This is a genomic window from Streptomyces sp. NPDC041814 (assembly GCF_055590565.1).
Map to the genome: position 1 here is coordinate 567,504 of NZ_JBVJAM010000002.1, position 57,150 is coordinate 624,653.

The window sequence follows — 57,150 nt, forward strand, 5'->3', positions numbered from 1 at the left end:
TCCGGCTGCTTCTGGCGCCGGTCCGGCACTCCGTGGAGGCGTACGCCGTGCGGGTCGAGGCCGGGGGAGCGGCGCTGACCTACACCGGTGACTCGGGGCCGTGCCGCGCACTCGTGGACCTCGCCCGCGGCAGCGGGCTGCTGTTGGCGGAGGCGGCTCTGGGACCCGGTGACGCGGGCGACGCGGCACCCGGCGGCTGGGACGGCGAGAACACCGGCCCGCCCCCGCATCACCTCACCGCCCGGCAGACCGGGGAGCTGGCAGCCGCCGCCGGCGTCGGTCTGCTCGCGGTGACCCATCTGCGCCCGTGGGACGACGCCGGACGCTCGCTCGCCGCGGCGGCGGCGCGGTTCGGCGGCCCGGTGCTGCCGGCCCGGCCGGGACTACGGCTGGTTCCCGGCCGCACCGCACCCGCGGCGGACCCGAAGGAGGAGAAGTGAGACGGGACGAGAGGCTGTCGGGCGCGATCCGCGTCGCCCGCGAGGCGACCCCGGTGATCAGGACGTCCACCCGCCCTCTGCGGGTCCGGCTGAAGGCGTCAGTGGCGGACATACAGAAGACCGAGGTCGTCGCCGACGTGGCGCACCGGCGCCGGTACGCGGCCTCGGCCGGGCGCGGGGCACGGTGCGGGCGGCGCAGGCCGCGTGCCGGCGGAGAACGGCTGCTGGAACGCGTACGTGGTGAGGCCGGTGCGCTGCGGGTGCGGGAGGCCGGGGGAGCGGCGACCACCTGGGACGGGCGCGGCCGGCAGCCCGGCGACGACACGAGGGTGGCGAGCGACTGCCTGGTGCACGACGCCGTACCGGCCCGCCCGGAGGCGGCGCGTTCGGCGGGCGGGGCGATGGCGCGGTGAACCACGACGGGACGTCGCTCGCCCATCTGGCGGTGGCCTTCGCCCTGTGCGCCGTCATCGGCATGGAGCGCGAGTACCGGCAGAAATCGGCCGGTCTGCGCACCCATGTGCTGGTCGGCCTCGGATCGGCGCTCTTCATGCTGGTGTCGAAGTACGGCTTCGCCGACATGCTCGGGCTGCCCGGCGTGGGACTGGACCCCTCGCGCGTGGCCGCGCAGATCGTGTCCGGAATCGGCTTCATCGGCGGCGGGCTGATCTTCGTGCGCAGGGACGCGGTCCGTGGTCTGACGACGGCCGCCAGCGTGTGGCTGGCGGCGTCCATCGGCGCGGCGGCGGGATCCGGGCTGCTGGTGCTGGCGGCCGCCGTCACCGCGGCCTACCTCCTGGTGGCGTTCGCGTTCCCCGCGCTCGCACGGCGGTTGCCCCGCTCGCCCACGGAGTCGGTACTGCTGCACGTCAGTTACCTGGATGGACGGGGGCTCCTGCGTGACATCGTCCGGGAGTGCACGGGGGCGGGGTTCCACGTGGCAGGCCTGCGGACGGCCGGCTGCCCGCCGGTGGATGCCGGCCCCTCCCAGGTGGGCGTCCTGCTTGAGTTGTCCGGCAACGGTGTCCACGACGAGTTGGTTCCCCGTCTTTCCGATCGTGAGGGAATCACCGAGGTGACTCTGTTGCAGGATGAGGTCGACTGAAGGACTTCGCGCGTACCGTCGTGGCGACAGCCGGGTACCCGCCCGGCATGAGCAATTCTTCAGTCAGTATGTCAGGACAATAGGTTGACAGGTCGCTGCTTGACGGAGCAAGCTCGATCACGAGAGCCGGGCAGGTGTCCGGTACACCCACCACGAACAGAGAAGAGGCACGGCATGCCGATCAGGCCGGTCCACGCCGTTCACGTCACCGAGGGAGGCAGGCCGTGACCGCACCTCTCACCCAGCGCATCGCCGGAGCCCCCATTTCCTGGGGCGTCTGTGAGGTTCCGGGCTGGGGGCACCAGCTCGGCACGGACCTGGTCCTGCGACAGATGCGCGAGGCCGGACTCGCGGCCACCGAATTCGGACCGGAAGGCTTCCTGCCCGACGACCCGGCGGAGAAGGCGGCCACGCTCGCCTCGCACGGCCTGCGCGCCGTCGGCCAGTTCGTGCCGGTCGTCCTCCACGAGCCGGACCACGACCCGCTCCCCGAGGTCGAGGCGGCGCTGACCGGTCTCCTGGCAGCCGACGCCCGCACAGTCGTCGTCGCGGCGGCGACCGGTGCCCACGGCTACGACGGGCGGCCCGCGCTCGACGCGAAGGGGTGGTCCGTCCTCCTCGCCAACCTCGACCGGATCTCCGCGGCGGCGGCCGCCGCCGGTGTGCTCGCGACCCTGCACCCCCACGTGGGGACGATGATCGAATCGGGGGAGGAGACGCAGCGGGTCCTCGACGGGTCGGGCATCGGCCTGTGCCTGGACACCGGGCACCTGCTCATCGGCGGCGGCGACCCCCTCGCTCTGGCGGCCCGTCAGCCCGGACGCGTCTCCCACGTACACCTCAAGGACGTGCGCCTGGACCTCGCCGACCGGGTGAGGGCCGGCCGCACGACGTACACCGAGGCCGTCGCCGACGGCATGTACGTTCCCCTGGGGGCCGGCGACATCGACATCGCGGGAATCGTCCGGCTGCTGGAGGAGGACGGATACGCCGGGTGGTACGTGCTCGAACAGGACACCATCCTGCACGCCGCACCCGGTGAGGACGGCGGCGCCGGTCCCCTCGACGACGTCCTCGCCTCGGTCGACCACCTGCGCTCCCTCGCCGCCGGCACCACGGCGGGCTGACCATGGCCCACGAGCTCCTCGCCATCGGACGGACCGGCGTCGACATCTATCCGCTCGACCACGGCGTCGGCCTCGAAGAGGTGCGCACGTTCGAGAAGTTCCTCGGTGGAAGCGCCACGAACGTCGCCGTCGCCGCCGCCCGCCTCGGTCGCGACGCCGCCCTGATCACCCGCGTCGGCCGTGACCCCTTCGGCCGCTACGTCCAGCAGGAGGCTGCCCGCCTCGGCGTCGACACCACCTACATCACCCCCCTCACGGCGCCGGACGGGCCGCCCACGCCGGTCACCTTCTGCGAGGTCTTCCCCCCCGACGACTTCCCGCTCCACTTCTACCGGTACGGCGCCGCCCCCGATCTCATGATCGACCCCGGCACGCTGCCCCTGGAGGACATCCGCGAGTCGGCGGTCTTCTGGGCGACCGTCACCGGCCTGTCCGCGGAGCCCAGCCGCGCAGCCCACTTCGCCGCCTGGCAGGCCCGCGGCCGAAGGACCCGCACGGTCCTGGACCTCGACTACCGCCCCATGTTCTGGACCGGGCCCGAGGAGGCGGGCCACCAGGCCGGCCTCGCCCTGGAACACGTCACCGTGGCCGTCGGCAACCGGGAGGAGTGCGAAGTCGCCGTCGGGGAGACCGATCCCCGGCGGGCGGCGGACGCCCTGCTCGAACGCGGTCTGGAACTCGCCGTCGTCAAGATGGGGCCGGCCGGCGTCCTGGCCGCGACCCCGGACGAAGAGGTGCGCGTCGCACCGTTCCCGGTCGAGGTCGTCAACGGCCTCGGCGCCGGTGACGCGTTCGGCGGCGCGCTCGTCCACGGCCTGCTCAGCGGCTGGGATCTGCCCCGCGTCGTCGAATTCGCCAATGCCGCGGGCGCCATCGTCGCCTCCCGCCTCGCCTGCTCCACCGCCATGCCGACCACCGCCGAGGTACAGGCCGTCCTCGCTTCCCGGCCGCCGGCCCACGCCGAAGGGAACGCCTGATGGATGCCGCACACCTGACCGAGATCCGGGCCCGCGAGCCGGGCCGCATCGCACGGTCCTGGCAGAAGCGCTCCCGCCGGCCGCTGACCGGCGAGGACGGCCGCCTGCTCATCGTCGCGGCCGACCATCCCGCGCGCGGTGCCCTGGGCGCGCGCGGCGACGACGCGGCCATGGCGAGTCGCAGCATGCTGCTCGACCGCCTGGCGACCGCTCTCTCCCGCCCCGGGGTGGACGGCGTGCTGGGCACCCCCGACCTCCTCGACGACCTGCTGCTGATGGGGGCGTTGGAGGACCGGGTGGCCATCGGGTCGATGAACCGCGGCGGGCTGCAGGGCGCGTCCTTCGAATTCGACGACCGGTTCACCGCCTACACCGCCGAGGCGATCGCCGCGCAAGGGCTCGAAGGCGGCAAGACGCTCACCCGGATCTGCCTCGACGACGCCGGTACCGCGGCCACCCTCCAAGCGACCGCCAACGCCGTCACCGGACTGGCCGCGCACGGACTCATGGCCATGATCGAGCCCTTCCTGACCGTTCGCGAGGAAGGCCGCGCACGCAACCTCCTCGACCCCGACAGCGTCATGAAGTCGATCCACATCGCGAGCGCACTCGGGGCGACCAGTGCCTACACCTGGCTGAAGCTGCCGGTCGTCGACGAACTCGAACGCGTCCTGGACGCGACCACCTTGCCCACCCTGCTGCTCGGTGGGGACCCGCAGGGCGACCCGCACGACACGTACGCGTCCTGGGCCAAAGCGCTGTCGCTCCCGGCGACCAGAGGACTCGTCGTCGGACGCGCGCTGCTCTACCCGCCCGACGACGACGTCGCGGCCGCCGTCGACATCGCCGCCGGGATCGTTCACGGGAGCGGCGCATGAGCGACAACAGCAGATGGGTGCGGCCCCTGGGCACATCCGCCGACGCGGCATGGCAGACCGCTGTCACCGCCGACGGCCGGGACTGGCGGCACACCAGCCTCCGGGTGGCGGCTCTCGCCCCGGGCGAGAGCCGGGTGGTGGACGCAGGGGACTGGGAGCACATCGTCGTGCCGCTGTCCGGCAGCGCGGAGGTCACCGCCGTCACCTCCGACGCGCGGGTGCACGAGGCGCAACTCACCGGACGCTCCGACGTGTTCGCCGGCCCCACCGACACCGCGTACATACCCGCGGGCTCGCGTATCACCCTCCGGGCTTCGGCCGGACCGGTCCGGCTCGCCCTCACGGGCGCGCGAGTGACCGGGGACCTCCGCCGGGGCGGGCCCGGCGGCCACTCCTTCCGGCACCTGAGCGCCGCCGAGGTACCGGTCGAACGGCGCGGTGCCGGCAACGCCTCCCGCCACGTACGCAACTTCGGCACGCCCGAGGTGCTGGGGGCGGACGCCCTCATCGCCTGCGAGGTCGTGACACCGCCCGGCAACTGGAGTTCGTGGCCGCCGCACAAGCACGACACCGCGCGCCCCGGGGAGGAGAGCGCCCTGGAAGAGATCTACTACTTCGAGACCGCGCCCGTGGACGCCCGCTGCACCGACCCCGTCGGCTACCAGCGCGTGTACACCGCCGACACCGGACGGCCCATCGACGTCCTGGCCGAAGTACGCACCGGCGACGTCGTCCTGGTGCCCCACGGCTGGCACGGACCGGCGATCGCCGCGCCCGACGCCCACCTGTACTACCTCAACGTCATGGCCGGTCCCGGCCCCGAGCGCGCCTGGCTCATCAGCGACGACCCCGCCCACGCCCGGGTCCGCGAGACATGGCCGGACCTGCCCTTCGACCCACGGACGGCACACCGCCGTGCCCCCGGACCCGCCCGGCCCGCACCCCGACCCCCAGGAGGCGCCGCGTGAACACCGCACAGCCCGCGACCGTGCGGCTCACCGTGTCGCAGGCGACCGTCAGGTTCCTCGCCGCCCAGTGGTCCCAGCGCGACGATCAGCGCAGGCCGCTCTTCGCAGGTGTCCTCGGCATCTTCGGCCACGGCAACGTCGCGGGCATCGGCCAGGCGCTTCTCGAACACGAGCGGGAAGCGGACGGCCGCCCCGGCCTCCCGTACATCCTGGCCCGCAACGAACAGGCCATGGTGCACACCGCCGTCGCCCACGCCCGGCAGAAGGACCGCCTGCAGACCTGGGCCTGCACCGCGTCGATCGGACCGGGATCCACCAACATGCTCACGGGGGCGGCCCTGGCCACCATCAACCGCCTTCCCGTGCTGCTGCTGCCCTCCGACACGTTCGCCACCCGCCCCAGTGCCCCGGTACTCCAGGAGCTGGAGCACCCCGGCGCGGCGGACATCTCCGTCAACGACGCCTTCCGGCCCCTGTCGCGGTTCTTCGACCGGGTCAGCCGCCCCGAGCAACTTCCCTCGGCTCTCATGGGCGCCATGCGGGTGCTCACCGACCCCGCGGAGACGGGTGCGGCGACGATCGCGCTGCCGCAGGACGTCCAGGCCGAGGCGTACGACTGGCCCGCCGAACTGTTCCACCCCCGCACCTGGCACGTGGCCCGGCCACCGGCCGAACCCGCCCGCCTCGCGGCCGCCGCGGACCTCGTACGCCGGGCCGGGCGTCCGCTGATCGTGGCCGGGGGCGGCGTGCACCACTCCGAAGCGGAGGCGGCGCTCACCACGCTGGCCGAGCGGACCGGCATCCCGGTCGGTGAGACCCAGGCGGGCAAGGGATCGCTGCCCCACGGCCACCCGCGGCTGATGGGCGGTATCGGCTCCACCGGCACGACCGCGGCGAACGCGCTCGCCCGGGAAGCGGACGTCGTCATAGGCGTCGGGACGCGCTGGACCGACTTCACCACCGCCTCGCGGACCGCCTTCCAGAACGAAGGAGTCCGCTTCATCAACATCAACGTCGCCGGCTTCGACGCCGGCAAGCACGCCGGCCTGGCGCTCGTGGCCGACGCCCGTGAAGCACTGACCGCCCTCACCGAGGCCCTGGCCGGCCACCGCGTCGACCCCGCGTTCGAGAGGTCGCAGAACGAGTCCTGGCGCAGCTGGAACGAGCGGGTCGAGGCCGCGTACAACCCGCCCCCCGAGGTGACCGGCCGGCTCCCCGAGGGCGTACTCACCCAGGCCACGGTGCTCGGCTGCGTCAATGAACTCAGCGACCCGCGCGACGTCGTCCTGTGCGCCGCCGGATCCATGCCCGGCGACCTCCACAAGCTGTGGCGCGTCCGCGACCGCAAGGCGTACCACGTCGAGTACGGCTACTCCTGCATGGGTTACGAGATACCCGCCGCGCTCGGAGTCCGGCTGGCCGACGACACCCGGGACGTCTTCGCCATGGTCGGCGACGGCGGCTACCTCATGATGCCGACCGAACTGGCCACCGCCGTCCAGGAGCGGATCAAGGTCGTCGTCGTGCTCGTCCAGAACAACGGCTTCCACTCGATCGGCTCACTCTCCGAAGCACTCGGCTCCCAACGCTTCGGCACCCGGTACCGCTACCGCTCCGCCGACGGGCGCCTGGACGGCCCGAACCTGCCCACCGACCTCGCCGCCAACGCCCGCAGCCTCGGCGCCCACGTCGTCGAGGTGCGTTCCCGCAGCGAACTGGAGGCAGCCATCGCCCGGGCCAGGGCGTGGCCGGCCGACGGGGGCCCCTTCGTCATCCACGTCGAGACCGACCCGCACGTCTTCGCACCCGACAGCGACAGCTGGTGGGACGTCCCCGTCAGCGAGGTGTCCCGGCTCGGATCGACGCAGGCGGCCCACACGTCCTACACCGGCCACAAGAAGGCCCAGCGGCCCCTGCTCGCCCCCGCGGCCGATCGCGTGGGGCGCAGCGCACCCGACCCGCGCCCGGGCAACCAGTCCTGACCCCATCGCAGAAGGAGCTCGTCGTGAGCCTGCCGCAGCGCATCACCCATTTCATCGACGGCCGGACCTGGGACGGACCGGCCGGACGCACCGCGCCGGTCCACAATCCCGCCACCGGGGAGCGGACCGCGACCGTCGACCTCGCCTCGGCCGAACTCGTGCGTGCCGCCGTCACCTCAGCCGAAGCGGCCTGGCGGGACTGGCGCGCACAGTCCCTCGCCAAGCGGGCCCGCGTGCTCTTCGCCTTCCGGGAACTGCTCAACGCGCACAAGCGGGACATCGCCTCCCTGATCACCGCCGAACACGGCAAGGTGCTGTCGGACGCCCTCGGGGAGGTCACCCGCGGTCTTGAGGTGGCCGAATTCGCCTGCGGCATCCCGCACCTGCTCAAGGGGGACTACTCCGAGAACGCCTCGACCCGGCTGGACGTCCACTCCGTCCGGCAGAGCCTCGGCGTCGTCGCGGTCATCTCCCCGTTCAACTTTCCCGCCATGGTGCCCATGTGGTTCGTCCCGATCGCGCTGGCCTGCGGTAACGCGGTGGTGCTGAAGCCCAGCGAGAAGGACCCCAGCGCCCCCCTCGCCCTGGCGGCCCTGTGGAAGGAAGCAGGCCTGCCCGACGGCCTGTTCCAGGTCGTCAACGGCGACAAGGAGGCCGTCGACGAGCTCCTCCACCACGACGCCGTCAAGGCCGTGTCCTTCGTCGGCTCGACACCCGTCGCGAGGTACGTGTACGAGCAGGCGACCGCCCGCGGCAAGCGGGTCCAGGCCCTGGGCGGCGCGAAGAACCACATGCTGGTCCTGCCGGACGCCGACCTCGACCTCGCCGCGGACGCTGCCGTCAACGCGGGCTTCGGCTCGGCGGGCGAGCGGTGCATGGCGATCTCCGTACTCGTCGCCGTCGAACCGGTCGCCGACGCGCTCGTGGCGCGGATCGTCGAACGGATGAGCCGTCTGCGTACCGGCGACGGAACCCGCGACTGCGACATGGGCCCGCTGGTCACCCGGGAACACCGGGACAAGGTCGCGTCCTATCTCGACGCCGGGGTCAAGGCCGGCGCCACGCTGCTCGTGGACGGCCGGGAGGGCGCGGTCGACGCCGACGGGGACGGCTTCTTCCTCGCCCCGACACTCTTCGACCACGTCAGCACCGACATGCCGGTCTACACGGACGAGATCTTCGGCCCCGTCCTCTGTGTGGTCCGCGTGCCCTCCTACGACGACGGCCTGGCCCTCATCAACGCCAACCCGTACGGCAACGGCACGGCGATCTACACCAACGACGGCGGAGCGGCCCGGCGGTTCCAGAACGAGGTCGAGGCCGGCATGGTCGGCGTCAACGTGCCGATCCCCGTGCCCGTCTCGTACTTCTCCTTCGGAGGGTGGAAGAACAGCCTGTTCGGGGACACCCACGCGCACGGCACCGAGGGGGTGCACTTCTTCACCCGCGGAAAGGTCGTCACCTCCCGATGGGCCGACCCGAGCCACGGCGGCCTCGACCTCGGGTTCCCCCGGACCGGCTGAGCGGGTCACGCGGCCAGCAGCGGGCGCAGTGGGCCGCACTTCAGCCGCGCGGCGATCGCCTCCTGCCTGCGCCGTACCGCCCAGGTGGTGACGCAGGCGACCAGGGCGCCGACCAGGAAGCCGGCCAGGACGTCGTGCGGGTAGTGCGCGCCCACCCACACCCGGGAGGCCGCCATCAGACCCGCCGCGGCCAGGGCGACGAGTCCGAGCCGGCGCGATACGAGGAGGAGAGCGACGGCCGCAGCGGAGGCGAGGGCCGCGTGGTTGCTGGGGAAGGACCAGTCACCGGGTGCCGGGCACGCTTCCAGGGTGGCCACGTGCAGTTGGTCGCAGGGCCGGTCCTCATGAACCGCGAGTTTCAGCAGTGAGTTGGCGCCGTAGGCGAGGACGGTGACCAGCGGGACGGCCAGCGCGGTGACCGCGGTCGGTGTCCCCGCCCGGCGGGCCCGCCACCAGGCGACGAGCATCAGCAGCGCGAACACTCCCAGCCCGTACGCCGACCAGGTGGTGACCAGGCTGTCGACCCATCCGGGGGTCCGGTCGGCGAGGCCGACGATCTTGAGGTAGGCCGGGCCGTCGATGGCCGAACCGTCGTAGGCGAGTTGCATCAAGGGGTCTCGTTCCGGTGCTCGGCGGCTTGTCGTGAGAGTGGCGAAGGGGCGACGGGGTGTACGGCCATGGACGTTGGCCCTTCATACATGCGGGCAGGGGGCGGCCGGGCAGAACGGCGGAGCGACTACAATGCTGTAGACGGTCTACGGAACTGTAGACGATCCGGAGATGAAGGAAACGTCATGACGGAGGGCGTAGCCGAACGCAGAGCGGCGGGAGAACTGGAGGCGAGCGTGCTCGCGGCACTGTGGGCCGCGGACGGACCCCGGACCGTCGGCCAGGTGCAGAAGAGCCTCGCGGCCGGCCTGGCCCGCACCACGGTGACCACGGCACTGACCCGTCTCCATGCGAAGGGGGCCGTCGGCCGGGAGCGTTCCGGCCGGGGATTCGCCTACTTCCCCGTCCGGGACGCCCACGGTCTGACCGCTCAGCGCATGCGCCACGAGCTCGACAAGGACCACGACCGCCCGACCGCGCTCGCCCGGTTCGTCTCGGACCTGGATCCCGAGGACGAACGCATACTGCGCGAACTTCTGGGAGATGGCGGCGGGCAGTGATCACCGCTCTGGCCGTGCCGCTCCTGATGCCGCTCGCGGCACCGGTGCTCATCCGGCTGGTGGGATCCCGTCAGCGTCCGGCGGCCGCGATGTGGGCGCTGACCGCGACCGCGTGCGTGCTGGCGGCCGGCTGGCTCGCGGCACTCGGGGTCCTGCTTCTCGCCGGCATGCTCACCGTGTCGGCCCTCGCCCGCTTCGGTCACCTGGTCCACCCGCTGAACGTGGCGCCCGCCACCGTCGCCTACCCGGCCTCCGCGCTCGCCGTCGGGACGCTCCTCGTCTGCCTTCACGCCGTGGCCGGGGCGGCGCTGCGTCAGCTCCGCCAGTACCGCACCGCGCACGCACAGCTGCGCGACGCGCCCTCCGCCGGAGACCTGAGTGTCCTGGACCACCCCGAACCCGACGCCTACGCCCTTCCCGGGAGCCCGGGGCGCGTCGTGGTGACCTCCGGAATGCTGCGCACCCTGAACGGACCCGAGCGGGAAGCCCTCCTCGCGCACGAACGGGCCCACCTCGCAGGACGCCATCACTACTTCCTCGCCGTGGGCGACCTCGCCACCCGCTGCCATCCCGCGATGCGCGGACTGCGGGACGCCATCGCCCTGGCCGTCGAGCGCGTCGCCGACGAAGCCGCCGCGACCGTGGTCGGTGACCGTCATCTGACCGCGCGCGCCATCGGTCGCGCGGCCCTGGCCAAGAGCACCGGCGGCCCCACGCGGCCGTCCTTCGCCGCGGGTGCCTCGGGCGGGCTCGTGCCTCAGCGGGTGAAGGCGCTGCTCCAACCCGCGGTCACACCGCGCGGGGTGGCGGTCGCGGCAGCCGGCCTGCTCCTCGCCTGCTCAGCCGCATCCGGCGGCGGAGCCGCCGCGGGGCTCGCGAGCCTGCACCACCGCGTCGAGATCGCCCAGGGCGAAGTGCGGGACCACTGACGCGTGGTCATGCGCGGGGGTCAGGCCGATGACAGCTGCTCCGCGATTTCCTTGACCCACGCGGCGCTCCTGGCAGGGTCGTCGAGGGACTGCGCCCACTCGTCCGGTGTCAGGCCGTGGTGGGCGGGGCCGGCTTTGAGAGCGACGAGAAGGGCTCTGGCCGAGTCCCGCATGGCGGACGACGTGTCGCCGCTTCCGTCGATTCCCGTTCCCGCCGCCAGACCGTAGATCTTGCGTGCCATGGCCTGGCGCTCACCGTTCTCGACCTTCTTCCAGAACTTCAGGGCCTCCTTCAGCGCATCGGGGCGGGAAGCGGGTTCGGCGTGGTCCTCGTCCGACGCCCAGCGCTCCGGGTGGCGGGCCCCCTCGTAACGCTTCATGCCCGCCCGGCCCGCCTTGTACGCGGTGACACCGAGGATGAGGCCGGCGGCCCCGGCGGCGAGGCCCCAGCCGACGGGATTGCTCGCCAGTCCGGCACCTCCCGCGGTGGCGGCCACCGCCGTCACGATGCCCCCCGCGGCCTTGGCGGACTCGCCCACAGCGGTGAACGCCTGCTTGCCCATCTTGTTGCGCTGCTTGCCCAGCGCGTACGTGTGCACGGTGTTCATGGTGTTCGCGTCCTCGGCGCGCCGGATGTCGGCAGCCGCGTCACGGGCGGCGCCCGTCGCCGCCCAGGCGGCATCGATGGCCTCGGAGACGCGCGCGATCCGGTCCACGCCCTCGTGGTCCCAGTGGCCGTCCAGGGCGACGTACGCGTCATCGGCGGCCTGTTCGGCCTCCTGCCGCGCGCGGTCGAGGCGGGCCATGGCGTCCTCGTCGGTGCGGTCGTGCCTCTCCAGCCCTTTCAGGGCCCGGTACTTGCGAGCGGTCAGCCCGACACGCGTTGCCGCGCGTGCGCCCTTCACCGCTCCGACCACGCCGGAGCCGATACCGCCTGCCTCGGATACCGTCGCGGCGTGCGCCGCCATCTGCGCCTTCGTCAGTTCCTTGGCGATGCCGAGCACGTAGTTCCCCGCTCCGGCGGCACCGATGACCGCGTCGGCCGTCTTGGAGTTGGCCTTCTTGTCCGCCGTGTGGAAGGCGGCCCCCTCCTTGTGCTTGGTGGCGTCCCTCCTGGCTTTGACCGCCTCCATGCCACTGAGCGCGGCGCCGGCGGTCTCGGTGACGAGGTTCTCGGACGCGGCGGCGGCGCCGGATGCGCCGGTGGAGTGCTTGAGGCTCTCGCTCGCCGTCACCGATGCCTGCTGGGCGAAGCCCGCGTTGGCGGGAACATGGACGCCCTTGACGAACGTGTCGATGAGTTCGAGGTTCTTCTTGACCTTGTCTAGGACGGCGGCGATCCGGTCGCGGTAGCTCTTGGGGGCCGGGGGCGGGCCGGCGTTCTCCGGTCCCCCCTCCCGAGCGGTCTCGTTGGCGCGCTGCACCACCGCGACCGCCGCCCGGTTGCCGAGGCTGGCCTGGATCGCGAGGAGCGGGCGGTTCGGCGAGCCGAGGGACGGAACCCCGGTCCGGCCCCGCTCCGGGTGCTGCGGGGCTCGGGGCAGGACCGACTGCCGAGTCGGGGTGCGGTGGACCGGGGTGCTCATGACGTACCTCTCCTGGGCCGGACCGGGAGCCCGGAGAGTAATCAGGCCGGGCCAACAGCAGGAGTACGGCGGGAAGATCTTTCACTGACGCCGGTCGGCGCGCTCCGCGTGACACGTCCGATGACGGCGTCTTCCCGCGTCAAGGTGTCGGCGAGGCACCGGTGAGCGCCATCCAGCCGCGGAGCGTTTCCTGGTGGGATCCCTCTGCCGTGCTGGACGCCACCGCCTCGGCGTCCTCGGGGGAGCGCGGCGTCCCCGCTCGGGTGAGCAGGTCGAGCGGCCATGCGGGGCCCGTTCCGGCCGGTTCCCCGTCGAAGGCTGTCCAGTCCCAGGGTCCGTTGAACTGCCATGCCCGGCCGACGGCATCGGCGACCTCGTCGCCGATGTGGAGGGACGCGTACGGGCGCATCAGGAGCTCGAAGGCGAAGGGGATCCCGTCGCCGGGGTGGATGGTGTACCCCGAGCCGTCAAGATGGCTCCCGTCCGGGAACTCGCGATAGGACTGCCCCCGGGGCAGCACGGTCACGGACCGGGTGGGACGGGGCAGCCAGGCCGTCTCCACCGGGGGATCGTGGCGGGCGACGTCCGTCACGTGCACCACGGTGGGGGGAACGCCGACCCGGCAGACGTCGCCCGCCTTCAGCCGGTCGGGCGGGGGCTCCGTCCGGAAGAGCTCGACCTCGGGCGAGACGCTCCCGTCGGTGCTCACAGCGAGGGCGACGATCCCGTTCCAGCGCGCGAACTCGTTGTCCGTGTCGATTTCCCACCATGGCCAGTGCACCGACACCTCACCCCACCTGAGACCCCGCTCGACGCGGGTGGGTGTGAAGGGGCACGCCACCGACAGCACGTCCCCGACCCGGAAGTCGTCTTCATCGATCATGTGGTCGGCCGAGTCCTAAAGGTCGCGGCATATTCCGCGAGCATGTTCCAGGTCCTTCTTCACCGTCGCGTCGAAGTCGAAGACCCGGGCGTGGCGATCCTGGGAGCGGCGTATGGTCCGCGCGAGCTCCTTGTACGTCGCGTCGCCCGCTGCCGCCGACGCGGAGAGGGCCCCGGCGGCCGCGTAACGGTTGATGGCGACCTCGCCGGCCGAGCCCTCCTCCGTGTACTTCGCAGGGTCGAACCCCTTGAGCGCCGCGCAGGCGGCACGTGCGTCTGCCGCCGGGGTCCCGACCGCACCGGTGGAGTCGGGGCGCAGCGCCCAAACGGCGCCCGTCCCCGCGACGCCGAGAACGAGCCCCGCGACGAGGCAGAGCACCATGTTCCTGGCGCGGGACTTGTGCGGGGAGGGCGAGCCGGATGCGAGCGAGGGCGGTGGCTGGGAATGCATGCGGCCAAGTTAGCAACTCATCGACGCCCGCCGAACTCCCAGTCGTGAACCTCGATACTCGCGTACCGGTCCGCGGCCAGGACGGCTCGCGCCGCGTCCGGATCCGGGGCCCTCAGAAGCACGGCCGTACCCAGCCAGGTGTCGCCGTCGTCGGAAAGCAGCGGCCCGTACGCGACCAGGTCGTCGCGTTCGACCGGAAGGTCGAGGTCGGCGGCCGGGCCCTCGCCGAGGCCGAGCACCAGATACCGGTTGCCACCGGCACGGCCACCGGGGAAGTCCCACATGGTGCGCCCCAGCACGTTGCGCCACCGGCGCAGCATCACGTCACGGTACGCGCCGGCTTGGTAGTTGGGCTCGTCGAAGGCGAACGCGCGGGCCGCGGCGGGATCGGGCAGGTCGACGATGTGGACGCTGCCGGTCGGTGTCTCACCGTCGTCGGCGAAGGTCGGGCCGCGAGCGATCAGCTCCTGCCCGTACCGGTCCATGTAGGACCAGTGCTCCTCCAGCAGCTTCTCGCGCAACGCGAGGGAACCGGGCCGATCACGGTGGTAGCAGAAGAACTCCATGCACAGACCCTCGCCGATCAAGGGCGCCGACTCAACCGGCTTCCGGCCGAATTGGCTTCGTGACACGCCCTAGGCGAGAAGAACCTCCACGCCGAGTGTCCTGAGTCGCTCGATGGCCGTGTCCTGAGGATCCGCGTCGGTGATCAGGCCGGTGATCTTCTCCCACGGCAGGACGCGGTACGGCGAGGCGGTGCCGATCTTCTCGTAGGACGCGAGGATGTAGGTCTCCGCGGCCCGTGCGGCCAGGGCGCGCTTCATCGCTGCCTCCTCGGCGTCCCCCGTGGTCAGTCCGGCCTCGGGGTGGACGCCGGTGACGCCGAGCAGGCACAGGTCGGCGGAGACGTTCTGCGCGGCCTCGACCGCGGCGGCACCGCAGGCGACCGCGGAGTGCTTGAAGACGCGCCCTCCGAGGAGGAACAGCTCTGCCCGCGGGTGGTCGATCAGTTGCGTGGCGATCGTCGGGCTGTGGGTGATCACCGTGCAGGTGAGGTCCTTCGGAAGCGCCTGCGCCACGGCGAGGGCGGTGGTGCCGCCGTCGAGGATCAGCGAGCCGCCGGGCCGGACCAGCGCGGCCGCCGCCGCGGCGACCCTCCGTTTGCCGTCCGGTGCCACCGCACGCCGCGCGTCGTAGTCCACCACCGCGGGAGAAGCGGGGAGCGCACCCCCGTACACCCGTTGGCACAGTCCCTCGGCGGCGAGATCGCGAAGGTCACGCCGCACGCTGTCCTCGGAAATGCCGAGTCCGGCGGCGACGTCCTTGGCGACGATCTTGCCCTCGCGGGCGAGCAGGCCGAGCAGGTGATCACGTCGTTCAGCAGCCAGCATCCGCATTCTCTCCTGTTCTTGCACGTTTCTGCATGTATCGTAGCGGCCATGAACGACAAGCCCAAGCTCATCCTGATCGCCGGTCCCTACCGTTCCGGCACCGACGGCGCCCCGCAGGCCATGGCCGCCAATCTCGCCCGCCTCGAAGCCGCCGCCTGGCCGATCTTCGCGGCCGGCCACCTCCCCGTGATCGGGGAATGGATCGCCCTGCCCGTGCTGCACTCGGCCGGCGCCGGCCCGACGGACCCGCTCGCCGATCAGGTGCTCTACCCGACCGCCGACCGCCTGCTCGCCCATTGCGACGCCGTGCTGCGCCTGCCGGGCGAATCCGCCGGCGCCGACCAGGACGTCGCCACCGCCCGCCGCCGCGGCCTGCCCGTCTACTACGACGTGGCCGAGATCCCGCGCCGCACCTCGGAGGAGGCCGCGTGAAGAGCCGCCCCGGCATCGACATCCCCGACCATCGCGGCCGCACCGGCCTCGACCGGGCCGGGCGCGGACTGGACCGCAATCCCGGCGTCCGGGTACGCGACGTCGAGCTCACCTCCCGGGGCTGGCACGTCCTGCGCCGCACCACCTTCGACTACCGGCGCCGCGACGGCCGGTGGGAGACCCAGCAGCGCGAGACCTACGACCGCGGCGACGGCGCCGTCGTCCTGCCCTACGACACAGGCCGCGGCCGTGTCCTGCTCACCCGTCAGTTCCGCTACCCCGCCTATGTGAACGGCCATCCCGACGGCATGCTCATCGAGGCGGCGGCCGGACTGCTCGACGCGGAGGACCCCAGCACCGCGATCCGCCGAGAGAGCGCCGAAGAACTCGGCGTCACCCTGGGGCCTCTCACCCGCGTCTTCGACGCCTACATGAGCCCGGGCTCCGTCACCGAGCGCCTCCACTTCTTCGCCGCTCCCTACGCCCCGGCCGACCGGACCGGCAAGGGCGGAGGAGTCGCGGAGGAAGGCGAGGACATCGAAGTCCTCGAACTTCCCTTTGCCGAAGCCCTCGCCATGGCCCACGACGGACGCATCACCGACGGCAAGACCATCATGCTCCTGCAGTGGGCAGCCCTGTACGGGCCCTTCGCCCCACAGCGGAACGTGTGAGAACCCGCCCACCGGACCGCGTCAGTACACCGTGTCCTGCTGGTCCGGTACGACACTGCCGTCGCCACGCCGTACGGGGCTCTGGGTGCCGTCGGGTTCGGTGTAGGCGGCGGTCGCGCAGGGGTAGGCCGTGGCCTTGCGGGGCAGCGGTTCGATGAACATGGGATTCACGACCCAGCGGCCGTCGGCGTTGTCGTAGGCGCGGCACATCACCTCGTTCTTGTTGCGGTTGAGCACCAGGTGCGCGCCTGTCGCATCGCCGACGAACGTCACGTCGGTGTCGGCGTCGCCGCCGCCCAGCGCGATGCGCCGGTGGGGAGCCTGCTGGTTCCAGGCGGCCCGGCCCTTGATCCCGTAGATCTCCTGGTTGATCCAGCAGCGCTTGCCGTCGATGTAGGGGATGACCTCGCCCTCGGTGACGCCGACGCCGCCGCAGCCTTCGTTGCGGGTCGTGATGCGCCCCTTGCCGTCGAGGACGGACCGGATCGCCACGGTGTGCGCGCGGTCGATTCCGATGCCGCGGGACCACACCTCGGTGACCGGCTCGGAACCGGCCGAGACGATCCAGACGTCGAACCCGGCCCTCTGGAGCGTGCGGACGAGGTCGCGTTGCTGTTCGTAGTAGCGGACATAGGCGGGAAGGACGTGGGTGCCCACGGTGCGGGTCGCACCGATGGGCGCGGCAAGGGCCTCGGTGCGTGCGGCGTCGGCGTACGCACGGAGTTGGGGGACGGTGTGTCCGGCGAACAACTGCGGCACCCACGCGTACTGCGGCACGGTACGCCTGTGGTTCCACGTTCCCGCGAAGGCGGCATCGCCGCTCATCGTCGTGCCGTGCTCACGGATTTCGAGGATCTCGTCGGCGCAGCGGGCGTTGGTGGAGGTGGGCAGGGGCTCCCCCACCTCCACCTCGGTTCCGCATGCCTCGGTGAGGGCCTTGTTCGCCGTGCTGGTCAGCCATGTGCTGGTGTCCTTCCAGCTGGCGGGGCGAAGGATCTTGTCGTGGCGCAGGGACCAGCTGATCGTGGCATCGGTGACGTCGTTCTTGGTGATGGTGTTGTCCCAGTCGAAGGCCGCGACCGGACGCGGTCCACTTCTGCCGTGGCAGGTGCCGCGTTCGTCGATCACGCGCTGCAACTGGGCTCGGTTGTCGCCGTACCAGGGAAGATCGTGGGAGAGCTGAGGGCAACGGGCCGTCGGGGGCGCGGCCACGCGGCCGGCCGGTGCGGCCGCCGCGGGGCCCATCGCTGCCACGACTGCGAATGCGGCCGTCACGGCCGAGGTCCACGCGAGAACTCGTCGGGTGCGCATGCGAGTGGACCGTACATCAATGTTCCGACGATGTAGAGGGGGCACGCGCCCACGCCCGGGCGTCGACTGATGGGCACTCACCTCCGGTGCTCACGACTGGGCGACGAGGAGGTGGGTGGCAAGTCCAACGATCACGGCGCCGGATACGAGGGAGGTGAACAAACGTCCGCGTGCACCCGTCAGTACGCGGCCGAGCAGGGCTCCGCCGGCGGCGAGCAGCAGCTGCCAACTCGCGGAGGCCAGGAAGGCTGCCAGGACGAACACGGCCTCGCCCCAGCGGCCCGGAGCAGTGGTGCCCTGACTGGCGAGTACCAGCGCCGCGAAGTAGAGCACGGTGATCGGGTTCATCATCGTGATGCCGAGCAGCTCCGCATACGCCCGCACCGGACTCATCGCCCCCCGGCCGGTTTTCCCCGTCACCTCCCGCCTGCGGTACTGGGCGATGGCCGTCATGGCACTCCGGCATGCGAGCACAACGAGCACCACGGCAGAGGCCCGACGCAGAGGGAGCGCGACCGGCTGGATCGCGGGCGCGAGCGCTGAGCCTCCGACCACCGAAATGAGCGCGTACAGTCCGTCGGCAGTCGCGACACCCAGAGCGGCACACGCACCGACTCGTAGCGATGTCCGCGCGGTGAGGGCAACGAGATACGTCGCGACCGCTCCCACGGGCATGGCGATGCCATAGCCGGCCAGGAGCCCAGCGACCAGAGCCGCGGTCACGCGCGGTGCGGAATCGGCCTCCGCGGACAGCCGGACTGCTGCTGGCCCCGCCCCGCATCAGCGGAGGAGGACAGCGGCAGCACGGAAACAACGGTTGTGGTCATGGGCGAATCCTCGGGGGTGTCCTGCCGGCCGCACAACCGGATTACGAGGCTGCCGCGGGCAGACAGCGATCAAGCAGACCGGACAGTCGCTGACTTTCCGGTGTGTAGCGGTGACCGGAAAACAGGGTCGCGCCGACGGATATCCTCCGGGCATGAGACAAGAGTTCGATTTTGCTGCCTCTCTCGCCGGAGGCGTCGCCGACCGCAGCGGTGCGTGGAGCTTCGTCCAGGGCTTCGCCGCCCACTGGGGCGAAGCCCTTCAGACCGGCGACGGGTGGACGGAGGCGGATCTCGACGCGGCGGAGGAAAGGCTGGGCGTCCGGCTGCCGGCGGCGCTGCGAGAGGCGTATCTGCTGTTCGGGCGCCGCCGGGACCTCACCAGCAACCATGACGAGTTGCTGGGCCCGGCGGACCTGTATGTCGATGGCGCCGGAGAGGCCCTGGTCTTCCGGCACGAGAACCAGGGGGCCGCATCCTGGGGGCTCCTCGTCGAAGAACTCCGGGAAGACGATCCTGCGGTGTTCATCCGGCTCGACCTGGCCGACAAGACCGCCGAGCGGTGGGAGGGCTGGCTGGAGCGGCTTTCCCTCTGCTTCGTCGAGATCGTCCTGTCCGAGGCCGTGCAGGCCGACGTCGAGTCGTGCGACTTCCTCGACCCCGATGCCGACAGCGGCCGGCTGCTCGAAGAAGCCTGCGTCCAGCTGCCGTTCCCTGCCTGCCCCATCGGCGAGAAAGAGGACGCGACTCGGTGGTTCCTGGGCCAGGACGTCCTTCTGCGCGACGACGGCATGACCATCCTGGCCCGTGGCCGCACACCCGAAGACCTCGACCGCGTGCGTGTGCGGATTCCGGGCGACTGGCTCAACGACAGGCTTTAGGGTCTGCCCGGCGGCTGGTTCCTGGCCCTCGGAACACAGGCGGCCGGGCACCGGGACGTACGGGTCACGGGTGTCCACCCTCAGGGGATGCCACCCCTGAACGGGGCGCGACGTTCGTGCCGGGAGCCGGGCCGGTGCCGGCGGCGCGAGGTTCGCACGGTGGGGCGTACATGGTCAGGCCCTTGGGGGTGGGTGTGAGTTCCAGGCTCACGCCGATCTTCCGGCCAGGCCGCGCCGGGCGCAGCGTGCGCGAGCCCGCCAGGGTGGCCACGACCACGGGCAGCATGGCATCGGCTGCGGCCGCGCCCGGGCAGTACCGGGGCCCCAAGCCGTAGGCGAGCAGCGCGGCGGGGGCCGGTGGCGGCTCGGCGTGGGGGAGCCAGCGCTGCGGATCGAACACCTCCGGTTCGGGGTAGCGCTTCCTGTCGCGGCGCAGGGCTCCAAGAGGCAGGGTGACCACGGCTCCGGCCGGGATCTGGACACCACCCTGGCAGGTCCGGTGGCGGGTGCGGCGGACCAGGAACGGGATGCCGTGGAGGCGGGTGACTTCGTGGAGGAAGGCGGTCGCCAGCGGGAGCTGGTGTGCTTGGAGGCGGCTCGGATCGGGCGCGGCGTCGGCCTCGTCCCGGAGCGCTTGCTGATAGTGCGGGTGGCGGCCCAGTTCGTAGCAGGCCCAGGCCAGGGTGGAGGCGCTGGTCTCCATACCGGCCATCAGCAGGGCGCGAACGTCGCGCTGCACCACGTGCGGATCCTCGGGAGCCGCGGCTTCGAGCAAGGACACCAGGTCCTGGCCGTCCGGGTCGGGCCGGTGGCCGGCACGCACCTGGCGGACGGCCTCGTCCAGTTCGGCCAGCGCACGGCGGCTGGAGCGGCGCCGGGGCACGGGCACCCAGGGCCAGGGTGAGAGGGCGTAGCGCCAGAAGATTCCGCCGGACAGGGTGGGGCGGGCGGCCGCGACCCTGGAAAGGGTTTCGGGAGCCAGTTCGCTGTTGAGGACACAGCTGACGAGGAGCCCGCAGGCGAGTCGGCTCATCTCGACCCGCATGTCGAGCGGTCGGTCCGCGGGCAGGTCAGCGAGGAGCCGCTGGGTACTGGTTTGGGCGCGGGGCCCGAGAGCGGTGACCCGGGAGGCGGCGAACGCGGGCCTCATCACGGCGCGCCGCTCCCGGTGGGCGGCACCCTCCAGGCCGACCACCCCGTGCCCGTTGAAGTCCCGCAGGCTCGGGTGCGGCCCCCAGAACCGGAAGGTCTCCTCATCACTGCCGACCTTGCGCAGGAGTGATGGGTCGTTGACCTGGAAGGCGGTCGCCGGGCCTGTCCTGGTCCGGACGACCGGGCCCGCCCCGTCGAGGGGGGCCGCGAGATTGGCCGGGTCCAGCCAGAACTGCAGGGCCCGGGAGCGGGTGAGTGCCCCCTCGCCGGGCGGCACGGGCGGTTGTCCGGGGCAGGCTGTCCTGTCCACGCGCATCAGCTTCGCTGTCCTGTCTACGTTCGTCGGCCTTCGCTGCTCCGGCGGCCGGTACGGATGGGCAACGAGCGGACCGCGAGGGCGGTCACGGGTGGGGACTTGCGGGATCTCGATCTCCTTCGGGCCGAGACCGGGCCAAGGCCTCCAGCCCTCGATGCCTGCTTGCGCCAGGTCGGCGGCGCGTGGTTCGCCGGGGACTGCCCGGCACTGAACGAGTGCTATTACGGAGACAGCCAGTACAGCGCCGCCCCGGACTCCCCTGCCCGTTGGTCCTTCCCGCAGCGCAGCACCTGCGGGAGTCCTGGGACGAGTACCAGGACGCTGTTGAGGACGACCCCGAGGCCGGCGAGGACGGGTTCTTCTTCGACTTCGCGCCGGACGAGTCGCACACGGCCAACATCAGCGGTGCCACCCACGAGATCGACATGACCCAGTACGTGGCCGACCCGGTGCTCCACGGCGTGTCCGGACGATCCGGCATCACCCTGGTCGAGTACCTGCGGGTGTCGGTCGCATGGGGTGGCATGCCCGGCTGGTCGTTGAAGCCGGACCAAGCGCCGGCCGCCCTTGCCCCGCAGAGTCAGGACGTGCCTGCGGTCGCACGCGGCGGAGCTCGTAGGGTGCTCAAGTGACGAGAAGCGAGCGACTTGCGGACCAGTTGGACTGGTACTGGAGCCAGAACCTGCGGCCCCGGCTGAACGGACTCACCGACGACGAGTACTTCTGGGAGCCGGTGCGCGGCTGCTGGAACGTCCGCCCACGTGGCACGTCGGCCGCACCGGTACCGGAAGGCGCGGGGGAGTGGACGATGGACTCCGAGTCCCCTGCCCCGGTTCCGGCCCCGGTGACCACGATTGCCTGGCGGCTGGCGCACGTCATCGTCTCGTGCCTGGGATACCGGGTGGGATGGTACTTCGACGGCCAGGACTTCGACGCCGAGGCGTTCGCCTACGCGGGGACCGCTGACGAGGCGGTGAAACAGCTCGATGAGATGTACGGGAGATGGAACGCGGGGGTCCGCGAACTCTCGGACGCCGACCTGGACAATCCGCCCGCGATGGGTCCCGAGCCGTATCCCATGGAAAACAGGGTCCTGCACGTCAACAGGGAGCTGATCCATCACGGCGCCGAGATTTCCCTGCTGCGCGACCTCTACCTCCGGCAGGGCGGAACCGTACCGCGCCGAGTCTGACTGACTGCCTGTCAGCACCGTGCCGCCGCCCCGACGAAGACGGCAGGGGCATGCCGCTCCGGCCGGCGGCGGCCTTGCCCCCGCACAGGAAAGCGGCCGATGATGGAGGCCGAGGTGTGCCGGACGGGGGTGGCGGGCATGCGCGAGGCGTCGACGGCGCCGAGGTGGGAGACTCCCTTCGACGCGGAGGAACTCCCGCGGCAGTGGGTCGCACGACTGCCGGTGCCGCAAGCGTCATTGCAGGACCGCATGCGCGCGCTGGATCCCTTCTTCGAGGCCGCGACGCGCGGCCCCATGTACGAGCATCTCCTCGGGGTCGCGCTGCTGCGCGCCGGCCAGGTGTTCGGGGCGGCCACCTTCCTGCTTGAGGCTCTCGGCGCGGATCCCGGACGGCGAGGGGCCTGGGTGGACGCGGCCACAGCCTACGCGGCGACGGAGCGGCTCGACCTGGCGATGTGGCTGTTGGCTCACGTGGTGCAAGGATTCGAAAACATCGGTCCGCACACCTGCCCCTACCCGAACGACTCGTCGAGGGCCGCGGAAGCCCACAACCGTTTGGTCGCGATACAGCGGCAGCACCTCCAACACGTCGACGAGCTGCGCTTCCTCGACCTGCGCATCGCCCTGGACGCGGAGATCCGCGAGCGGCTCGGCGACGAACCGCTGGGAACGGAGCGGCTGTTGCTGCACACCGCGGCGCTGATCTCCCTCGGTGAGGCGCGGGACGCGCTCGAACCGTTCGACCGGGCGGCGGCGCTGCTGGAAGAGGACTCGCTTCCGCCGGCAGGCGCGACGCTGGAGCAAATGGCGCGGATCCGCATAGCGGCAGGTCCCGCGCAGGAACGTGACGAGGTCCTGGCGCTCCTGCGACGGACCGCACCGCACTCGGATGTGCTGACGCGTCTGCACCGGCCGACCCTCCTGGAACGGCGCATGAACGAGCGGGAGGCATCCCTTGAGGCGCTGCTGCTGGCGACAGAGGCCGAGCGCGGGCAGCGGAGCCTCCGCGAGCCGTGGGAGCAGCTCCGGCTGCGCGCCCGCGCCTCCGAACACCCGGAACCGTACCGCGAGGTCCTGGCACGTCTCGGAGGGAAGGGTGGAGCCGGATGACGAATGAGGACCGGCAGCTACGGCCGCTGCAACTCGCGCTTCGCAGCCTCTCCGTCCCCACGTACGGGGAAGTGCTCGACCTGTTCGGACAGATCCCGCAGGGCCGGCACGGGGCCGCGGTGGACTACCTCCGGCAGCATGCAGAGATGGTCCGTGGCTATGGCCATGTCTCGGAGGCGGACATGGCGGAGTTCCTCGCCGATCGCTGGGAGGCGCTGGCGTCCGCCACGGACACCACCGAACAGGGGGAGGACACCGGCGGAGACGGCTTCCCCGAACTGCTGCGCCGCGCCTGCGCGGCCGAGGGGGTACTGGGCGCCTACCGGGTGCTGGAGGGCAACCGCTCGCTGCTCCCGGAGGAGCCGGTGAGGTGCGCGGTGCGGCTGTTGGCGGACTGGGGCGCCGACCGCACCGGCAACGCCCATGCCATCGCCGCACTGGGGCTGCTCGCCGAGCACGGTCCGAGCAGGGTGACAGCCCGCGCCGACTGGGCATGCCACCTGCTGAAGCGGGGCCGGAACCACAGGGCGCTCTACCACGCGGCACGTGCCCTCTCGTTGCAGCACGTGGTGGGCGACGCGGGTTCGCTGGTGAACACCTACCTGCAACTGGCTTCGGTGTACCGCGCGATGGACAACCTGCCGGGCCGGGCCGAGGTGCTGGAGCAGGCGCTCGCGGCCATGGCCTCGGAGCCCGGCGTCATCTCCATGGAAGTCGCGGCGGTGAGCGCCCAGCTCGCGGGCACTCTCGCCGCCCTCCACCGCTACTGGGAGGCCGTACCCGCGCTGGAGCGCGCGGAGGCCTTCGCCGCGCGCCCGGAGAACGACTCGGAGGGCGCGTTCATGCCCTCGCGGCGGGACCTTCTCAGTCTCCGGGCCCAGTTGGCCGAGGCCGTCGGTGCGTTGGGAGCGGCGGCCGATGCCTACCGTGAACTGCTGAAGCTGCCCGAGGTGTCCCTGAAGACCTCGCCCCGTACGTCGGTGACCTACGGCCTGGTCTCCTGTCTGACGCGTACCGGCCGGCAGTGGGAGGCGTTCGAACTGCTCAGCAATGAACTGGAACGCGCCGAGCGGCAGGGGATGAGGCAGATACAAGCGCTGCCGCTGCGCTGCATGCTGTCCGGGCTGCTGTTCTCCGGCACCGATCCACGCCTGCCCCGCAGCCTGCTGTCGCTGGAGACGCAGCTGCTGCGCGGCATCTTCGAAACGGCGGCCTCGACATACCCTTGCGCCGGCGAACTCCTCGTCACCATGGGCGATCTGGACCTGTCCGAGGGGCACGAGGAAGGCGCGGCGGAGTGCTACCGCTATGCCCTGTACGTATCCGCGGACCCCGAGTACGCGCAGCAACCGGCGCGGCTTCCCGAGCGGATGCGCGAGCGCATGCTGTTCTCGCAGTTGTTGCCGTTTGACGAGCCCGAGGAGCCTGTCTCTTTCGTCCTGGCCAAGCTGCGCGACAGTATGCTCCGTTCCCTCCCTTCAGGTACGGCGATCCTGCCGGACACGCGCCTGCTGGCGCTGCAACGGCTGTGCCGCGTCGAGAGGGACCCGGAGCGGCGCAGGCACTTGGCGGACCGGCTGGTGGAGGGGGTGCGCCGCGCGCTGGAGAAGGAGCCGCAGGGCACCTTGCAGACCCTGACGGTTCCGGTGTGCGAGGCGATCGCCGAGGTGCACGGACCACTGGTGGCGACGCGGCTGATGGAGGAGGTCTTGGCCTCCTACGACGCTTACGGCCGGGTCCCGGACCCGGATCTGCCCCTGGGACTGGCCCGGATGCTGTTGTGGCTGCCGGGCGGCCACCGACGGGCCTTCGAGGTGCTGTGGCACCACCGTGACCTGCGGGTGCGCGCGCGGGAACTGCATCCGGTGCTGCAGGACGCGGACCAGGCGGCCGGATCCCTCCTCCCCCTGTACGAGGCGTTGCTGTCCTTGTTGTACGAGTACTGCGAGGACCTCCCGTTGCCCGACGACCGCCTGCCGGGACTGCTGGCCTTCGACCTGCACGAGGAGGCGAAGGCGCGCGGGATGGCCGAGGACCTGTCACGTATGCCGCTGGCCGAACCCGTGGGCGTACCGCGACACGTGTGGGAGGCCGAGCAACGGCTCCTTTCCAGCCAACGGCTGGTGGCGGGTGGTCAGCGACCGGACAAGGCATGGACCTGGCGAAGTTGCGCATGGGAACTCGCGCCCGTGTACGACGAGCTCTGGAACACCGCGCCGGAGTACGTGCGGCTGCGCAGCGCACAACCGGTCGACTCCACGCGGGCGCTGCGGCTGCTGGCCGACGCGGCTCCGGAGGGAGGCATGGTGCTGGCCTCCTATTTCACCGGGGAGCGGGAGACCTTCTGCTTCGCGTTGGCTTCCGGCGAGGACAGGCTCTGGTGGTATCGCATCCCGACAGGACGCGCGGAACTACATGAAGCGGCTGAGCAGATCCGCCTCGTTGTCGACGGCGACCGCACCGCGTTCCCTCCGGTCCCCCCGATCAAGCCGCGGCGGCCGGTCCCGCTGCCGCTGGACGGCCCGGCCGAACAGCTGCTGCCGTTCCACGAGCTGCTGGCCGGCCGCGAGCTCCTGTGCGTGGCGCCGCACGGGCCCCTGTCCGTACTGCCGCTCGGCGCGCTGCGCCTGCCGGACGGCCGGTACTGCATCGAGCAGACGGCCCTCGTGTACACCCCGAGTATCTCGGCTCTGGCCGTTCTGCGCGCCGCTGAACCCCCCGGCTCCAAGGCTCTGTTGTGCGTACGGGTCGCGGCGGAGGAGGACCTGCGGGGCCGCGGCGGCGGATTCGAGGCCCACACGGTCCGCCCCGCCCCCGGCTGGAGGCTGTCCTCTCTCGCCGGGACGGAAGCCACCCCGGAGGAAGTGCTCAAAGGCATCGGACAGGCCGATCTGGCCTACATCGCCTGCCACGGGTACCAGGACCACACCGATCCGGAGAACTCCGCCCTGCGGCTCTCCGACGGAACCGACCGCCCCAGCCGCCACACCGACCCTTCTTCGCAACGGGCGCGTCGGAGCTTCCTGCGGGCACACGACCTGACCGGCTCGCGCACCCCGTCGCGCGTCGTGCTGCGTGCATGCTCGGTCGGCTGGCACGAACCGGACCACCCGGGCGAGGACTTCACCGGCCTTCCCCGCGCTCTGCTGCGCGGAGGGACCCGCACGGTCCTCGCCCCGATCTGGCAGGTCGACCGCACAAGTTCCGCAGGCCTGCTCGACGAGGTGATCGGCGGAGTGATGGACGGCCGACCGCTGTGGCGCGCACTGTGGGACGCGCAACGGCGCATGCTCGCCGACACGGACCACCTCTACCTGTCTCACCCGTACCACTGGGCGGCGTTCGTCCCGCTCGGAGACTGGAGCTGACATGACCAGCGAGATCCACGCGGGACCGGCGGACACTCTGCCGGACCGGACCGCCCTGCTCGCACTGGAGGAGGCGGCACACGAGCTGGGCCGCACGTACCCGACCGGCCTGACGCACGCGTTCCAGGCGCACGATGTCCTGAAGGAACTGTTCGCGCAGGCAGGCGCCGGCGAGCCCCCGCTCCGGGCGGACGATCCCCCGGCCGCCGCGCGCCGCGTACTGGCCGCGCTCGCCCGGGAGGAGGGCGCGCGGAAGCTGGTCGAGGAAGTGCTCGCCGACCCGCCGGAGGACGACCAGATGGGCGGCGACGACCTCGTCGCCGACCTGACCGTGCTCGCCGGAGTCCTTGCCTTCCTCCGCCTGCACGTCGCCTTCCGGTTCAAGCGCGACGACGGCCGCAGCACCGTCGAGTTCCGGTTCGAGAAGAAGCCCGTCAGCGACGGCATGCTTGCCACCCTCGTCCGTTCCGTCCTCAGCCTGATGAACCGCGAGCCGTAACACCCCGAGCCAGGCGCTCCGGCTCAGCCGGGGGCGACCCGACTCCCCGGATGCCCGGCCCGCAGCAGGCCGGTGGCGCGCGTTCGGCGGCACCGCCGCGCGGCCGCGCCGTTGCCTCGCTGACCGCGGCGATCAGGCGGTGGCCCTCCGGGGCTCCGCCGCCAGCGCCGGGCGGGAAGCGGCGGCGGGTGCAGCTGTACGCGACGCCGGTCGCGGGGTCGGGGAAGCACTGCGCGCCGCCCGCGCCGCTTCGCCGCCGAGTCCGACCGCTTCCCCCGACCGGGCCGCCCCTGGCGCCCCCAGGGGCCGGACCGCGTCACCGGACCGCGTCGCCGGACCGCTCGCCGCCCGCGCTCCGGTCCGGCGAAGAGCTGGACATCCCCGACATGGAGGTGGCGATCCTCGCCGCGTCGTTTGCGGCGGCTCAAGCGGAACGGTTCGTGCGCGCGGACGTTCCCTGAGAGGCAGGTGCAGTCGCCTGCACCTCTCGAAAGTTTCGGTCGCCGGGCTTGCGGGTTCGAGGATTTACGTTCCCGCCTCATCCCCCTCCCTCTGGTGGCATGCGCGAGTAGCTGCCTGAACTGCGAAGCTCTCCACATGGAGCTCTTCTGCCGCGCGGGAAGTGTTTCCGAAAGATTGCCGAAAGCGTTGACAGGGGCATGACGTTCTATCAAAACTGTGGCCCATCGGACGACGGGAGGCCGTCGGCCGGCGGGGCACCGTACGGCCGGAAAGAGGGTCGGTCGTTGCGGTTGTGACGACCGGGCGGCCCAGCCGTGGTTCGTGCAAGGCACGGGCAGCAGAAGCTGCCCGCCCCCCCCACCAGCCTTCATCGGGAGATCTCATGCAGCAGGACGGCTCGCAGCAGGTCCGGACCGAGCAGAACCCCACACCCTTCGCCGGTATGAGCCGACGCGGCTTCCTCGGCGGCGCCGGCGCGGTCGCGGTCGCTACCGCCTCCGGGCTGCTGCTGCCCGGCACCGCCCATGCCGCCACCACCATCACCACCAGCCGGACCGGTACCGACGGCATGTACTACTCGTTCTGGACCGACGGTGGCGGCTCCGTCTCCATGACCCTCAACGGCGGCGGCAGCTACAGCACCCAGTGGAGCAACTGCGGCAACTTCGTCGCCGGCAAGGGCTGGAACACGGGCGGACGCAGGACGGTCCGCTACAACGGCTACTTCAACCCCTCGGGCAACGGCTACGGCTGTCTCTACGGCTGGACGTCGAACCCGCTGGTGGAGTACTACATCGTCGACAACTGGGGCAGCTACCGGCCCACCGGTGAGTACAGGGGCACCGTCTCCAGCGACGGTGGCACGTACGACATCTACAAGACCACGCGGTACAACGCGCCCTCCGTCGAGGGCACCCGCACCTTCGACCAGTACTGGAGTGTCCGGCAGTCGAAGGTGACCAGCGGCTCCGGCACCATCACCACCGGCAACCACTTCGACGCCTGGGCGCGCGCGGGCATGAACATGGGGCAGTTCAAGTACTACATGATCATGGCCACCGAGGGCTACCAGAGCAGCGGGAGCTCGAACATCACGGTCAGCGGCTGACCCCTGGCAGGCGAACGACCGGTTCGGGCCCCGCCCCCGCGGCGGAGCCCGAACCGTGGCCGGCTCGCTGTCGCGGGCGGGTGCCTGGCGGGCCGGCCTCCCGCCCCTCCTGTAATCAACTTTGTTTGTTTCATTGACATTTCCTCCGCGAGTCGTACCGTTGGGAGCGCTCCCATGGCCCTCCGTGACTACAAGGAGTTCCCCCCATGCGTAAACCAAGCCCATTAACCGGGCGTTCCCGGTCCGTTCTCCGTCGGCCTCTCGCGGTGCTCGCCTCGCTGTTCACCGTGGTGGTCGCCGCACTGGCCTGGTCGGCACCCGCCCAGGCACACGGCTCCGTCGTCGGCCCCCCTTCCCGCGCGTACCAGTGCTGGCAGAAGTGGGGCGCCGACCATATGAACCCGGCCATGCAAACCGAGGACCCCATGTGCTGGCAGGCCTTCCAGGCCAACAGCGACACCATGTGGAACTGGATGAGCGCGCTCCGCGACGGCCTGGGCGGCCAGTTCGAGGCGCGGACCCCCGACGGCACGCTCTGCAGCAACAACCTCTCCAGGAACGCCAGCCTGGACAAGCCGGGGCAGTGGAAGGCGACCAGCGTCGGCAGCAACTTCTCGGTCCACGTGGCCGACCAGGCGTCGCACGGTGCCGACTACTTCAAGGTCTACGTGAGCAAGCAGGGCTTCAACCCCGAGACCCAGAGCCTGGGCTGGGGCAACCTCGACTTCATCACGCAGACCGGCCGCTTCGGCCCGTCGACGAACTACACGTTCGACGTCAGCACCAGCGGCTACACCGGACGCCACATCGTGTTCACGATCTGGCAGGCCTCGCACACCGACCAAGCCTACATGTGGTGCAGCGACGTGGACTTCGGCTGAGCCCATGAGCACGGCGGGCACCGGCTTCCGCCGGGTGCCGGTGCCCGCCGTGTGTCCGACGGGCCCTGTCGGGGGGGGGGGGGCCCCCCGGGCCCCCCCCCCCCCCCGGGGGGGGGGGGGGCCCCGCGGGCCCCCCCCCCCCCGACAGGGCTCTCTTCGTCAGTGCCGGTGCCGGGCCGGGTGCGCGTGCGGACAGCCACGACGTGCTGGGCTCTTCAGGCGTTCCCCGCGGTGTTCTGCCGGCGCAGGTCCGCGTCGAACGACTGCGAGGTGCCGTGCTTCCCGTACAGCGCGAAGTATCCGAGGGACTTCCCTTCGTTGATACGGCTGGTGCTGTCCGCCGCCGCTTCGAAGGTGAGGGTGTCGTCGCCGTCCCGCATGATCACCGCCCCGAAATGGTTGTTCCACCGGCCGGGCGCGTCGCTCAGGTTCACGTAGTGGTTCTGGCCGACCGCCGGTTCGGCCGGTGCCTGCTGGAGCTCGCCCGTCCTGGTACCGAGCAGCCTCTGCGCGGCGGCCTGGCAGTCGTTGGGCATCGTGATGAGGAGGTCCTGCATCACACGCTCCGGCTCCCGGGAGTCGGCGTACCCCATGACGATCACGCCGATGAGCCGCCCCGCCGTCTTCAGGTAGTCGACCGGGTCGAGCAGGGGGTTCAGCGGGACGTGCTCGGCGGCCCACGTTGCTCCCTTGTTCTCCATCGCCAGTGCGAGCAGCCGTTGGTGCACGCCGTTGACGCTCCCGTCGCTGGGGCGGCCCCCGCCCGCCAGCCTGGCGACGTCCTGGAGGAGCAGTCCGAGTGCGGCGGGCGGCTGAACCACGTTCCGCCGGTAGGAGTCGAGCTTCGCCGCCCTGTCCGCCGCGCTCTCACCCGCGAGGGGCTCGTGCTCGCTGCTGCCCTGTGCGGCCTCGGCCGCCTCCCTCGACGCGAAGACAGGCAGCACCCGGTGCAGTACCCGGCCGCCGACCACCACCTCGCGGCCCGCTTCGAGGCGGATGCGGACCCGCGCCGACGCTGCCAGCGCCGCGTTCGCCGATTCGATCAAGCCGGCCTCCGCGAAGGCCTCCTGGCGGCCGGAGACCGCGATCCTCCCGCTGTCCGAAATCCGGTCGTACGCCACGGTGTCCGCGATGTCCCGCTCCACGTCCGGCTCGGCATAGCGCTGTACGGGGGCACCGGTCAACGCACGAGTGACCGCCGCGTTGCCGATGCCGCGCTGCAGGGCGGCCAGCCGGGGAACAGGGCCGGAGGGGCGTCTGCCCACCCCCGCTACCCGTTCGGGGAGCTGACTCTGCTGCGGCAGCCTCGCGTGCATCACGTCACCCATATTTCCGGCCGCCACCGGACGGCCCTCGCCGTCAAGGCTCGGGCCCGGCAACGTGAGAAGAAAGGCCGCGCCGGGAAGACCGGGGGCAGTGCCCCGTGCCCGCGCGGGCCCTCACTTCGCGAAACTCGGGCCGGGCGCACGGGCCTGCTTGCGGACCTCAGGGAGCGGCAGGGACATTGCTTTCGGCCCTTTATCTGGGCGGATCGGATCGGAAGGCGATCAGGGCGATGTCGTCGCGGTTGTCCGAGAGGTTGTGCTGCAGGGCATGGAGGAGTTCCGGCAGAGGCTCGTCGCGGAGGCGGGCAGCCGCGGTCAGGAGCCTGTGCTGGCCGTCGCTGAGGGATGCGGCAGGCGTCTCGATGAGGCCGTCGGTGTAGAGCAGGAGGGTTTCTCCGGGGGCGATGGTGTGGGTGTGGGTGGTACGGGGGAGGCCCGGGGCGGCGCACAGAGGGGGGTCCACGTCGGTGCCGGTGAGGAAGTGGGGCCCTGCCTCGGCGGGAATGAGCAGGGGCGGGGGATGTCCGGCGTTGGACCAGGTCATGTGCCAGGAGCCGTCGGGGCGACGCCGTAGACAGGTGTGGATGGCAGTGGTGAAGGAGGCGACGTCCAGCCCTTCGGCGGCGCTCTCGAGCATGGCCAGGATGGCGGAGGGTGCGCATTCCGGACCGTTGTTCCAGGCGAGGCCTCGGAGCATGCTGCGCAGCTGACTCATGGCGGTGGCTGCGGTGAGGTCGTGTCCGGCGACATCGCCGATGTCGAGAACGAGGGTGCCGTCGGCGTGGACGACGGCGTCGTACCAGTCGCCGCCGATCTCGTTCGCGGAACTGGCCGGCTCGTAGCAGGCGGCCAGTCCGGCTCCGGGCACGGCCGGTGGACTGGTGAGATGAGCGTTCTGCAGGCGCAGAGCGGTGCGGCGTGCTTGCTGCAGATCAATGGCCTTGCGGATGGGCCGTTCCGCGAAGTGAAAGATTTTCTGCAGTAGTTCGGTGTCGGTGGGGCCGGGGGCGGGCGCGCTCCCGTTGGCGCTGGTGACCGCGTAGCCGAGGACGATGTCCTCGGCCACCAACGGGTACACGGTCACACTGGTGGCGTCCGCGCTCCTGAGCCATTGCTCGGTTGCCGCCGGGAGGACGCCCGAGGGCACTCCTTCGCCCGCCGACAGCCGGAAGGTACAGGGCGTGCGTCTCGACAGCATGTCCCGGACCGTTTCGCTGATGACGACCGCCTGGTTCCGCATCGGAGGTCGTGGCGGCAGGCCGTGACTGGTCGAGGAGGCAGCGCGTCTGGCCGTGACCGGTGCGTGTTCGGGCAGGGGCCACTCCTCGTGGTCCAGCAGCATGATCACGCAGGCGTCGGCGAGCTCCGGGACGACTGCCTCCGCCACTGCGGCGAAGGCCTCGTCCAGGCTTCCACCGGACACCTGCGCGATCCGCGCGAGAACGTGTTCGCGCAGCGTGGCACTCCACGCGTCCTCGATGTCGTCGGCCGCCGCGATCCATTCCTCGGCGTGGCCGTTGCGCAGGATGGGCACGCATCGGGTCGACATATGACGGTATGCGCCGTCGGCCGCCCGTACTCGAAATGTGGTCTCGAACACCTGTGGGGGCTCCTGAGCGAGGGCGGTTCGCCAGTCCTGCCGAAGCCGGTCCCTGTCACGGGGATGGACGTACGCGTCCCACTGCTCGTCGAAGCCACCGTGCCATGGGCTTCCGGTCAGCTTCTGCCAGCCGGGGACGAGCTCGTGCGCGGATCCGTCGGCACGCAGCACCCAAACCATCTGCGAGATGGCCGTGACTACGGCCTCGTACCGCTCAAGTGCCATGGCCTCGGCCGTGGTGTCCAGCGCGACGACCATCGCTCCGGGGCCTTGGGCCGTGGTGACGGGCGTGCAGGAGTACACGAAGTACCGGGCCTGTTCCGGGGAGCCGGGATCGGGCTCACGCGTTTCGGGGCGCTGACGCGGCTGCCCGGTGGAGGCCACCTCGTCCAACACGGTCAGGAACTCCCGCGCATCCGCTTCGGGGAAGGCCTCCCTCGCCGGCAGTCCGATGCGCCGGGCGCCGAGCAGCCTGGCACACGCGTTGTTCTGGTAGACCAACCGGTGCTCAGGGCCCGCGAACAACGCGATCGCCGCCACCGTCTCGTCGAAAAGCCCTACGTCGAGAATGCGCACCGACTTCATCGCCCGCCCCTCGCGCCTTGCGTATGCCGGAGCGGTGCCGTCACTTCGTACGTCCCTTCATCACCTTGCCGAGCCGGCGTGGGCAACCCTCAGCGCCACTCTCTCACCCGGGCCCGAAGCCCGTATGCAGGTGGCACGGTGAGCGTGTCCGCGGGCCGCCGCCCGGCGGGCATTCAGCCGGTGGCCGGGATGGCGGATCGTGACTGCGCCGTGCCGGTGCTCCTCGCCGGCACATCGGATGACCGGGCCTGGCGCGTCAATTTACGTGCAGCGCGATCGCGGGATGGAAGCCCGTGAGTTCTCGTTGGCAGACCCCGAACTCCCGTGGGACGACCGCGACGACTGCCAGTACGACGGCGAGACCTGGCCGTGCGATGACCTGCTCGACCTCGCGTCGCCTTACGCCGATCACCCCGAGTACCCCCGACGCCCTTGACGCGGAGGCCGTCGAGGACCACACCACTTCCTCGACGGCCTCCTTACTTCCCTCCGCCCCGTACGGACTTTTCGAAGAGCGTGAACGACTTGGGCGCACTGCCCGGTTGCGGCTTGCCCGCCTTACGGCCGACAACCTGATAGCCGGCGCTGAGGTAGTACGCGTTCAGGGCTGCGTTGTCGGCCAGGCAGTCCAGACGTACCAACGGCCGGCCGGCCTCGGCCACTCGGCGCTCCGCGACGCGCAGAAGCTGCCGTCCCGTCCCGGGCGGGACATCGCCGTGGTTCACCATCAGCCGGTGGACATAGCCGGCCGTTGACGGCTGCGGCCCCCAGGCATCCTCGTCCTCCCACCACAGCTCCCAGGCCCCGACCACATGATCGGGCGTCTCCGCGAGCCAGACCTCCCCGTTCTCCATGATGCGGCGGAAGTGGTCCACGCCGAGCTCACCGGGCCGCCACTGGCCGGTGACCCCTCGGGCAAGCATCCAGCGGGCAGCGTCATCGCGTAGACGCACGACAGAGTCGAGGTCGGTGTGGTCCGCGAGACGGAAACGTAGAGCGTTCACGTCGCGATCCTCGCACGGGTGTCCCGCAACCGGGCGGCCGAGCGAGAATTCCGGACACGACCCGGAGCTAGCCTCTGGACTGCCCGATGAGCGATGCGACTCCGTCGAGCATCCGTGCGAGTCCGAATGCGAAGAGCGCATCGAGTTCGAGGTCGAACTCCTCCTGGCCGAAGAGAGTGGAGAGGGTCGGATACGACCCCGAGGTCTGGATCATCTCCATGCGTGCTTCGTTGGAGGCCATCCACTCCTCGGGTGTCATGCCTGTCTCCTGCCACGCCTGCGACTCCAGCTCGACGGCCGCAGCGACGCCCTGGGCGTATCCGAGAAGAGCGAGGTGGACGTGGATGACCTGGGTCGGCGTCAGGCCGGCGCCCTTCAGGGCGGTGAGGACCCGCTCCGTGTAGCGCATCGCGTGGGGCGAGGCCATCGGCCGGGTGAGAGCCGACATGGAACGCGCCAACCAGGGGTGACGCCGGTACAGGCCCCACACCCACCGCATCTCCCTTTCCAGTTGCGCTCGCCAGCCGGGCGGTCGCGGCCCGGGTGGTTCTCCGTTGAACACGGACTCCGACATCAGCCGTACAAGTTCACCCTTGCTCGGGACGTGGCGGTAGAGGGCCATGGTGGACACGCCGAAATCGGTCGCGACCCGCCGCATGGAGAGTGCGGCGAGCCCTTCGACGTCGACGAGGGCGATCGCGGCGCGGACGATGCGGTCCCGGTCGAGTCCGCGGTGGGGAGTCGAGGGCCGTTCTCGTCCCGACTCGGCCACCACGGTGCCGACGCCCGGTACGGCCCGTACCAGACCCTCCTGTTTCAGCGTGGCGAGCGCCTTCGTCGCGGTCGCCATGGCGACGCCCCACTCCTGGGTGATGCCCCGTGTGGAGGGGACGCGCGCGCCGGGGGCGAGCTCGCCCGAGGCGATACGCCGACGGATGTCGCCGGCGATACGCAGATAGGGCGCTTCCTCGACCATGACCGTAGTGTACTAGTGCACTCACCGGGCATTCACGCCGATCGAGGCCGTGAAGTACGGGGTGCACTAGGTACGTGCTTGCGGTGTACGCCGGGTTCTCGGTTCCCTGCCGGACATGGAGAACACACCCGGCCCCCGCGCGGGACGCAAGGAATGGACCGCGCTCGGCGTCCTCATGCTGCCCCTGGCGCTCGTATCGATGGACGTCTCGGTCCTCTACTTCGCGATTCCCTACATCAGCCAGGACCTGAGACCGAGCGCCACGCAGCAGTTGTGGATCCTCGACATGTACGGCTTCGTGCTCGCCGGGCTGCTCATCACGATGGGCGCGCTCGGCGACCGCATCGGCCGACGCGCGCTGGTGCTCGCAGGAGCGGCCGTCTTCGGAGCGGCCTCGGTCGCCGCCGCGTACGCGCACACGGCTGAACTCCTCATCGCCGTACGCGCGCTGCTGGGCCTCGGCGGCGCAGCCTTGATCCCGTCGACTCTCGCCCTGATTCGCAATCTCTTCCACGACGACAAGCAGCGCGGCAAGGCCGTCACCCTGTGGACCGCCGTCATGACAACGGGCATCTCGCTGGGGCCCGTGGTCAGCGGCCTGCTGCTGGAACACTTCTGGTGGGGCTCGGTCTTCCTCATCAACCTCCCCGCGATGCTGCTGTTGTTCGTGCTGGTGCCGTTCCTGGTGCCTGAGTTCAAGTCGGCGCAGCGCGAGCGTTTCGACGTGCTGAGCGCGTTGCTGTCACTCGGTGCGGTGCTCCTGGTCACCTACGGAATCAAGGAATGGGCCAGGCACGGGTACCAGCCGCTGCCCGCCCTCGCCATCGGTGCGGGGCTTGTGCTCTGCTTCGTCTTCGTCCGCAGGCAGAAGCACCTTCCGCATCCCATGATCGACCTCGGCCTGCTCGGCAGGCGTACCTTCGGCGGCCCCGTGGTGGCCAATCTCCTCGCGATGTTCGCCACGGTCGGAATGGCCGTCTTCCTCACGCAGTACCTGCAGTCCGTCCTCGGCCTGAGCCCGTTCAGCGCCGCGCTGTGGAGCCTGGTTCCGGCCGCCGGAGTAGCCGTCATGGCCCCGGCCGGAGCCGCGCTCGCGCAGCGCATGGACCGCGCGTACGTCATGGGCGGCGGCTTCCTCCTCTCCGCCTGCGGATTTCTCTGGATGGCCCAGGTGCAGACCGACTCGGCACTCTCGTTCACCCTCGCCGGTGCGTCGGTGTACGCGGGTGGCCTGGTCGCTGCCATGACCCTCGCCAACGAACTCGCCCTCGGCGCGGCCCCGCCGGAACGCGCGGGATCAGCCGCGGCCGTGCTGGAGTCGGGCCAGGAGCTGGGCGGAGCGTTGGGCATGGCGATCCTCGGATCCATCGGGGCGGCGGTCTACAGCCGCGACATGGCCGGCGCGCTGCCCTCCGGAGTACCGCAGGCCCAGGCTGTGCGCGAGACGCTGGGTGGCGCCACGGCCGCCGCGGCCCGGCTGCCGGACAGCACCGCGGATGCCGTACTCGGCGCCGCGCGAAGCGCCTTCACGCACGGGATGAGCATCGCGGCCGTCGGCGCGGCCGTCGTGATGGCCGGTGCCGGCCTCTTCTCGCTCACATGGCTCAAGGGTGCGGGCAGGACGAGGCGCCCGACGGAATCAGCTGCCGATACGCGGCCCGTGACACCTGCGTAGGCCCTGATCCGCTGTCTCGGCCAACGGCCCGCGACGTCCGGTGCTGCGGTGACCGAAGACGACCACCGGGCCAGGCCGGCAGCCCCGGCGACGGGCCGCAGCAGGGGCGAGGGCACAATGTCGTCGTGGATCCGACCAGCCAGATCATCGTCGCCCTGGACTGCGACAACCGTGCGGCCGCAGAAGCCCTCGTTGAGCAACTGGGCGACGAGTGCCGCGCCTACAAGGTCGGGTTGGAGCTGCTCACCGCAGCGGGCCCGGATGTCGTCAAGGGCCTTGTTGCCCAGGGCAAGGAGGTCTTCCTGGACCTCAAACTCTTCGAGATCCCGCATTCGGTTGCCGGGGCGGTTCGCGCCGCGGGGGCGCTGGGCGTGTCCATGATCACCGTGCACGGCATGGGCGGCACCGGCATCGTCTCCGCGGCGGTCGAGGCCGCCCGCGACTTCCCCGGGATGCGCGTACTCGCTCTGACCGTGGTCACCAGCATGACCGACGCGGATCTGGCCGACATCGGCGTCGGCGCCGCGGTGGACGAACAGGTGCTCCGGCTGGCCCGGTTGGCGCGGAAGGCCGGCTGCCATGGCGTGATCGCCTCGCCACAGGACGTCGCGGCCTTGCGTAGCACCCTTGGGCCCGATGCCTTGATCATCACTCCGGGCGTCACGCTTGCCGGGGAGTCGCCGGCCGAGCATGCCCGTCCCGGGACGCCGCGTGCGGCCATCGCTGCCGGAGCCTCGCATGTCGTCGTCGGCCGGACAGTGACGCGGGCGGCGGACCCGGTGACCGCGTTCCGTGCGGTCCGGGGCAGTCTCGTTCGCTGAAGGGCCTGTCTTCGAACCGCCGTCTGCCTCGCGACGCCGTGCAGGACCGTTACTTCCTCAGGCGTCGGCCACCCAGCTGCCGTGGAAGCCGAGGGGGACGAGTCCGGGGAGGTGGATCCGGGCCAAGGGGTGGCCGGTGAAGTCCTGGGCGGCGAGGATGACGAGGTCGGTGGCGCCCCGGGTGGGGTCGTTGACGTAGGCGAGGACGTAGCCGTCGTCCTCGGCGCGTGCGCCGCGGCGGGGCACGAAGACGGGCTCGCTGGCGGCTGCTCCTGCGGGGAAGCGCCGGACCTGGCGGTTGGAGCGCAGCATGTCGTGTTTGACCAGGCAGTCGGTGAACTTGGTGTCGGGGATGTGGCCGTCGATGGTCTCGTAGGCGCGCCACATCTCGGCGGCGCCGGCGGTGTAGCCGTAGCGGTGGCGGCGGGCGGTGCGGTGTTCGTTGATGCGGGGGAATTCCTGGGGCAGGTCGTCGATGCGGGTGGCGGCGACCTGGTTGCGGGTCAGGTCGATGGTCCAGCGGTCCAGGCTGGGGGCGCCGGTGGCGGTGGGGCCGCCACTGCCGAGGCCGGCGGCGTAGAAGGGGGCGGGCATGGAGGTGTATTCGATGACGATGCGGTTGCCGTCGTCGTAGGCGTTGAGGGTGTGGGAGAAGTAGACGGGGTCGATGTCGAACCAGCGCGTGGTGCCGCCGGTGCGGGGCATCACTCCCAGGCGCATGGGGTGCTGGTGGTTCCACTCGTAGGGGACGATCGCGCCGGCCTGGGCAGCTCGGGGGTCGAAGGTGATGGGGAGGTCGACGACGATGACGTACTTCTGGGTGAGAGCGAAGTCGTGCATCATCGGGGCGTCCGTGACCGGGATGCGGTGGGAGCGGGTGAGGCGGCCGGTGTGGTCGATGACCAGGTGCCGTACGTGGTCCCAGGAGGGGTAGTAGGTGATCGCGTGCAGCTCGTCGGCGGTGGGGTCGTACTTGGTGTGTGCGGTGAAGGAGCCTTTGAGGGTGGAGCGGAAGTCGTAGGGGCGCAGGGTAGTGAGGTCGTCGGCGAGTTCGTAGGGCAGGGGGCCGCCTTCCTGCAGAGCGAGGATGCGACCCTTGTAGCCGATGACGTGGGTGTTGCAGGCGAAGTCGTCCGTAGGGACGGGGCCGGGGCGGGTCTCGCCGAGCTTTCCGGCGACCTGCGAGGAACGGACCCAGCGGTTGCGGTACCACTCGGCGCGGCCGCCGCGCAGACGGACACCGTGGACCATGCCGTCGCCGAGCATCCAGTGGTGGGCGCGGGGGTCTTCGAGACCGAGGGCGTTGGGGCCGTTGCGCAGGTAGCGGCCGTCGAGGTCGCGGGGGATTCCTCCGGTAACGGGGAGGTCGAAGGCGGTCACTTCCTCGGTGGCGGGTGTGAAGGCGCCTTCCAGGAAGGGCAGAGCGCCTCCGGGTTCGCCGCTGGGCGGTGCGGGCGTGGGGCGGCCGGCGGCGGCGCGACCGGGTGCCATGGCGGTCGTCAGCCCCGTGGCCGCGACGAGTGCGCCCGCTTGCAAGACCGTACGTCGTGACTGGTCCTTCATCGTTGCTCCCCCTCTGCCGGTCTGTGCGCCCGGCTGCTTCAAGGTCCCGTGGAAGTGCTCACCCGGTTCGGCCGGCGTGCGGTTTCCGGTGAGATCCATCCTGGACCGGGCGGAGGGCAGGGACAGGAGGGGTAGAGCCCGGAACTCGGGGTGGTGAAAGGTACACCCCGTCCCTCCCGATCGATGACGCAGGAGGAGGCCGAGCCCGCCTCGCTGATCCACCCGGTGACCGCTGCGTCGTTCCGCTCGACAGCGGCTCGGCCGCACCACGGCGGTGCTGACCAGTCATGGGAACCGCCGGTCCCGTCCCTACAGGCTTGCGAGGAGGCCGTCGAGCGGGGGCGGTGTCCGGTCCGGCGGGAGCGCTTCGACGAGGCGACGGCCGTAGTGGATCTTGCGGCCCTTCTTGGTACCGAGGAAGCGGCGCATCTGCTGGTGCCGGTCCCGTCCCTGCTGCGCGGGCTGACGCTGGAACGACTGCCAGGCACGCAAGTCGCCCTCGGCCCGGAAGATCTCCTCGACCTCCGCCGTGCCGAGCGCACGGATCAGTTCATCCTCCAGGTCCGCGCCGCACACGTAGATGTTCCGAAGGGACGCCTGCGCCCGTGCGAAACCACGTTCGTAGAAGCCCCGTTCGCCTTCGTCGCACAGTCCGGTGAGACGAAGGCCCAGACCCGGAGGGCCGAGGAGCCCGGCGTAGCGGCCCACGCTCATCGCCCCGCCCATCGGCACACTGCACACCCCTTCGGCGGCCAGGTCCCGGCCCCGCCGGGCGGCCAGTGCTTCCACGGCCGCCACATCGCTCCGCCCTTCGAGGAGCGCCACGGTCCGCACGCCCAGGCGCACCGCGTGAGCCCGCGCCGGCCCCTCGGAGCCGCCCGTCGCCCAGTTGCCGACCGCGGCCAGGAACGCTCGCATATCCGCCACGGGGCGAGTCTGCCCCTCCAGCGGTGGCACCGCACGGGATTAAGTCTCCGGACCGGGCCGGCATCCGCCCCGACGTCGTACTGGGGACAGTTGCCCGTGTGGTTGCTAGTGTCGCCTGATGGGCTGTTGGTCTGCGTACCTCGTTCGGCTGGAGGACGGCTCCGTGTGGGAGTCGGAGGAGAAATACGGCCGGTGGCACCTGGCCGGGGCCGAGGACCGTGCTTCTCTGGTGCAGAGGGTCCTGGGCGAGGGCAGGCCCGTCATCGGGGATCCGAGGACGGCGCGGTCGTGCCGGGGCATCGCCCTCGACCTGGCCACGCGTCGTTACCGCTTCTACAGCTGCGCCCTGAGCATGCCGCGCGCGGGCGCCGCGCACCGAGAGAGCATGGCCCTGCACCTGGCGGGACTGCCGGGCTGGGCGGGATGGGACGTCGCTCATGCCTGGGGCGGCGACGAGGAGCTTCGCAGCCTCGTCATCCCCGGACTGCCGCCAAGGCCCCTGGAGGACAAACCGGTCGAGGTGTACGTGGCCTCGCGCGACTACTGGTTCATCGGCTGGGACCCGGAAGGCCGCACGATCACAGTTCGCCACGACGAGTCGATCGCCGACACCCTTGCCGGCGCGACGTGCCTCGTCAGCGTCATCGACGACGACGCGACCCTGACCCACTGGCAACTGAACAACGCCATCGCCCCGCTGCTCGCGCACCAGGGGGAGCCCATCGCTCGCGCCTTGGCCGCGGAGCCGCCCTACCCTCTGGCCTCCGAGGACGCCGTGACGGATGGCGCGGTCATCGACGTGCGCAAGCGTCGCCTCCGCTACTGGACCACCGACATCGTCCCGCCGGCATGCCTGGCACAGATGCGGGAGACCTGGCCGGGCTGGCAGGTCGAACGGCTCTCCTGGGGGCACCTGGGACACCTCGCCGCCATCGGGGAACGCCCCGGCGAACTGAGCATGACGGACGCCGAGCTGCTCGACGCCCGCTGGGGCGACGAGCTGATCACCATCAGAAACCATGCCCGTGACGCGTTGTCCGCCGAACCGTACGACGACGACGTGGTCACACCCCAGGTCCTCGTGATCGACCCATGGTGAGGGTCCGTGGGCCCGGACCCGCCGTCGGACCCTCGCGTGCACGGATCCGGTCGCGGCCGACCAACCGGGCATCCCGCGTCTCGGGCTTGGGCCTTTAAGGCTTCTGATACACCTCAGGCATCGGATGCCCCGTGCCCATTCGCCATTGGTGCCGCTGGGCGTTGTACGCCGTGTCCGCCTTGATGTCGCCGCCCCGAGACCGGGCGCCGCACTCACAACGCCAGTGCCAGTTCCTCTCGTTCTGGGACCAGTTGTACCCGGAGTCCGAGGCGGTCTCCGGCTGCGCCGCTGCCTCCTGGAGCGCACGCCGAATGATCAACGCCCCGACCACCACCACTGCGGCCGTCGCACGACCTGCCCACCTCGGAATCTCCATGCGCCGAACCGTAACGCCCGGCTGCGCTCCGCGCACGGGAGGCCCCGGAACCGGTCCGGGGCCTCCGCCCGACCACGCGTGGCCTCGCTGCCGTCCCCCGTAATCCGTACGGCGCGGGCATTCTTGGCGGGCGTGGTCTGTTCAGTTCACGTCGACGTAGTCGACGGGGGAAATGGCGGCACCAGTGGTGTGCCAGCCGCCGAAGTTCCACCGCCAGTAGCCGTCGGCCGACGCGGTCACGGTCGTCTTCAACGATCCTGTGGAGCTGGACTTCACCGTCTTCACGGTCGAGTAGGCCGCGGCACCCTTCTTGCGGAACTGGAGTCGGACGGATGCCTCGGCGACGCCGGTGTACTTGTGCTTGACCCAGTCGGCGCGTGTGAGGGTGCCGGTGACGGTGAGGGTCTTGCCCTTCTTCACCGGCTCCGGAGCCGCGTTCACGGTGGCTTTCGCCCACCGCCGGATCTGTACGCCTCCGGAGAGTGCTTGGAACTCCTCCGCCTTCATGGGGCGGTTGGGGACGTAGAGCCGGGTCACGGCACCGATCTTCCACGTGGTCGCGTCGCTGTTCGAGCGCATCTGGTCGGGCCAGAACCGCATGACAGCAGTACAGTCCCCGATGCGGTCGGTCACCGCGTGACAGAGGCCGTCGGTGGGATACGGTCCGTTGTACTCGGCTCCCTTGGCGGCCGAGGTGCCGTTGTAGAGGTACGGCGTTACTTCGTAGAGGCCGGGGTGGGCTGTAGACCATCCGGCGGGCAGGCTGTACCGGAAGCTCATGGGCACCACCTGCTCGTTCGTCGTGCCGATGACGACGGGCCCGCCCTTGTTGATGACCACCTTGGACACCGATATGCCCGTGTGGGTGTCGGCGGCATGGGCTGCCGGCACCGTGACCGCCACGAGTGCCAAGGCTCCCGCGAGTGCGATCACGGCGCCGCTTCTGCCTGATTTCATACGTACCTCACTGCTGCGTAGTGGAACTCGGGTTCCGCCGTTACGGAATGGGGAACGCGCCGTTGGGCGGGGCGGCAGGCTACCAGCGGCGGAACGGATGCCTGGTCTCGGCCCGTGTCACTTGTGTCGCGCGCACAGGGCGCCCCGGCGCCAGTCTGTTCCGTGGTGGTCAGGGGCCCGGATTCTCCGCTTTCCCGCCCCCATGTGCATCCGGTTTGAGAGGCTGCTCGTGCAGCGGGGGCAAAGGGCGTCGGAGCGGGGGAGCAGCGGTATGGCAGCGGGGGGCCGGCGACCGTCGGTGGAGCGCGTGCGGCAGCGCCGGTCGGCCGCCGCGCGCAGGCGCGTGCAGGAGAAGGCGCTGGTCGAGGTGCGCGGCTGCCTGCGGGACTGGGACGACGACCGTGACGCGGCCCGCGAGGCCAAGGCCGTGATCGACACGATCATCGCCCCCGAGTACGAGGGCCGGGCGCTCATCGAGTTGTTGCAGAACGCACACGACGCGCACCCGGCCGGCACCGCCGACGGACGCATCGTGATCCGGCTGGACGAGGACGAGGGTGAGTACGGCACCCTCTACGTGGCCAATCAGGGCAAGCCGTTCAGCGGCAAGAACTTCAAGGACCTGTGCAGTATCGCCCTGTCCCGCAAGCGGGCCGACGCGGGGATCGGCCACAAGGGCGTCGGATTCAAGAGCGTGCTGAACCTGTGCGGCGCCCCCGAGGTCTACAGCGTCGACAGGGAGGGATCCCGGACGCCCGACGGGCTCACCTTCCGCTTCGCCCGGCTCGACGACTACGACGCGCTCGCCCGCGAGGTGGCACCCGAGCGTACGGATTTCCCCGCCTACCTGAAGGCGAACCTGCACACGCTGAAGGTGCCGGTCTTCCTGGACGAAGCACCGAAGACCATCCACAACTTCACACGCCGGGGCTTCGTCACCGTCGTCCGGCTGCCGCTGAAGTCCGCCGAAGCCTGCTCGGCCGCAGCCGCGCAGGTGCGTGAACTCATGGACGACAGAGCCCCGTTCGAGCTGTTCCTCGACCGCCTGGGACGTGTCCAGCTGGAGTGGCGGGCCGCGGGGAAGACGCGGCGCGCCTCGTACGACCGTCAGGTCCAGGTGCTGCACCGTGCCCGTGGCCTGACCATCCAGCAGGTCACCTTGCGCCGGCGCATGAGACTGATCGTCCTCCGCGGCAAGGTCGACCCGGACCGCGCCCGGGAGGCGCTCACCGCGTCGATCGAGAAGAACGGGATGCGACACGACTGGATGGCCTGGGAGAAGAAGGCCGAGGTCCGCGTCGCCGTACCGGTCACCGACCCCCTGCCCAAGGGGCGGCTGTACACCTTCCTGCCGATGGGCGAACAGATCGCGGCCCCCTTGCGCGGGTTCGTCCACGCCCCGTTCTTCGCCGAGATGAACCGGCGCTCGTTCAACGATTCAGTGCAGTGGAACGACCTGCTGCTCGACACCGTGGCCGAGACATGTGCCCGCGCCGTTCTCGCCGCGGCGCACGGGCGCACACCCATTCCCGCAGGGGCCCTGGTCGACCTGATGTGCTGGCGATCGCCCACGGCACTGCCCCGGCTCACCTCCGCCTTCCAGCGGCTCGGTCACGACATCACCCAGGTGCCGTTCATCCCGGTGCTCGCCCCCGCGTCCGGCAAGCGCACCTCCCTGCGACAGGCAGTGCTGTGGGAAGGCGGGGAGCACGCCACGGCCTTCACCCCTCACGCAGTCGCCGCCACCGGAGCCGCGGATCTCCTCGACCCGCAGCTGCACCCCGCACGGCTGCGGAACCTGGTGTCCTTGGCAAGGAGCGTGAGCACGCGCCTCGAACCGTCCCGGGAACGCCTCGCCTCCTGGGCCGAGCGGCTCGCCGAGGCCGCCGCCCGCGCCCCCTTGGCCCCCGGATGGTGGGAGGACTTCTACTACGACCTCTCACAGGAGTTTCCCGACGGCTCGGACGTGGCCGGCAAGCGCATCATTCTCACCTCCGGGGCGGCGCTGGCACCGGCAGCCGCGGAAGGCGTCTTCTTCCATCGGCAGTCCCCGCGGGGAGGCTCCCTTCCGGCACTGCCCGAGGGACTGTCCGACCGCCTGCACTTCGTCCACGAGGCCATCACCTGGACGGGCAAAGGCCGCAAACGCAGAGCGCAGGGCCGCACCTGGCTCAAGACCTTCGGCCTGGTCCACGAGTACGGCGCCGACCAGGTGCTTGAGGTCGTGGCCGCTGCCCTCCGCGCGGACGGAGACGGCGAAGAGGACGACGGCGTGCGCCTGGCCTGTCTCCGCTACGCCTGCGCGGTGTCCCACACACTGGAGAAAGAGGGGCACAGACCCCCGCGGCTGCACGGTCTCCGGGTACCGACCCGGAACGGCTGGCAGAAGGCGAGGCTCGCCATGTTCGGGCCGGGGTGGCCAGGAGAGCACTCCGCGGTCGATGACACCCTGACCCGATTCCTGGAACACGTCCGGGAACTCTCGCCCACCCTCACCCGGACCGAACTGCGGCTCCTTCAGCGCCCCGAGGAACTGTGCGGGGACACGCTCCCCGTCGAGGTCATGCGACGCTTCCTCGAACGACACGACGTCGCCCACGGCCTCCGCCCCGAGAACGAGCCGTTCTGGAACGAGGTGCCGGGCGGGGCCCTCAACAGGCCCGCCCGCTTCTGGGCCCCGAACTCACAGGATCTCCTGCCCCAGTGGCGGACGACCGCCGAGCGCTGGCCGAACCGGCGGCGGGTCGACTACCTCAAAGTCACCTACCACGCCCGCTCCCGTACCGCGGCCGTGCTGCCCGGACAGGACGCCTACGCCGCCTTCAGCGAGGAGGACCGCAGACGGTACGCGGAACTCATCGTGCACGGCCTCGCCATCTCCTGGGACGGCTCCGCGCTGGAGATGAACTTCGTACGCCACAGCGACACTGCCGGGACCCCGTGGCCCACCCCGCTGGCCGCCTTCCTCACGCACGCGCCGTGGATCCCGCGCACGACCGCCCCGGGAGCCCCCGCGGAAGGAACCGACTTCACGACCGCGGGCCGGGCCTGGTGGTGGCAGGGCACGCAGCCCCCGCCCCCCTTCCTCAGCGTGGTGCCCGCAGCCTTGCGCAGCAGGCGGACCACCAGGCTCATGGCACGCCTGGGCCTGCTCGGCATCCGCTCCTGGGACGATGCCGGCACCGCGCTCGACCGGCTCGGCCACCTGCCCGACCTGGTGCAGGCCGGCCCGCACCTGCGCGACGGCAGGCACGCGCACGAGATCAGGCGGGAGTACGAGAAGGCGTGGGCCCAGCTGTTGCCCACCGAGGACGGCACGGGCGCCGCCGACAGCCGGCCCGCCACGCCACCGCGGCGGCTGCTGGTCCACCGGGCCGGTGTCCTCGAACCGCTGGACCCGGCAGAGACGGACGAGACGGTCTTCGTCCCCGACCCCGACGGCGCCCAGAACCGGGCCCTCCTGGACCGCGTCCCGGTGCCCGTGATCCCGATCGGGGACAAACAGCTGGGTACCCGGGTCCATGCCTTCCTCGACCGGGGGACGGCGTTCGACGTCCAGCGGTGCGGAGACGCCGCCCACGACATCCAGGCCGACGGGCTGCCCGTCCGTGAGGCGCCGCGCCTGCCGCTGGTCCAGTACGCGGGCCCCTGGCTGCTCACCCTGATCGCCGCTCTGCTGGAGTTCGACGAGGAACGCGTGTCCCGGACGGCGCCCGTGGCCGTGGCTGAGGCGACCAGCCTGCTGCGCCGCTGCGAGGTGGCCGTGGCCGAGAAGGCCGTCGTCTGGATCGCCGGACACCGTCTCACCGAGTACGGATCGGACCGTGCCCTGCTCCACCCGCACCCCGACCGGCCCTGTGTCGTCGTCGTGGACAACGGGTCGCGCACCGGCTGGCGGGTACTGCGTACCGCCGCGCACGCCCTGGCCGCTCTCATCCGCGCTCCCTATCTCAAGGACATCCTGTGGAAGGCGCTGACCCGGCTGGAGGAGCGGGGCCTGCAGACGGATGACGTCTCCGAGGCGGATCTCGCGGAAGTCCTGGACCTGCGTCAGCACCAACTGCGGGCCGTGCTCGCCGAGCGGGCCTCGCAGCGCTCCGGCAGCACGCGGCTCGTGCCGCTCCTCGCCTGTCTCGACCTCGACCTCGCGGAGGAACTCCAGCGCCGTGTGGAGGACTTCCCCGACCGCGTCGCCCTTCTGGCCTGGCTCACCGCCCGGATCGGCACACCGGACGCGGAACGCCTCATGCGGCTCGTGGACGACGACGACCCGGAACGGCAGCTGAGGGTCCTGTCCGTACCGCTGGCCGAGGCCAACCGGGCTTGGCTCGCACTGGGCCTGCCGCAGATCGACAACACCGACCGGCACGAGCGTCAGTTCGCGACCTGGCTCCAGCGCAACCGTCCCGCCCTCGCCGAGCGCATCAGGGACGCCCACACCGACGTGTACCGTGCCGGCCGGTCCCTGGCCGCCTACGTGCGCCTGCGCGCGCTGCCCGCACTCGCGCCGGACCCGGCCTGGCGCACGGCACTCTGGGACCTCACCGACGAACTCCTCCAGAACCATGCGGACGCCTGGTTGACCCGCTCGCTCCCCGCGCAACCGCCGGTGTCCCGCGCGGCCGCGCCGCTCACCGAGGTCCGCGAGGCGTCCACCGCCGTGGTCCACCAGCATCTGCCGCGCCTACGGCAGCTGATCGAAGACTGGCAGCGCCTGCACCCGACGAGCCACGCCGTGGTGCCGCCGTCCCTCCAGGAGATGCTGCGAGCGCTCGACGACGAAGGGATGCTGGACTTCGACGTCCTGTCCAGGAAGGCACTGATCACCTGGCTCAACGACCGCGGCCAGTGGCCGGCGGGCATGCCGCTGTCCGACCGTCAGGCTCGAATCGGACTGTCCCCGACGCACTCGCCGGCGCCTGCCGGGAACAGCGGCGCAGCGGCGGGCACCAGCCGACCCGGAGCATCCCTGCCGGGCCCCACCGTGATGCTGAACGGCAAGCTCGTCCCGGCGGGTCCCGACCACCTGGCGGCACTGGCCCGTGAGGTCGTCGCGGACCTGACACCGGAACAACGCGCCACCCCGGCCACGGTGGTCACCGCACTCGCTCCCCGCGTTCCCCGCCCGCGCATCTCGCCGGACCCCGCCACCGGATCGCAGAGCGGCACCTTCCAGGCCGCGGGCAACGACCAGGACCGCACCGTGCCGGTCGGCCTCGCGGGGGAGGCAGCGGTGGCGGCGTGGCTGCAGGAGCAGTTCGGCGTCGCACCACAGGACTCGTGGAAGTCCTCCCTGCGCGAGCACGGACTCGCCGGTGCCCAGCCGGGGGACGACCGGCTCGGATACGACTTCCTCATCCACGACGGCAACGCGACCTACCTCTACGAGGTCAAGTCCTCCGTGGGCAGCAGTGGAGAGATCATCCTGGGCGGGTCGGAGGTGCGACGCGCCTCCCGACTGGCCCGCGACGAGACGTACTTCATCGTGTACGTCTCTGACGTCATGGACCGCGTCCGCCGCAACATCACCGTCCTGCCCAACCCGTTCAGCGCCCCCGACCTCGCCGGCTACGAACTGGTCAGCACCCAGATGAGGCTCCGGTTCAACCTCGGCTGAACCCCGTCGCGACCCACGTGGCCCGAACGAGCCGGGTCCGCTCCTAGGCTGCCGCCCCTCGGCCCGTGCGCAGCTCCCGTCCGTTGGCCAGGCCCTCCGGGTCCAGCGACAGGGACCGGGCGGCCGTGGCGCCGACATCCGCGAGGCTCTCCGCGTCGGGCAGCAGCTCCACGCCGTCCGCGCCGGGCCGGTGGATGAGCACGGGGACGTACTCACGGGTGTGGAAGGCGTGCCCGGCCGTCGGGTCGTTGCCGTGGTCGCCGGTCACGATGAGGCGGTCGCCCGGCGCGTCGAGCAGGGCGAGGAGCGCGGCCAGGCCCGCGTCGGTCTGTTCCAGGAGGCGTCCGTAGCGCTCCGTGTCCTGCTGGTGCCCGGCCAGGTCCGTCTCCTGGATGTTGGAGACCACCAGGCCGTCGCCGCGGGCCCGTACCGCTTCGAGGGTGTGTGTGAGGACGTCGGCGGTGTCCACGGCCGGGTGCCGGGCCGCGCTCTCGCAAGCCAGGATGTCGGCGGCCTTCCCCACCAGGGTGACCGGGATGCCCGCGCGGGCCGCCAGGTCGGGGAGCTGGCGGGTGTGGTCGATCCGGGCGCCCAGGTGCTGCACTTCGAGGCCGCCGTTGCGATAGAAGCCGGTGGCGGGGGTGTCGAGGCCCACCGTGCCCTCTTCGCCGGCCCGTACGAAGCGCTCCAGCGGGCCGTCCGCGTGTCCGCCCACCGCGATGACCCGTGCCACGGGAGCGACGGCGCGCACCGTGCGGGCCACGGCGAGGATGCCGTCCGGCCCGTCGAACGGCAGGTCCTCCAGCCGCCCGGAGGCGTTCCAGTTGATGCCCGGGTCGGCCTCCAGGTTGTCGTGGACCAGCACCGAGCCGTCGACGACCAGGAGCGGCCTGCCGTCCAGCCGGCCGACCCGGTGACCGGCCGCTTCGAGCGCGGCGGTCACCTCGTCGAGGTGGTCGGCGAGCCGGGCCACGGTCACCCGGCTGAAGTCGGCCCCCATCATGGTCTGGTGGCCGGCGAAGGTGTCCGCGCCGGGATAGCCGAGGGCGGCCCGGCCCGCGGCGACGGGCAGATGGGTACGCCGGGCGAGGTCGGGGTGCGGGTGGACGAGCCCGAGGCCGAGCGAACCGAGTACGGGCAGCCGCAACGGGCGGCCGAATGCCTCCCGGCAGTGGTCCAGCACATGTCCGCAGGTGTCGGCGGTCAGATCGCCGGGGCGCGTGGTGCCCGCGTCGGGCATGGCGCCGATGCCGAACCCGTCGATCACGACGATGACGGTCTTGGCCATGGGGTGCCTCCTCAGCTCAGGGACCGGCCCTGGGCGTCGTACAGACCGTTGAGGCGGGGCGTTCCGGATGAGATTCCGGAGACGACGGCGACGGTCGAGCGGGTGACGAAGATCTGGGTGCGGAAGGCGAGCAGCGCGGTGTCGCCGAGGCGGACGTCCTGCCCGGGGGCGGGCGCGTCGAGCAGCCGGTAGTAGTCGATGTTCTCGGCGGGCGCGTCCAGCACGTCCAGACGTGCCCCGGTGCGTGGCAGCAGGGCGCTCCGGATGTGGGAGCGGGCGTAGAACCCGCCGCCGAAGACGGCGGGGCGGCCGTCGTCCAGGGTGTGGGCGACCTCGGTGACGTACACGTAGGCGGGGGTCTCGGGCTGCGCCGGGTCGAGCGCGTGCAGCGGAGTCGTGCCGGTCAGGGCGTGGCCCGGCTCGCCGTGGGTGGCACCGTGTTCGGCGAGCAGCGGCAAGGAGGCCATCGAGGTGGCGCTCGGGGCGCTCAGCAGGAGGCCGGTGTGGCCGCGGGCGGCGAGCGTCTCGCGGGCCTTCAGGGCGAGGGCGAAGTTGGGGGTGGCGTACGGGGCACCGGTCGCCGGGTCGCACAGCACGCACGGGAAGGCGGTGACCCCAGCGATCCGGATGCCGGGGAGCCGTTCTGCGGCCTCGGCGAAGGCGTCGAGCCGGTCGAGTGGGACGCCGCCCTCCTGGCCGGGGTAGACGCTTCCCCCGGCGCCTTCGAGACGGATCAGGATGTCCTGGACGAACCCCAGCCGCCTGGCGGTGTCGGAGACCGCGCGGGCGTTGTCCAGGTCGTAGACGGTGACGGTCTCGGGACGCCACGCCAGCATTTCGGGCAGGGCGCGGCGCGGGATCTGGACGAGGTGGCCGAGGTTGCCGGCCCGGGCGCCGGAGGCGTGCAGGGTGCGTGCCTCCGGCGGGTCGATGGCGGCGTACCGGGGGATGTGCCGGGCGACGGCCCGGATCAGATCAGGGTTGCGGCCGAGCTGTTTGACGACGAACCAGAGGGACACGCCCAGCCGTTCGGCCTCCGCGGCCAGCAGCGCGGCGTTGGCCTCGACGGCGTCCAGGTCCATCACATAGGTGTCCGGCGGGATCGCGCCCGCGTCGTGGAGTGCGGTCGCGGCCTCGACGAGCCCGGGATTGCGGGTCAGCAGGGTGTCGAGAAACACGGTCAGTGGCCCTTCGGGTCGTTCAGCGCGGCCAGGGAGCGGCGCAGGATCTCGATGACGAGGTCCGCGCCCGCACGCATCGGGTTGATGCGCACGGTCCAGTCGGCCAGTTCGGGGGAGTCGTCCAGGGCGGAGCTGGACATCCGGTAGAAGAGCGGCGTGATCTCGTAGCGGGAGTTGGAACCGACGGGGTACGGGGCCGCGCCGAAGCGGGCGGCGACGGCGGGCAGTTCCCTGGCGACGGGCCGGTCGAGCCGGACGAGCAGGCACCGGTCCTGCGCATTGGCGAGCCGGACCTCGGCGACTCCGGGCACCTCGCCCGCGGTCAGCCGCTCGGCGACCTCGGCACCGACCTGGGACTGCACGGACCACATGAGCGGTACGTGGGTGAGCGCGCGCAGGGCGTCGAGCGCCTGGTGTCCCTGGACCTGGCCGCCGCCGGAGTAGTTGTCGCGGCGGATGTGCTCGATCAGGTCGCGGGCGCCGACGACGATGCCGACGCCCTCCGGACCGTGCAGCTTGAACAGGGAGAAGCAGGAGGCGTCGGCGCCCAGTTCGACCCCGGCGGCCGGAGTGCGCATCACGGCGTAGTTGTCGTCGACGACGGTGCGGACACCGGCGTCCCGGCAGGCGGCGAGGACCGCGCCGGGGTCGTAGGAGTCGGCGAGCCGCTGCCGGGTGTGCTGGACGTAGGCCCAGCGGAACCTGCCGGACTCCAGGGCCTCGCGCAGCTCGTCGGGATCGTTGAAGTCGGCCTCGACCGTCCGGACGCCGAGGCCGCGCAGCGTGACCGCGGTGGTGCGGTAGACGGGCGCCCGGTGGATGAGGAGGGGGTCGCCCGGCCGGACGGCGGCGGTGAGGGCGGCCCGGATCGCGCCGGTGCCCGCACCCTGGACGAAGGCGGCGCCCTCGGCACCGAAGAAGTCGGCGAGGACGGACTCGACGCGGGCGGTGGTGGCGGGGCGTCCGAGTCCGGGCACGACCCCGGCGTCGGAGGCGAACAGCTGCGGGCCCTCGAAGTGGCGGGCGGTGGCCTCGATGAGCCGGAACTGCCGGGCCAGGGCGTCGGCCGGTGCCACGGTCGGCAGGGGGAACGTCCGGGGGAGTACGGGGTGCATGGTCAGCTCTCTTCCACGTTCGCGCCGCTGAGGAAGCGCAGCGGATTGCGGCGGGTCAGCAGGTCGATCAGGTCGTCGTCCACGCCTGCCGCACGGACCTTGGGCAGGAAGCTCCCGAAGAGGTGGCCGTACCCCTGGCCCCCCTCGGAGGCGAGGTAGCCGTGGCGGGAGATGTCGCAGCTGAGCAGGGCCCGGTCGGCGTGCCCCGCCTCCAGGAGGGCGAGCAGGAGCCGCAGCCGGGTGTCGTCGCTCTGGTAGGCGTCCTTGCCGACGGTGTCGAAGGCGACGTACGCGCCGCTCGCGGCCAGCTCCCGGTGCACCGCAGGGTCGTCCAGCAGATCCTGGTGGCCGAGCGAGATCCGGTGCGGGGGCAGCCCCTCGCCGGTGAGCAGTTCCAGCTGGGCGAGGCCGCCGCGGCCGAGCTGGGCATGGGTGGCGACGGAGAGCCCGGTGGAGAGGGCGGCCCGTGCCGCGGCGCGGAGCACCTTGCTCTCGGGCGGCGTCGGGGTGTCCCCGTGGCTGCCGATCTCGCCCAGCACGCCGGGGCGGATGCCGGTGGTGGCGATGCCGTCCTCGATCTCGTGGACGAGGGTGGCGGTGAGGTCCCCGACGCTGCCGCGGTCGATCTCGGGGGTGTGGAACGGCTCGTAGTACCAGCCGGTCGCGGCGACGACGGCGACCTGGGCGTCCCGGGAGATCCGGGCCAGGGCGCGCACGTCGCGGCCCATGCCGCGACAGGTCAGCTCGACGACCAGGGCGAGTCCGTACTCCTCGCGGAGCGCGGTGAGTTCGGCGGTGACGGCGGCGGTGTGCCGGCCGGCGGCGAGCACGGCGCCGCCGTCGCCCCGGTGGTCGAGGTCGAGGACGAGGTGTTCATGGGCCAGGGCGGGGCCGCGTACCGAGTCGGGGGCGATGTCTCCGAGGACGGTACGCAGCACGGGGGCGGAGCTGTTCATCGTGGGGGGTCCTTCTTGGGTCGGCCTGCGTGATCCAGGGGCGTGGGGCTATCCCTTGATCGGTGTGAACAGGTCCATCCAGTACAGGAGGTTGAGGAGGATGCCGCCGACGATCACCGCGGCCGGTGCCGCGGCCATCCGGACGACCGGCCGGCCCATCGCCTCGTTCAGCAGGTAGAGCCCGCCGACGACGAGGATGCCCAGGCCGCCGCCCATGGCGTTGGCCGCCATCAGCGAACCGAAGAGGATCGCCAGCTGGAGCGTCTCGCTGATCGCGCTGCGCAGGTGCTCGGAGGAGTCGCGGACGCTGGGCAGCCGCCCGAGGAGCTTGCCGATGTAGGACAGGGCCAGCACCTCGGCCGCGAAGACCAGGGCGCCCACGATCGCGGCGAGGAACGGGTTCGGCATCAGGTACCCGATGGGGTACACGAGGGTGAAGCCCGCGATGCCGTACGCGCCGGAGGCCAGCGCGGTGGTCGCGATCAGCGGGATGAAGCCGAAGACGCGGTAGAAGTCGACCTGTGCCGCCTCGGAGTAGTGCCCCTTCGCGATCAGGAAGCTGGTCGCCTCACCGCCGCCGAATATGTGCATCTGGGCGAGCACACAGACTCCGGCGCCCAGCACCATGAACAGCGGCAGGTACCTGCGCAGCCGGGCCGCACTGGCGCTGAAGAGGGAGGCCATCGGGTCGTCGCCCTCGATGACGGGTTCGCTCACACCCGCGGCCCTGTCCGCCTTGCGCTGAGCGAGGTCCTTGGCGACGGCGAGACCGATGAGCATCAGCACACCGACGGCCATGGCCAGCGCGCCCGCGAACATGTTGGGCCACAGCTTCATGGTCATGACGACCAGGGCGAACTCCAGCAGCCCCGCGATGCCGCCCCACTTGCGCCCGAACTGCTTGGTGATGGCCAGCACCGGGAACAGCGTGAAGAGGAAGAGGATCGGGGTCGACATCTGCTGCATGGCGGTGATGAAGTCGACCGGGAGGTCATGGGCCACGTTGTTGGCGCCGTTGAGCCCGAAGACGACGACCGCGCCCCAGGCGCCACCGAGGATCGGCGCGAGCCACTTCTTCGGCGACAGCATGCCGAGGATGTCGGTGGGCAGGAAGAGGAGCCACGGGTTCAGCACACCGGTGGACAGCGCCATCGGGGCGCCGAGCCCGAAGATGAAGCCGGCCGAGAGGCCGAACGAGACCGCCGTCGTCGCGCTGCGCGTGGTGCGCCCCTGGATGAAATCCAGGAGAAACGGCCGTACGCCGTCGTTGAAGGCGGCCAGCGCCATGTGAGAGATGTACGCGGTCAGCGCACAGAGGGCTATGACGGTCAGTTGCTGGGCCAGCGAGAAATCGAGGCTCGTACCGGCTGCGAGGGTCGTACTCACGGGGTCACTCCTTCGTGCCCGGGATGATCAGAGCGGGTGGCTGGAGTCAGCCGCGGGCGGCGATGGCGCGCGCCATGAGGGGAGCGATGGTGTCGATCTGGTCCATCGAGAAGCCGAAGACCTTCTTGCCCTCGTCCAGCAGGGCGGTGATCTGCTCCTCAGTGGGGACGGTGCGGCCGAAGGTGTGGCAGACGGCGCTGCCCATCAGACCGACGAGAACGCCGAGTGAGGCACCGGCGCCCGTGTGACAGGTGCCCAGGTAGTAGTCGGCCTGGGCGACGCGCAGCTTCATCGCGGCGTCCATGTCGCTGGAGGCGGTGATCTCCAGGCCCTCGATGCCGAGCTGCTTGATGGTCTGGGTGACCTCGGTCTTGCCGACGCCGCCGGCGAGGATCTTCGTCATGTCCTGCTTCTTTCCGGATGGTGGGGACGGGGTGGTTCAGGCGGAGGGGGCGGCGGGTGTCTGCTGCGCCAGTACCGCGAGGTGCATGCCGAGGAAGTTCACCTCGGACTCCGGGAGGGCGGCCCCGAGTTCGTGCCGGGCGCGCTCGGCGACGGCACGGGCGCGCTCGACGGCCTCGGGGTGTCCGGCCAGTTCGGCGGCGACCTGGTCGTCGGTGAGGAACTGCTCGATGGCCTCGTCGTTCAGGAGCCGGGTGAGCGCCATCATCAGGTGACTGGTGAGCATGCCCGCGGTCGCCTCGGTCACGGTGTTGCCCTCCACCTCCAGGGCGGCCAGCTCGGCCGTGACGAAGTCGGCGACCTCGGGCTTGATCTGTCCGCCTTCGCGGAAGAGCTGAATCCGCAGGGCCAGCTGGTCGTCCATGGCGGTCCTCCTAAAATCGACAGTAACCAGGATTCTGTATTTTGATGGGGGCGAAGGTCCCGCCCTCGCAGGACCTTCGTCCTGTTTCCGGCCGGCCCCTCGGCCGGGGGTCAGTACGAGGGCAGGCGCGTGCCCTCGATCACCTCGCGCTGGAGCGAGGTGATCAGTGACAGATCCAGGGAGTCCCGGACGGCGGCCAGGGCCTTGGCCCCTTCGGTCCGCCCGATGACGGCCGCGCTTGAGTTGCGCAGCGACAGTTCGCGGGTGACCTCGTCACCCAGTGGAAGGACGTCGACACCGAACCCGAGCCGGTCCTGCACCTCGTCCAGGTTCCAGACGGTGGCGTCGACCTCTTCGCGGGCGAAGAGGTCGGGCAGCTGCATGTACGAAGCCTCCAGCCGCTGGACGTCCGGGCGCCCGGCAAAGACCAGGTCGACCAGCATGCGCAGATCCTCCGACGCGTGGTCGACCGCGACCCGCAGGCCCGGGGTGTCGAGGTCCACGCCGTGGCGCAGGAGCATGCCGTGCGCCCCGACGTAGGTGGCCGGTCCCAGATCCGCCACCAGCTCCACCGGATGCTCGGCGATCAGTTCGTCGGCGGCGAAGCGGGACAGGACGACGAGGTCGACCTTGCCTTCGAGCAGGGCCGCGGTACGGGCCCCGGCGCCTCGCATGAACGTGATCGCGAAGGGCGCGCCCGCCTTCTCGAAGGCGCCGCGGAGTCCAGTGGCCAGGCCCTCGTACCGGCGGGAGTACGGGAGGGGCATCGCCGCAAGCAGCGTCCCGAGCCCGGAGAGCCGCCAGAGTATGGAGCGGTCCGAGTGGGCGAGGAAGGTGCCGAGGTGCCCCCGGGCGGTCGTCCTGATGGCGCCGGACTCCTCCAGCAGCTGCAGGGCCGCCTGGACCGTGCCGTTTCCGCAGCCCAATTCCTCCGCGTAGTCCCGCACCCGGGGAAGTCGCGTGTCCGGCTCATGGTTGAGCAGCAGGACCGCGAGCTGGCGGGCGGCCAGTCCGTTGCGCGTAAGGAAGCGCTCGTCGAAGGCGTTCACGTAGGGAACAGTAAACAGGATTCTGGATATTGACAAGGGTCGCCGCACCCCCGCTTCGACTGCCGCCGGATCGTGGAGCGCGAGCCGGTCCGCGCCTTGACCTCAACTGAACTTGAGCTTCTAGGTTGGCCGTGTTCCGTTGATCACGAGGAGGGGCACATGAGCCTGACGCTCAAGGAGTACTCACAGCGGGAGCTGGCAGCTCAGCCCATCGGGGCGTGGGCCGGCATGGCGTCCCGGCTGGTGGTGGGGGCCCTGCGCGAGCAGCTGGCGGTGGAGGACCTCACCCAGCCGCACTGGTGGACGCTCAACCACGTGGCGGGGGCGCCGGGGGGGTGGAGCCGTGCGACGTTGACCGAGCGGCTGACGACGTGGGACGACCGCGGGACCGACTTCGACGGTGTCTTCGACGACCTCGTCGACCGAGGCTGGCTGACGGAGGACGCGGGGCTCATGACGTTGACCGAGGAGGGCGAAGAGGGGCGGCTCCGGGCGAGGGAGCGCAACCTTCGCGTCCATCAGCAGGTGCACGAAGGCGTCGACACCGCCGACTTCGCGACCACCATCGACGTCCTGCGCCGTATGGTCGCCAACCTCGGCGGTGACGGCAACCTGCCCGACTGACGGATACGGCAGGCTCGCCCCGGGCCCGTCGTACACGCCGCCGCCCCCGATGCCCACGGCACCGGGGGCGGCGGCCCACGCATCCCGGCGTCAGCCGCGCGTCAGACGCAGCGTCACCAGCTCGAACGGGCGCAGCGACAACCGCACGCCCTCGCCGTCGCTCTCGGGCACCGGGGCATCGGTCAGCGGCCGCTCCAGCAGGTCGGTCGCCACGACGTCCGTGACCCGGAAGCCGGTGGCCAGGCTCACCTTCGCACGGCCGCCCGTCGACTCGTAGAGCCGTACGACGACGTCACCGCTCCCGTCGTCCGCCAGTTTCACCGCGCTGACCACGACCGCGTCGTTGTCGACACCCACCAGCGGTGCCACCTCGTGCTCACCGCTGATCCGGCGCTCCGGCAGATTCACCCGGAACCCCTCGCGGACCGCGTCACCGATCGCCGCTCCGGGCACCAGCGCGTGCCGGAAGCGGTGCACGCCCTGGTCGGTCTCCGGGTCGGGGAAGCGCGGCGCGCGCAGCAGCGAGACCCGCACGGTGGTGGTCGTCCCCGCGTCCGTGCCCCGGACGGTGCGCGTGACGTCGTG

The 57,150-nt window shown here is 71.2% G+C and carries 51 protein-coding genes (2 of these 51 running past the window's edge); 26 read left to right on the top strand and 25 right to left on the bottom strand.

The genetic code is table 11. The features are described from left to right. The 9 genes from ACZ6C6_RS07915 to ACZ6C6_RS07955 form a co-directional block, all read left to right on the top strand. Positions 1-440, top strand: partial view of an MBL fold metallo-hydrolase gene (locus ACZ6C6_RS07915; RefSeq protein ID WP_469200231.1) — the 3' portion only. It extends 352 nt beyond the left edge of the window; the window shows 440 of its 792 coding nt (coding positions 353-792); its start codon lies beyond the left edge, outside the window; the stop codon is at positions 438-440. Next, positions 437-853: a hypothetical protein gene (locus ACZ6C6_RS07920; RefSeq protein ID WP_469200234.1), complete on the top strand. Its 417-nt coding sequence runs from the start codon at positions 437-439 to the stop codon at positions 851-853. Before ACZ6C6_RS07915 ends, ACZ6C6_RS07920 begins: the two co-directional genes overlap by 4 nt. Before the next feature lie 62 nt (positions 854-915). After that, entirely contained in the window at positions 916-1,545 is a 630-nt protein-coding gene (locus ACZ6C6_RS07925) for an MgtC/SapB family protein (RefSeq protein WP_469200858.1), read from the top strand. A 224-nt stretch (positions 1,546-1,769) separates the two neighbouring features. Beyond that, positions 1,770-2,672, top strand: a complete 903-nt coding sequence (locus tag ACZ6C6_RS07930; RefSeq protein ID WP_469200236.1) for a TIM barrel protein — start codon at positions 1,770-1,772, stop codon at positions 2,670-2,672. A gap of 2 nt (positions 2,673-2,674) precedes the next feature. After that, complete coding sequence (gene iolC, locus ACZ6C6_RS07935; protein ID WP_469200238.1) at positions 2,675-3,649, top strand: 5-dehydro-2-deoxygluconokinase; 975 nt, start codon at positions 2,675-2,677, stop codon at positions 3,647-3,649. After that, the gene (locus tag ACZ6C6_RS07940; protein ID WP_469200240.1) at positions 3,649-4,527 is read left to right on the top strand and encodes a Cgl0159 family (beta/alpha)8-fold protein; all 879 of its coding nucleotides are present in this window, start codon (positions 3,649-3,651) and stop codon (positions 4,525-4,527) included. The genes iolC and ACZ6C6_RS07940 overlap by 1 nt, the downstream gene beginning before the upstream one ends. Further along, positions 4,524-5,495 carry a 5-deoxy-glucuronate isomerase gene (gene iolB / locus ACZ6C6_RS07945; protein WP_469200242.1) on the top strand — a complete coding sequence of 324 codons (972 nt, stop codon included), beginning with the start codon at positions 4,524-4,526 and terminating at the stop codon, positions 5,493-5,495. The genes ACZ6C6_RS07940 and iolB overlap by 4 nt, the downstream gene beginning before the upstream one ends. Further along, positions 5,492-7,477 carry a 3D-(3,5/4)-trihydroxycyclohexane-1,2-dione acylhydrolase (decyclizing) gene (gene iolD / locus ACZ6C6_RS07950; RefSeq protein ID WP_469200244.1) on the top strand — a complete coding sequence of 662 codons (1,986 nt, stop codon included), beginning with the start codon at positions 5,492-5,494 and terminating at the stop codon, positions 7,475-7,477. The genes iolB and iolD overlap by 4 nt, the downstream gene beginning before the upstream one ends. A gap of 29 nt (positions 7,478-7,506) precedes the next feature. Beyond that, positions 7,507-9,000 (top strand): CoA-acylating methylmalonate-semialdehyde dehydrogenase, encoded by a 1,494-nt coding sequence (locus ACZ6C6_RS07955; RefSeq protein WP_469200859.1) that lies wholly within the window; start codon positions 7,507-7,509, stop codon positions 8,998-9,000. 5 nt (positions 9,001-9,005) lie between these two features. Here ACZ6C6_RS07955 and ACZ6C6_RS07960 read toward each other — a convergent pair whose 3' ends face one another. After that, positions 9,006-9,608, bottom strand: a complete 603-nt coding sequence (locus ACZ6C6_RS07960; protein WP_469200861.1) for a phosphatase PAP2 family protein — start codon at positions 9,606-9,608, stop codon at positions 9,006-9,008. A 186-nt stretch (positions 9,609-9,794) separates the two neighbouring features. Between ACZ6C6_RS07960 and ACZ6C6_RS07965 the strand changes: the two genes are divergently transcribed. Together ACZ6C6_RS07965 and ACZ6C6_RS07970 are read left to right on the top strand one after the other, a co-directional pair. Next, a complete protein-coding gene (locus ACZ6C6_RS07965; protein ID WP_469200246.1) occupies positions 9,795-10,169 on the top strand; it encodes a BlaI/MecI/CopY family transcriptional regulator in 375 nt (124 codons plus the stop codon). Further along, complete coding sequence (locus tag ACZ6C6_RS07970; protein WP_469200248.1) at positions 10,166-11,098, top strand: M56 family metallopeptidase; 933 nt, start codon at positions 10,166-10,168, stop codon at positions 11,096-11,098. The genes ACZ6C6_RS07965 and ACZ6C6_RS07970 overlap by 4 nt, the downstream gene beginning before the upstream one ends. Before the next feature lie 20 nt (positions 11,099-11,118). Here the strand turns inward: ACZ6C6_RS07970 and ACZ6C6_RS07975 are convergent, their stop codons facing one another. From ACZ6C6_RS07975 to ACZ6C6_RS07995, 5 genes are all read right to left on the bottom strand, one after another. After that, entirely contained in the window at positions 11,119-12,684 is a 1,566-nt protein-coding gene (locus ACZ6C6_RS07975) for a hypothetical protein (protein WP_469200250.1), read from the bottom strand. 139 nt (positions 12,685-12,823) lie between these two features. Next, positions 12,824-13,567, bottom strand: a complete 744-nt coding sequence (locus tag ACZ6C6_RS07980) for a hypothetical protein (RefSeq protein ID WP_469200252.1) — start codon at positions 13,565-13,567, stop codon at positions 12,824-12,826. 15 nt (positions 13,568-13,582) lie between these two features. After that, a complete protein-coding gene (locus tag ACZ6C6_RS07985) occupies positions 13,583-14,017 on the bottom strand; it encodes a hypothetical protein (protein ID WP_469200254.1) in 435 nt (144 codons plus the stop codon). A gap of 17 nt (positions 14,018-14,034) precedes the next feature. Further along, complete coding sequence (locus ACZ6C6_RS07990) at positions 14,035-14,583, bottom strand: YciI family protein (protein ID WP_469200256.1); 549 nt, start codon at positions 14,581-14,583, stop codon at positions 14,035-14,037. Positions 14,584-14,652: 69 nt separating this feature from the next. Then, positions 14,653-15,408, bottom strand: coding sequence for a DeoR/GlpR family DNA-binding transcription regulator (locus ACZ6C6_RS07995; protein ID WP_469200257.1), 756 nt, complete (start codon positions 15,406-15,408; stop codon positions 14,653-14,655). Positions 15,409-15,456: 48 nt separating this feature from the next. Between ACZ6C6_RS07995 and ACZ6C6_RS08000 the strand changes: the two genes are divergently transcribed. Then, positions 15,457-15,840 (top strand): DUF4406 domain-containing protein, encoded by a 384-nt coding sequence (locus tag ACZ6C6_RS08000; RefSeq protein ID WP_469200259.1) that lies wholly within the window; start codon positions 15,457-15,459, stop codon positions 15,838-15,840. Next, on the top strand, positions 15,837-16,511 hold the full coding sequence (locus ACZ6C6_RS08005) for an NUDIX domain-containing protein (protein WP_469200261.1): 675 nt from the start codon (positions 15,837-15,839) through the stop codon (positions 16,509-16,511). Before ACZ6C6_RS08000 ends, ACZ6C6_RS08005 begins: the two co-directional genes overlap by 4 nt. A 21-nt stretch (positions 16,512-16,532) precedes the next feature. On the opposite strand, the gene ACZ6C6_RS08010 is transcribed toward ACZ6C6_RS08005, so the two are convergent. After that, positions 16,533-17,822, bottom strand: a complete 1,290-nt coding sequence (locus ACZ6C6_RS08010; RefSeq protein ID WP_469200263.1) for an HAD family hydrolase — start codon at positions 17,820-17,822, stop codon at positions 16,533-16,535. A 90-nt stretch (positions 17,823-17,912) separates the two neighbouring features. Continuing rightward, the gene (locus ACZ6C6_RS08015; RefSeq protein ID WP_469200265.1) at positions 17,913-18,545 is read right to left on the bottom strand and encodes a LysE family transporter; all 633 of its coding nucleotides are present in this window, start codon (positions 18,543-18,545) and stop codon (positions 17,913-17,915) included. 256 nt (positions 18,546-18,801) lie between these two features. Between ACZ6C6_RS08015 and ACZ6C6_RS08020 the strand changes: the two genes are divergently transcribed. Continuing rightward, positions 18,802-19,527 (top strand): SMI1/KNR4 family protein, encoded by a 726-nt coding sequence (locus tag ACZ6C6_RS08020; RefSeq protein ID WP_469200267.1) that lies wholly within the window; start codon positions 18,802-18,804, stop codon positions 19,525-19,527. Between the two features lie 64 nt (positions 19,528-19,591). Here ACZ6C6_RS08020 and ACZ6C6_RS08025 read toward each other — a convergent pair whose 3' ends face one another. Further along, positions 19,592-20,995: a cytochrome P450 gene (locus tag ACZ6C6_RS08025; protein WP_469200269.1), complete on the bottom strand. Its 1,404-nt coding sequence runs from the start codon at positions 20,993-20,995 to the stop codon at positions 19,592-19,594. Positions 20,996-21,261: 266 nt separating this feature from the next. Here ACZ6C6_RS08025 and ACZ6C6_RS08030 point away from each other — a divergent pair, with 266 nt between their 5' ends. From ACZ6C6_RS08030 to ACZ6C6_RS08060, 7 genes are all read left to right on the top strand, one after another. Then, entirely contained in the window at positions 21,262-21,627 is a 366-nt protein-coding gene (locus ACZ6C6_RS08030; RefSeq protein WP_469200271.1) for a hypothetical protein, read from the top strand. Further along, a complete protein-coding gene (locus ACZ6C6_RS08035) occupies positions 21,624-22,187 on the top strand; it encodes a DinB family protein (protein ID WP_469200273.1) in 564 nt (187 codons plus the stop codon). The genes ACZ6C6_RS08030 and ACZ6C6_RS08035 overlap by 4 nt, the downstream gene beginning before the upstream one ends. A 99-nt stretch (positions 22,188-22,286) precedes the next feature. Further along, the gene (locus tag ACZ6C6_RS08040; RefSeq protein ID WP_469200275.1) at positions 22,287-23,297 is read left to right on the top strand and encodes a hypothetical protein; all 1,011 of its coding nucleotides are present in this window, start codon (positions 22,287-22,289) and stop codon (positions 23,295-23,297) included. Then, positions 23,294-26,665 (top strand): CHAT domain-containing protein, encoded by a 3,372-nt coding sequence (locus tag ACZ6C6_RS08045; protein WP_469200277.1) that lies wholly within the window; start codon positions 23,294-23,296, stop codon positions 26,663-26,665. The genes ACZ6C6_RS08040 and ACZ6C6_RS08045 overlap by 4 nt, the downstream gene beginning before the upstream one ends. 1 nt (position 26,666) lies before the next feature. Continuing rightward, the gene (locus tag ACZ6C6_RS08050) at positions 26,667-27,164 is read left to right on the top strand and encodes a hypothetical protein (RefSeq protein ID WP_469200279.1); all 498 of its coding nucleotides are present in this window, start codon (positions 26,667-26,669) and stop codon (positions 27,162-27,164) included. An 844-nt stretch (positions 27,165-28,008) separates the two neighbouring features. Next, entirely contained in the window at positions 28,009-28,734 is a 726-nt protein-coding gene (locus tag ACZ6C6_RS08055) for a glycoside hydrolase family 11 protein (RefSeq protein ID WP_469200281.1), read from the top strand. Positions 28,735-28,940: 206 nt separating this feature from the next. After that, entirely contained in the window at positions 28,941-29,615 is a 675-nt protein-coding gene (locus tag ACZ6C6_RS08060; RefSeq protein ID WP_469200283.1) for a lytic polysaccharide monooxygenase auxiliary activity family 9 protein, read from the top strand. Positions 29,616-29,830: 215 nt separating this feature from the next. Here the strand turns inward: ACZ6C6_RS08060 and ACZ6C6_RS08065 are convergent, their stop codons facing one another. The 4 genes from ACZ6C6_RS08065 to ACZ6C6_RS08080 all read right to left on the bottom strand — a co-directional run bounded on the left by ACZ6C6_RS08065 (position 29,831) and on the right by ACZ6C6_RS08080 (position 35,105). Then, positions 29,831-30,934: a hypothetical protein gene (locus ACZ6C6_RS08065; RefSeq protein WP_469200284.1), complete on the bottom strand. Its 1,104-nt coding sequence runs from the start codon at positions 30,932-30,934 to the stop codon at positions 29,831-29,833. A 199-nt stretch (positions 30,935-31,133) separates the two neighbouring features. Further along, positions 31,134-33,125 carry a SpoIIE family protein phosphatase gene (locus ACZ6C6_RS08070; protein ID WP_469200286.1) on the bottom strand — a complete coding sequence of 664 codons (1,992 nt, stop codon included), beginning with the start codon at positions 33,123-33,125 and terminating at the stop codon, positions 31,134-31,136. Between the two features lie 479 nt (positions 33,126-33,604). Then, the gene (locus ACZ6C6_RS08075) at positions 33,605-34,129 is read right to left on the bottom strand and encodes a GNAT family N-acetyltransferase (RefSeq protein WP_469200288.1); all 525 of its coding nucleotides are present in this window, start codon (positions 34,127-34,129) and stop codon (positions 33,605-33,607) included. 67 nt (positions 34,130-34,196) lie between these two features. Further along, positions 34,197-35,105: a TetR/AcrR family transcriptional regulator C-terminal domain-containing protein gene (locus tag ACZ6C6_RS08080; RefSeq protein WP_469200290.1), complete on the bottom strand. Its 909-nt coding sequence runs from the start codon at positions 35,103-35,105 to the stop codon at positions 34,197-34,199. 115 nt (positions 35,106-35,220) lie between these two features. On the opposite strand from ACZ6C6_RS08080, the gene ACZ6C6_RS08085 reads away from it, so the two are divergent. Both ACZ6C6_RS08085 and pyrF read left to right on the top strand, forming a co-directional pair. After that, positions 35,221-36,780: an MFS transporter gene (locus tag ACZ6C6_RS08085; protein ID WP_469200292.1), complete on the top strand. Its 1,560-nt coding sequence runs from the start codon at positions 35,221-35,223 to the stop codon at positions 36,778-36,780. A 125-nt stretch (positions 36,781-36,905) separates the two neighbouring features. Further along, positions 36,906-37,601 (top strand): orotidine-5'-phosphate decarboxylase, encoded by a 696-nt coding sequence (gene pyrF, locus ACZ6C6_RS08090; protein ID WP_469200294.1) that lies wholly within the window; start codon positions 36,906-36,908, stop codon positions 37,599-37,601. 57 nt (positions 37,602-37,658) lie between these two features. Here pyrF and ACZ6C6_RS08095 read toward each other — a convergent pair whose 3' ends face one another. Further along, the gene (locus ACZ6C6_RS08095) at positions 37,659-39,164 is read right to left on the bottom strand and encodes a carotenoid oxygenase family protein (RefSeq protein ID WP_469200296.1); all 1,506 of its coding nucleotides are present in this window, start codon (positions 39,162-39,164) and stop codon (positions 37,659-37,661) included. A gap of 309 nt (positions 39,165-39,473) precedes the next feature. Next, positions 39,474-40,091, bottom strand: coding sequence for a TOPRIM nucleotidyl transferase/hydrolase domain-containing protein (locus tag ACZ6C6_RS08100; protein ID WP_469200298.1), 618 nt, complete (start codon positions 40,089-40,091; stop codon positions 39,474-39,476). A gap of 118 nt (positions 40,092-40,209) precedes the next feature. Here ACZ6C6_RS08100 and ACZ6C6_RS08105 point away from each other — a divergent pair, with 118 nt between their 5' ends. Beyond that, complete coding sequence (locus tag ACZ6C6_RS08105) at positions 40,210-41,190, top strand: hypothetical protein (RefSeq protein ID WP_469200300.1); 981 nt, start codon at positions 40,210-40,212, stop codon at positions 41,188-41,190. Positions 41,191-41,707: 517 nt separating this feature from the next. On the opposite strand, the gene ACZ6C6_RS08110 is transcribed toward ACZ6C6_RS08105, so the two are convergent. Further along, positions 41,708-42,499 (bottom strand): hypothetical protein, encoded by a 792-nt coding sequence (locus ACZ6C6_RS08110; RefSeq protein ID WP_469200302.1) that lies wholly within the window; start codon positions 42,497-42,499, stop codon positions 41,708-41,710. Positions 42,500-42,794: 295 nt separating this feature from the next. Between ACZ6C6_RS08110 and ACZ6C6_RS08115 the strand changes: the two genes are divergently transcribed. Further along, a complete protein-coding gene (locus ACZ6C6_RS08115) occupies positions 42,795-48,140 on the top strand; it encodes a sacsin N-terminal ATP-binding-like domain-containing protein (protein WP_469200304.1) in 5,346 nt (1,781 codons plus the stop codon). A 43-nt stretch (positions 48,141-48,183) separates the two neighbouring features. On the opposite strand, the gene ACZ6C6_RS08120 is transcribed toward ACZ6C6_RS08115, so the two are convergent. The 8 genes from ACZ6C6_RS08120 to yhfZ form a co-directional block, all read right to left on the bottom strand. Continuing rightward, positions 48,184-49,428, bottom strand: a complete 1,245-nt coding sequence (locus tag ACZ6C6_RS08120; RefSeq protein ID WP_469200306.1) for a phosphopentomutase — start codon at positions 49,426-49,428, stop codon at positions 48,184-48,186. An 11-nt stretch (positions 49,429-49,439) separates the two neighbouring features. Then, entirely contained in the window at positions 49,440-50,606 is a 1,167-nt protein-coding gene (locus ACZ6C6_RS08125) for an alanine racemase (RefSeq protein WP_469200308.1), read from the bottom strand. A gap of 2 nt (positions 50,607-50,608) precedes the next feature. Next, positions 50,609-51,724, bottom strand: coding sequence for an aminotransferase class V-fold PLP-dependent enzyme (locus ACZ6C6_RS08130; RefSeq protein ID WP_469200310.1), 1,116 nt, complete (start codon positions 51,722-51,724; stop codon positions 50,609-50,611). A 2-nt stretch (positions 51,725-51,726) separates the two neighbouring features. Then, a complete protein-coding gene (locus tag ACZ6C6_RS08135; RefSeq protein WP_469200312.1) occupies positions 51,727-52,680 on the bottom strand; it encodes a phosphotriesterase family protein in 954 nt (317 codons plus the stop codon). Between the two features lie 48 nt (positions 52,681-52,728). After that, positions 52,729-54,066 carry a YhfT family protein gene (locus ACZ6C6_RS08140; protein ID WP_469200313.1) on the bottom strand — a complete coding sequence of 446 codons (1,338 nt, stop codon included), beginning with the start codon at positions 54,064-54,066 and terminating at the stop codon, positions 52,729-52,731. A gap of 46 nt (positions 54,067-54,112) precedes the next feature. After that, positions 54,113-54,469 (bottom strand): DUF2620 domain-containing protein, encoded by a 357-nt coding sequence (locus ACZ6C6_RS08145; RefSeq protein WP_469200315.1) that lies wholly within the window; start codon positions 54,467-54,469, stop codon positions 54,113-54,115. Positions 54,470-54,505: 36 nt separating this feature from the next. Further along, positions 54,506-54,892 carry a transcriptional antiterminator gene (locus ACZ6C6_RS08150; RefSeq protein ID WP_469200317.1) on the bottom strand — a complete coding sequence of 129 codons (387 nt, stop codon included), beginning with the start codon at positions 54,890-54,892 and terminating at the stop codon, positions 54,506-54,508. 110 nt (positions 54,893-55,002) lie between these two features. Beyond that, positions 55,003-55,941 (bottom strand): GntR family transcriptional regulator YhfZ, encoded by a 939-nt coding sequence (yhfZ, locus tag ACZ6C6_RS08155; RefSeq protein ID WP_469200319.1) that lies wholly within the window; start codon positions 55,939-55,941, stop codon positions 55,003-55,005. A 159-nt stretch (positions 55,942-56,100) separates the two neighbouring features. Between yhfZ and ACZ6C6_RS08160 the strand changes: the two genes are divergently transcribed. Next, positions 56,101-56,565, top strand: a complete 465-nt coding sequence (locus ACZ6C6_RS08160) for a MarR family winged helix-turn-helix transcriptional regulator (protein ID WP_469200321.1) — start codon at positions 56,101-56,103, stop codon at positions 56,563-56,565. 90 nt (positions 56,566-56,655) lie between these two features. Here ACZ6C6_RS08160 and ACZ6C6_RS08165 read toward each other — a convergent pair whose 3' ends face one another. Further along, positions 56,656-57,150, bottom strand: partial view of an alpha-mannosidase gene (locus ACZ6C6_RS08165; RefSeq protein ID WP_469200323.1) — the 3' end only. Its footprint extends 2,523 nt past the window's final position; 495 of the gene's 3,018 nt are visible here — the last part of the coding sequence; the start codon falls outside the window, past its right edge — the gene reads right to left on this strand; its stop codon occupies positions 56,656-56,658.

Excerpts from the sequence above, each read along its gene's own strand:
- ACZ6C6_RS08055 (WP_469200281.1), top strand. The coding sequence starts at position 28,009 with ATGCAGCAGGACGGCTCGCAGCAGGTCCGGACCGAGCAGAACCCCACA.
- ACZ6C6_RS08020 (WP_469200267.1), top strand. The coding sequence starts at position 18,802 with ATGAGACAAGAGTTCGATTTTGCTGCCTCTCTCGCCGGAGGCGTCGCC.
- ACZ6C6_RS08000 (WP_469200259.1), top strand. The coding sequence starts at position 15,457 with ATGAACGACAAGCCCAAGCTCATCCTGATCGCCGGTCCCTACCGTTCC.
- ACZ6C6_RS08025 (WP_469200269.1), bottom strand. The coding sequence starts at position 20,995 with ATGCGCGTGGACAGGACAGCCTGCCCCGGACAACCGCCCGTGCCGCCC.
- ACZ6C6_RS08070 (WP_469200286.1), bottom strand. The coding sequence starts at position 33,125 with ATGAAGTCGGTGCGCATTCTCGACGTAGGGCTTTTCGACGAGACGGTG.
- iolB (WP_469200242.1), top strand. The coding sequence starts at position 4,524 with ATGAGCGACAACAGCAGATGGGTGCGGCCCCTGGGCACATCCGCCGAC.
- ACZ6C6_RS08045 (WP_469200277.1), top strand. The coding sequence starts at position 23,294 with ATGACGAATGAGGACCGGCAGCTACGGCCGCTGCAACTCGCGCTTCGC.
- ACZ6C6_RS07960 (WP_469200861.1), bottom strand. The coding sequence starts at position 9,608 with ATGCAACTCGCCTACGACGGTTCGGCCATCGACGGCCCGGCCTACCTC.
- ACZ6C6_RS08135 (WP_469200312.1), bottom strand. The coding sequence starts at position 52,680 with ATGAACAGCTCCGCCCCCGTGCTGCGTACCGTCCTCGGAGACATCGCC.
- iolC (WP_469200238.1), top strand. The coding sequence starts at position 2,675 with ATGGCCCACGAGCTCCTCGCCATCGGACGGACCGGCGTCGACATCTAT.
- ACZ6C6_RS08050 (WP_469200279.1), top strand. The coding sequence starts at position 26,667 with ATGACCAGCGAGATCCACGCGGGACCGGCGGACACTCTGCCGGACCGG.
- ACZ6C6_RS08040 (WP_469200275.1), top strand. The coding sequence starts at position 22,287 with ATGATGGAGGCCGAGGTGTGCCGGACGGGGGTGGCGGGCATGCGCGAG.
- ACZ6C6_RS08145 (WP_469200315.1), bottom strand. The coding sequence starts at position 54,469 with ATGACGAAGATCCTCGCCGGCGGCGTCGGCAAGACCGAGGTCACCCAG.
- ACZ6C6_RS08085 (WP_469200292.1), top strand. The coding sequence starts at position 35,221 with ATGGAGAACACACCCGGCCCCCGCGCGGGACGCAAGGAATGGACCGCG.
- ACZ6C6_RS08095 (WP_469200296.1), bottom strand. The coding sequence starts at position 39,164 with ATGAAGGACCAGTCACGACGTACGGTCTTGCAAGCGGGCGCACTCGTC.
- ACZ6C6_RS07940 (WP_469200240.1), top strand. The coding sequence starts at position 3,649 with ATGGATGCCGCACACCTGACCGAGATCCGGGCCCGCGAGCCGGGCCGC.
- ACZ6C6_RS08105 (WP_469200300.1), top strand. The coding sequence starts at position 40,210 with ATGGGCTGTTGGTCTGCGTACCTCGTTCGGCTGGAGGACGGCTCCGTG.
- ACZ6C6_RS07965 (WP_469200246.1), top strand. The coding sequence starts at position 9,795 with ATGACGGAGGGCGTAGCCGAACGCAGAGCGGCGGGAGAACTGGAGGCG.
- ACZ6C6_RS07975 (WP_469200250.1), bottom strand. The coding sequence starts at position 12,684 with ATGAGCACCCCGGTCCACCGCACCCCGACTCGGCAGTCGGTCCTGCCC.
- ACZ6C6_RS08060 (WP_469200283.1), top strand. The coding sequence starts at position 28,941 with ATGCGTAAACCAAGCCCATTAACCGGGCGTTCCCGGTCCGTTCTCCGT.
- ACZ6C6_RS07980 (WP_469200252.1), bottom strand. The coding sequence starts at position 13,567 with ATGATCGATGAAGACGACTTCCGGGTCGGGGACGTGCTGTCGGTGGCG.
- ACZ6C6_RS08120 (WP_469200306.1), bottom strand. The coding sequence starts at position 49,428 with ATGGCCAAGACCGTCATCGTCGTGATCGACGGGTTCGGCATCGGCGCC.
- ACZ6C6_RS07990 (WP_469200256.1), bottom strand. The coding sequence starts at position 14,583 with ATGGAGTTCTTCTGCTACCACCGTGATCGGCCCGGTTCCCTCGCGTTG.
- ACZ6C6_RS08115 (WP_469200304.1), top strand. The coding sequence starts at position 42,795 with ATGGCAGCGGGGGGCCGGCGACCGTCGGTGGAGCGCGTGCGGCAGCGC.
- ACZ6C6_RS08160 (WP_469200321.1), top strand. The coding sequence starts at position 56,101 with ATGAGCCTGACGCTCAAGGAGTACTCACAGCGGGAGCTGGCAGCTCAG.
- ACZ6C6_RS07995 (WP_469200257.1), bottom strand. The coding sequence starts at position 15,408 with ATGCTGGCTGCTGAACGACGTGATCACCTGCTCGGCCTGCTCGCCCGC.
- ACZ6C6_RS08010 (WP_469200263.1), bottom strand. The coding sequence starts at position 17,822 with ATGCGCACCCGACGAGTTCTCGCGTGGACCTCGGCCGTGACGGCCGCA.
- ACZ6C6_RS08150 (WP_469200317.1), bottom strand. The coding sequence starts at position 54,892 with ATGGACGACCAGCTGGCCCTGCGGATTCAGCTCTTCCGCGAAGGCGGA.
- ACZ6C6_RS07925 (WP_469200858.1), top strand. The coding sequence starts at position 916 with ATGGAGCGCGAGTACCGGCAGAAATCGGCCGGTCTGCGCACCCATGTG.
- ACZ6C6_RS08130 (WP_469200310.1), bottom strand. The coding sequence starts at position 51,724 with ATGCACCCCGTACTCCCCCGGACGTTCCCCCTGCCGACCGTGGCACCG.
- ACZ6C6_RS07985 (WP_469200254.1), bottom strand. The coding sequence starts at position 14,017 with ATGCATTCCCAGCCACCGCCCTCGCTCGCATCCGGCTCGCCCTCCCCG.
- ACZ6C6_RS08080 (WP_469200290.1), bottom strand. The coding sequence starts at position 35,105 with ATGGTCGAGGAAGCGCCCTATCTGCGTATCGCCGGCGACATCCGTCGG.